Annotated in this window: 53 protein-coding genes (1 of these 53 only partly in view); 27 read left to right on the forward strand and 26 right to left on the reverse strand. The window is 70.1% G+C overall.

The features are described 5' to 3' along the window. Positions 1-1,236 (reverse strand): glycosyltransferase family 4 protein (locus ACFOD9_RS02360; RefSeq protein ID WP_379508483.1); only part of this gene is annotated, 1,236 nt, incomplete at its 3' end. 230 nt (positions 1,237-1,466) lie between these two features. Next, positions 1,467-2,201 (reverse strand): energy transducer TonB, encoded by a 735-nt coding sequence (locus tag ACFOD9_RS02365; RefSeq protein ID WP_379508484.1) that lies wholly within the window; start codon positions 2,199-2,201, stop codon positions 1,467-1,469. Between the two features lie 98 nt (positions 2,202-2,299). Between ACFOD9_RS02365 and ACFOD9_RS02370 the strand changes: the two genes are divergently transcribed. Genes ACFOD9_RS02370 through ACFOD9_RS02380 form a run of 3 tightly spaced genes read left to right on the forward strand, consistent with a single transcriptional unit; the run spans position 2,300 to position 6,385 of the window. Further along, positions 2,300-2,692 carry a hypothetical protein gene (locus ACFOD9_RS02370; protein WP_379508485.1) on the forward strand — a complete coding sequence of 131 codons (393 nt, stop codon included), beginning with the start codon at positions 2,300-2,302 and terminating at the stop codon, positions 2,690-2,692. Between the two features lie 60 nt (positions 2,693-2,752). Continuing rightward, positions 2,753-5,011, forward strand: coding sequence for a TonB-dependent receptor (locus ACFOD9_RS02375; protein ID WP_379508486.1), 2,259 nt, complete (start codon positions 2,753-2,755; stop codon positions 5,009-5,011). A gap of 15 nt (positions 5,012-5,026) precedes the next feature. Then, positions 5,027-6,385 (forward strand): PepSY-associated TM helix domain-containing protein, encoded by a 1,359-nt coding sequence (locus ACFOD9_RS02380; RefSeq protein ID WP_379508487.1) that lies wholly within the window; start codon positions 5,027-5,029, stop codon positions 6,383-6,385. A gap of 115 nt (positions 6,386-6,500) precedes the next feature. On the opposite strand, the gene mobA is transcribed toward ACFOD9_RS02380, so the two are convergent. Genes mobA through ACFOD9_RS02395 form a run of 3 tightly spaced genes read right to left on the reverse strand, consistent with a single transcriptional unit; the run spans position 6,501 to position 9,024 of the window. After that, a complete protein-coding gene (mobA, locus tag ACFOD9_RS02385) occupies positions 6,501-7,034 on the reverse strand; it encodes a molybdenum cofactor guanylyltransferase (RefSeq protein ID WP_379508488.1) in 534 nt (177 codons plus the stop codon). Further along, positions 7,034-7,942 carry an NAD(+) diphosphatase gene (gene nudC, locus ACFOD9_RS02390; RefSeq protein ID WP_379508489.1) on the reverse strand — a complete coding sequence of 303 codons (909 nt, stop codon included), beginning with the start codon at positions 7,940-7,942 and terminating at the stop codon, positions 7,034-7,036. Before nudC ends, mobA begins: the two co-directional genes overlap by 1 nt. Beyond that, positions 7,933-9,024, reverse strand: coding sequence for an A/G-specific adenine glycosylase (locus ACFOD9_RS02395; RefSeq protein ID WP_379508683.1), 1,092 nt, complete (start codon positions 9,022-9,024; stop codon positions 7,933-7,935). The genes nudC and ACFOD9_RS02395 overlap by 10 nt, the downstream gene beginning before the upstream one ends. 65 nt (positions 9,025-9,089) lie before the next feature. On the opposite strand from ACFOD9_RS02395, the gene ACFOD9_RS02400 reads away from it, so the two are divergent. The 4 genes from ACFOD9_RS02400 (at position 9,090) to ACFOD9_RS02415 (ending at position 14,710) form a co-directional block, all read left to right on the forward strand. After that, positions 9,090-9,653, forward strand: a complete 564-nt coding sequence (locus ACFOD9_RS02400; RefSeq protein ID WP_379508684.1) for a DUF721 domain-containing protein — start codon at positions 9,090-9,092, stop codon at positions 9,651-9,653. A 1-nt stretch (position 9,654) separates the two neighbouring features. Next, positions 9,655-10,335 (forward strand): DsbA family protein, encoded by a 681-nt coding sequence (locus ACFOD9_RS02405; RefSeq protein WP_379508490.1) that lies wholly within the window; start codon positions 9,655-9,657, stop codon positions 10,333-10,335. A 134-nt stretch (positions 10,336-10,469) separates the two neighbouring features. Beyond that, the gene (locus ACFOD9_RS02410) at positions 10,470-11,234 is read left to right on the forward strand and encodes a thioredoxin domain-containing protein (protein ID WP_379508491.1); all 765 of its coding nucleotides are present in this window, start codon (positions 10,470-10,472) and stop codon (positions 11,232-11,234) included. Between the two features lie 50 nt (positions 11,235-11,284). Beyond that, positions 11,285-14,710, forward strand: a complete 3,426-nt coding sequence (locus ACFOD9_RS02415; protein ID WP_379508492.1) for a chromosome segregation SMC family protein — start codon at positions 11,285-11,287, stop codon at positions 14,708-14,710. A 16-nt stretch (positions 14,711-14,726) separates the two neighbouring features. On the opposite strand, the gene ACFOD9_RS02420 is transcribed toward ACFOD9_RS02415, so the two are convergent. The 6 genes from ACFOD9_RS02420 to dapA all read right to left on the reverse strand — a co-directional run bounded on the left by ACFOD9_RS02420 (position 14,727) and on the right by dapA (position 20,304). Beyond that, complete coding sequence (locus ACFOD9_RS02420; RefSeq protein ID WP_379508493.1) at positions 14,727-17,168, reverse strand: hybrid sensor histidine kinase/response regulator; 2,442 nt, start codon at positions 17,166-17,168, stop codon at positions 14,727-14,729. Next, on the reverse strand, positions 17,165-17,761 hold the full coding sequence (locus tag ACFOD9_RS02425; RefSeq protein WP_379508494.1) for a DUF2062 domain-containing protein: 597 nt from the start codon (positions 17,759-17,761) through the stop codon (positions 17,165-17,167). The genes ACFOD9_RS02420 and ACFOD9_RS02425 overlap by 4 nt, the downstream gene beginning before the upstream one ends. 25 nt (positions 17,762-17,786) lie before the next feature. Next, positions 17,787-18,341: a DUF2062 domain-containing protein gene (locus tag ACFOD9_RS02430; protein ID WP_379508495.1), complete on the reverse strand. Its 555-nt coding sequence runs from the start codon at positions 18,339-18,341 to the stop codon at positions 17,787-17,789. 126 nt (positions 18,342-18,467) lie between these two features. Then, positions 18,468-18,950, reverse strand: a complete 483-nt coding sequence (gene smpB / locus ACFOD9_RS02435; protein ID WP_379508496.1) for an SsrA-binding protein SmpB — start codon at positions 18,948-18,950, stop codon at positions 18,468-18,470. 66 nt (positions 18,951-19,016) lie between these two features. Further along, the gene (locus ACFOD9_RS02440; protein WP_379508497.1) at positions 19,017-19,316 is read right to left on the reverse strand and encodes a hypothetical protein; all 300 of its coding nucleotides are present in this window, start codon (positions 19,314-19,316) and stop codon (positions 19,017-19,019) included. A gap of 106 nt (positions 19,317-19,422) precedes the next feature. Then, positions 19,423-20,304, reverse strand: a complete 882-nt coding sequence (dapA, locus tag ACFOD9_RS02445; protein WP_379508498.1) for a 4-hydroxy-tetrahydrodipicolinate synthase — start codon at positions 20,302-20,304, stop codon at positions 19,423-19,425. Between the two features lie 107 nt (positions 20,305-20,411). On the opposite strand from dapA, the gene ACFOD9_RS02450 reads away from it, so the two are divergent. Next, positions 20,412-22,469, forward strand: coding sequence for a lytic transglycosylase domain-containing protein (locus ACFOD9_RS02450; RefSeq protein ID WP_379508499.1), 2,058 nt, complete (start codon positions 20,412-20,414; stop codon positions 22,467-22,469). Positions 22,470-22,782: 313 nt separating this feature from the next. On the opposite strand, the gene ACFOD9_RS02455 is transcribed toward ACFOD9_RS02450, so the two are convergent. The 5 genes from ACFOD9_RS02455 to ACFOD9_RS02475 form a co-directional block, all read right to left on the reverse strand. Continuing rightward, positions 22,783-22,971 carry a hypothetical protein gene (locus tag ACFOD9_RS02455; RefSeq protein ID WP_379508500.1) on the reverse strand — a complete coding sequence of 63 codons (189 nt, stop codon included), beginning with the start codon at positions 22,969-22,971 and terminating at the stop codon, positions 22,783-22,785. 25 nt (positions 22,972-22,996) lie between these two features. Continuing rightward, positions 22,997-23,203 (reverse strand): hypothetical protein, encoded by a 207-nt coding sequence (locus tag ACFOD9_RS02460; RefSeq protein WP_379508501.1) that lies wholly within the window; start codon positions 23,201-23,203, stop codon positions 22,997-22,999. A gap of 44 nt (positions 23,204-23,247) precedes the next feature. Further along, a complete protein-coding gene (locus ACFOD9_RS02465; RefSeq protein WP_379508502.1) occupies positions 23,248-23,400 on the reverse strand; it encodes a hypothetical protein in 153 nt (50 codons plus the stop codon). Positions 23,401-23,469: 69 nt separating this feature from the next. After that, positions 23,470-23,727 carry a translation initiation factor IF-1 gene (infA, locus tag ACFOD9_RS02470; protein WP_379508503.1) on the reverse strand — a complete coding sequence of 86 codons (258 nt, stop codon included), beginning with the start codon at positions 23,725-23,727 and terminating at the stop codon, positions 23,470-23,472. A gap of 4 nt (positions 23,728-23,731) precedes the next feature. Continuing rightward, positions 23,732-23,938 carry a cold-shock protein gene (locus ACFOD9_RS02475; RefSeq protein ID WP_379508504.1) on the reverse strand — a complete coding sequence of 69 codons (207 nt, stop codon included), beginning with the start codon at positions 23,936-23,938 and terminating at the stop codon, positions 23,732-23,734. Between the two features lie 219 nt (positions 23,939-24,157). Between ACFOD9_RS02475 and ACFOD9_RS02480 the strand changes: the two genes are divergently transcribed. The 3 genes from ACFOD9_RS02480 to ACFOD9_RS02490 all read left to right on the forward strand — a co-directional run bounded on the left by ACFOD9_RS02480 (position 24,158) and on the right by ACFOD9_RS02490 (position 27,343). Beyond that, complete coding sequence (locus tag ACFOD9_RS02480) at positions 24,158-24,637, forward strand: GreA/GreB family elongation factor (RefSeq protein ID WP_379508505.1); 480 nt, start codon at positions 24,158-24,160, stop codon at positions 24,635-24,637. 90 nt (positions 24,638-24,727) lie between these two features. Then, on the forward strand, positions 24,728-26,122 hold the full coding sequence (gene sthA, locus ACFOD9_RS02485) for a Si-specific NAD(P)(+) transhydrogenase (RefSeq protein WP_379508506.1): 1,395 nt from the start codon (positions 24,728-24,730) through the stop codon (positions 26,120-26,122). A gap of 114 nt (positions 26,123-26,236) precedes the next feature. Then, positions 26,237-27,343 (forward strand): GGDEF domain-containing protein, encoded by a 1,107-nt coding sequence (locus ACFOD9_RS02490; protein WP_379508507.1) that lies wholly within the window; start codon positions 26,237-26,239, stop codon positions 27,341-27,343. A 39-nt stretch (positions 27,344-27,382) separates the two neighbouring features. Here ACFOD9_RS02490 and ACFOD9_RS02495 read toward each other — a convergent pair whose 3' ends face one another. Beyond that, the gene (locus tag ACFOD9_RS02495; protein ID WP_379508508.1) at positions 27,383-27,736 is read right to left on the reverse strand and encodes a response regulator; all 354 of its coding nucleotides are present in this window, start codon (positions 27,734-27,736) and stop codon (positions 27,383-27,385) included. Then, on the reverse strand, positions 27,733-28,731 hold the full coding sequence (locus ACFOD9_RS02500; RefSeq protein WP_379508509.1) for a sensor histidine kinase: 999 nt from the start codon (positions 28,729-28,731) through the stop codon (positions 27,733-27,735). The genes ACFOD9_RS02495 and ACFOD9_RS02500 overlap by 4 nt, the downstream gene beginning before the upstream one ends. Before the next feature lie 98 nt (positions 28,732-28,829). On the opposite strand from ACFOD9_RS02500, the gene ACFOD9_RS02505 reads away from it, so the two are divergent. Then, complete coding sequence (locus ACFOD9_RS02505) at positions 28,830-29,354, forward strand: hypothetical protein (RefSeq protein ID WP_379508685.1); 525 nt, start codon at positions 28,830-28,832, stop codon at positions 29,352-29,354. Between the two features lie 36 nt (positions 29,355-29,390). Then, a complete protein-coding gene (gene rlmN, locus ACFOD9_RS02510) occupies positions 29,391-30,638 on the forward strand; it encodes a 23S rRNA (adenine(2503)-C(2))-methyltransferase RlmN (RefSeq protein ID WP_379508510.1) in 1,248 nt (415 codons plus the stop codon). Between the two features lie 7 nt (positions 30,639-30,645). Here the strand turns inward: rlmN and ACFOD9_RS02515 are convergent, their stop codons facing one another. Then, complete coding sequence (locus ACFOD9_RS02515) at positions 30,646-31,491, reverse strand: PhzF family phenazine biosynthesis protein (protein ID WP_379508511.1); 846 nt, start codon at positions 31,489-31,491, stop codon at positions 30,646-30,648. 98 nt (positions 31,492-31,589) lie between these two features. Between ACFOD9_RS02515 and ACFOD9_RS02520 the strand changes: the two genes are divergently transcribed. Beyond that, complete coding sequence (locus ACFOD9_RS02520) at positions 31,590-31,979, forward strand: glycine zipper 2TM domain-containing protein (protein ID WP_379508512.1); 390 nt, start codon at positions 31,590-31,592, stop codon at positions 31,977-31,979. Positions 31,980-32,027: 48 nt separating this feature from the next. On the opposite strand, the gene ACFOD9_RS02525 is transcribed toward ACFOD9_RS02520, so the two are convergent. Beyond that, the gene (locus ACFOD9_RS02525) at positions 32,028-33,278 is read right to left on the reverse strand and encodes a hypothetical protein (protein ID WP_379508513.1); all 1,251 of its coding nucleotides are present in this window, start codon (positions 33,276-33,278) and stop codon (positions 32,028-32,030) included. Between the two features lie 128 nt (positions 33,279-33,406). Here ACFOD9_RS02525 and ACFOD9_RS02530 point away from each other — a divergent pair, with 128 nt between their 5' ends. The 3 genes from ACFOD9_RS02530 (at position 33,407) to ACFOD9_RS02540 (ending at position 36,855) form a co-directional block, all read left to right on the forward strand. Beyond that, positions 33,407-34,165 (forward strand): SDR family oxidoreductase, encoded by a 759-nt coding sequence (locus tag ACFOD9_RS02530; RefSeq protein ID WP_379508514.1) that lies wholly within the window; start codon positions 33,407-33,409, stop codon positions 34,163-34,165. 88 nt (positions 34,166-34,253) lie between these two features. Beyond that, positions 34,254-35,525: a class I SAM-dependent methyltransferase gene (locus ACFOD9_RS02535; RefSeq protein ID WP_379508515.1), complete on the forward strand. Its 1,272-nt coding sequence runs from the start codon at positions 34,254-34,256 to the stop codon at positions 35,523-35,525. A 115-nt stretch (positions 35,526-35,640) separates the two neighbouring features. Further along, entirely contained in the window at positions 35,641-36,855 is a 1,215-nt protein-coding gene (locus ACFOD9_RS02540; RefSeq protein WP_379508516.1) for an argininosuccinate synthase, read from the forward strand. An 843-nt stretch (positions 36,856-37,698) separates the two neighbouring features. Here ACFOD9_RS02540 and ACFOD9_RS02545 read toward each other — a convergent pair. Beyond that, positions 37,699-38,130 (reverse strand): CHRD domain-containing protein, encoded by a 432-nt coding sequence (locus ACFOD9_RS02545; RefSeq protein ID WP_379508517.1) that lies wholly within the window; start codon positions 38,128-38,130, stop codon positions 37,699-37,701. 311 nt (positions 38,131-38,441) lie between these two features. On the opposite strand from ACFOD9_RS02545, the gene ACFOD9_RS02550 reads away from it, so the two are divergent. Then, complete coding sequence (locus ACFOD9_RS02550; RefSeq protein ID WP_379508518.1) at positions 38,442-38,891, forward strand: hypothetical protein; 450 nt, start codon at positions 38,442-38,444, stop codon at positions 38,889-38,891. 175 nt (positions 38,892-39,066) lie between these two features. Here ACFOD9_RS02550 and uvrA read toward each other — a convergent pair whose 3' ends face one another. Further along, positions 39,067-41,961, reverse strand: coding sequence for an excinuclease ABC subunit UvrA (uvrA, locus tag ACFOD9_RS02555; protein WP_379508519.1), 2,895 nt, complete (start codon positions 41,959-41,961; stop codon positions 39,067-39,069). A 204-nt stretch (positions 41,962-42,165) separates the two neighbouring features. Continuing rightward, positions 42,166-42,957: an N-acetylmuramidase domain-containing protein gene (locus tag ACFOD9_RS02560; RefSeq protein WP_379508520.1), complete on the reverse strand. Its 792-nt coding sequence runs from the start codon at positions 42,955-42,957 to the stop codon at positions 42,166-42,168. A 188-nt stretch (positions 42,958-43,145) separates the two neighbouring features. Between ACFOD9_RS02560 and ACFOD9_RS02565 the strand changes: the two genes are divergently transcribed. From ACFOD9_RS02565 to lpdA, 9 genes are all read left to right on the forward strand, one after another. Beyond that, positions 43,146-43,661, forward strand: a complete 516-nt coding sequence (locus tag ACFOD9_RS02565; RefSeq protein ID WP_379508521.1) for a hypothetical protein — start codon at positions 43,146-43,148, stop codon at positions 43,659-43,661. A 160-nt stretch (positions 43,662-43,821) separates the two neighbouring features. Further along, the gene (locus ACFOD9_RS02570) at positions 43,822-44,958 is read left to right on the forward strand and encodes a cell wall hydrolase (protein WP_379508522.1); all 1,137 of its coding nucleotides are present in this window, start codon (positions 43,822-43,824) and stop codon (positions 44,956-44,958) included. 132 nt (positions 44,959-45,090) lie between these two features. Beyond that, positions 45,091-45,393, forward strand: a complete 303-nt coding sequence (locus ACFOD9_RS02575; RefSeq protein WP_379508523.1) for a hypothetical protein — start codon at positions 45,091-45,093, stop codon at positions 45,391-45,393. Positions 45,394-45,590: 197 nt separating this feature from the next. After that, positions 45,591-46,553: a malate dehydrogenase gene (mdh, locus tag ACFOD9_RS02580; protein ID WP_379508524.1), complete on the forward strand. Its 963-nt coding sequence runs from the start codon at positions 45,591-45,593 to the stop codon at positions 46,551-46,553. 47 nt (positions 46,554-46,600) lie between these two features. Then, on the forward strand, positions 46,601-47,491 hold the full coding sequence (gene sucD, locus ACFOD9_RS02585) for a succinate--CoA ligase subunit alpha (RefSeq protein ID WP_379508525.1): 891 nt from the start codon (positions 46,601-46,603) through the stop codon (positions 47,489-47,491). 259 nt (positions 47,492-47,750) lie between these two features. Further along, positions 47,751-50,591 carry a 2-oxoglutarate dehydrogenase E1 component gene (locus ACFOD9_RS02590; RefSeq protein ID WP_379508526.1) on the forward strand — a complete coding sequence of 947 codons (2,841 nt, stop codon included), beginning with the start codon at positions 47,751-47,753 and terminating at the stop codon, positions 50,589-50,591. Between the two features lie 8 nt (positions 50,592-50,599). Continuing rightward, positions 50,600-51,838, forward strand: coding sequence for a 2-oxoglutarate dehydrogenase complex dihydrolipoyllysine-residue succinyltransferase (gene odhB, locus ACFOD9_RS02595; protein ID WP_379508527.1), 1,239 nt, complete (start codon positions 50,600-50,602; stop codon positions 51,836-51,838). Positions 51,839-51,860: 22 nt separating this feature from the next. Beyond that, the gene (locus ACFOD9_RS02600; protein ID WP_379508528.1) at positions 51,861-52,382 is read left to right on the forward strand and encodes a DUF1877 family protein; all 522 of its coding nucleotides are present in this window, start codon (positions 51,861-51,863) and stop codon (positions 52,380-52,382) included. 26 nt (positions 52,383-52,408) lie between these two features. Then, positions 52,409-53,809, forward strand: coding sequence for a dihydrolipoyl dehydrogenase (gene lpdA / locus ACFOD9_RS02605; RefSeq protein WP_379508529.1), 1,401 nt, complete (start codon positions 52,409-52,411; stop codon positions 53,807-53,809). Between the two features lie 58 nt (positions 53,810-53,867). Here lpdA and ACFOD9_RS02610 read toward each other — a convergent pair whose 3' ends face one another. The 3 genes from ACFOD9_RS02610 to ACFOD9_RS02620 form a co-directional block, all read right to left on the reverse strand. Next, the gene (locus ACFOD9_RS02610; protein WP_379508530.1) at positions 53,868-54,050 is read right to left on the reverse strand and encodes a YegP family protein; all 183 of its coding nucleotides are present in this window, start codon (positions 54,048-54,050) and stop codon (positions 53,868-53,870) included. A gap of 92 nt (positions 54,051-54,142) precedes the next feature. Further along, on the reverse strand, positions 54,143-55,252 hold the full coding sequence (locus ACFOD9_RS02615; protein ID WP_379508531.1) for an NAD(P)/FAD-dependent oxidoreductase: 1,110 nt from the start codon (positions 55,250-55,252) through the stop codon (positions 54,143-54,145). Between the two features lie 6 nt (positions 55,253-55,258). Beyond that, a protein-coding gene (locus ACFOD9_RS02620; protein ID WP_379508532.1) for an alpha/beta fold hydrolase crosses the window boundary here: on the reverse strand, positions 55,259-55,547 show its 3' portion. The gene runs 620 nt beyond the window's last position; 289 of the gene's 909 nt are visible here — the last part of the coding sequence; its start codon lies off the right edge, out of view — the gene reads right to left on this strand; the stop codon is at positions 55,259-55,261.

A 55,547-nucleotide genomic window follows, 5' to 3' on the forward strand; every position in this document is an offset into this window, starting at 1 on the left:
CGCGCGGCCGACCAGCGCCGCCCCGGCATCGGCGAAGGCCGGCCAGATCGTCGCCCGCCCGCGGGCATAGGCCCGCCGCTCCAGCGCCGCGAGCCGCTCGGGCCGGTCCAGCAGCCCGCCCACCGCTTCCGCGATGGCCTGGCTCGAACCCGGCTCGATCAGTAGGCCCACCTCGTCGGCCAGAAGCTCGGTCGCATGGATATAGGGGGTGGAGACCACCGCCTTGCCCAGCGCCACGGCATAGGACAGCGTGCCCGAGGTCGCCTGCTGGAGATTGGGATAGGGGGTGATGTAGATGTCGCAGGCCTCAAGCTGGTCAAGCAGCTCGTCGGTGGCAAGGAAGCGGTTGTCCCAGGCCACGTGGTCGGCCACCCCCAGCTTGCAGGCCAGGGCCGCCAGGCTCTCGCGGCAGGCCTCGCCCTCGCGCAGCAGGCAATTGGGATGGGTCGCGCCAACGATCCGGTAGATCACCGCGGGGTGCCGCGCGACGATCGCCGGCAGCGCCTCGATCACCCGCTCCAGCCCCTTGCCCGGACCCAGGAGGCCGAAAGTCATCAGCACGGTGCGATCGGCCAGGCCCATCGCCGCCTTGGCCCGGGCCTTGCGGCCAAACGGCCGGTCGGGCGCGCCGTGGGGGATCACCTCGATCACCCCGGCATCGGCGCCATAGCGGCTCGCCAGCAGGCGCCGGGCATGATGGCTCATCACCATGATCCGCGAGGCCCGGCTGACCAGGTGCCGGAGCACGCGCTCCTGCCCGGCCGAAGGTTCGCCCAGCACGGTATGGCAGGTCAGCACCAGCGGAGCGGCCACCTGGTCGACGAAGTCGCAGACCATGGCCCCGTCCTCGCCGCCGAAGATGCCATATTCGTGCTGGAGCCACACAGCGTCGGCGCCGCTCTCGTTGATCGCGCGGGCCGCGCGGCGGTAATCGGTGGCATCCTCCTGCGCGATCACCCCGGCCACGCCGCGATAGGCGACCGGCGCGGCCGCGCGGTTGTCGAGCGCGAAGACATCGAGTGCGATCTCCGGATGGAACCGCGCGAACTGCTCCACCACGTCGCGGGTGAAGGTGGCGATGCCGCACTTGCGCGGCGCATAGGTGCCCACCAGCGCCACCCGCCGCCGCACCGGGATCGGCTGCGGCGCCTGGCCGGCCCAGGGAAAGATCGGGACGACATCGGCCGATCCGGCCAGTTCGCCGGAAAGCAGGGGACGGAACGCTTCGCTGTGCATCGACCGGGGTCCTCGCTATCGCTCGTCTCTGGATCGAGGTGCCGCGCGCCACTCGCCAACGCCAGGCGCCAGCCGTCGCGCAGGGGACAAGATCCCCCCAGCTCCTCAAGGACGAGACTCCCGGCGCCCCCCGCGGTTCCCGCCCCGATGCTGCGCCGCACAAGAATGCGCCCAGCCGAGCCTGGCGCAGGACATTGCGGAAATCCGGTGCCTTGCGCCGCGCGCAGCGCCTAGTCCTTCAGGAACCAGCGCTGCTGCCAGCCGAAGGCCGCGACCACCGGAGCCCCGCTTGCGTCGAGCGCCGGGCGGAAGCGGAAGCGCTCCATCGCCAGCCGGCAGGTGATCGCATCGGCCGCCGGATCGCGGCTGGCGCGAGCCACCTTGCAGGCGCTCGCCCGGCCATCGGTGCCCACGGTCAGCCAGATCACCACGTGATCGCCCAGGCGCGCCTCGCGGCTGGCGATCGGATAGTCGCGCGCCGAATTGATGTCCCCGGCGATCTTGACCGGCCTTGTGCCGCTGCCCCCACCGGTTCCGCTGCCGGAGCCGCCGTTCCCGGTCCCCGTGCCGCTTCCGCCCGCCCCGGTGCCATCGCCGCTCGCGGCGCCGGCCCGGTCGGCCGGGCCATGGTCCGCCACCGGCGGCGCGGCGGGCCTGGCGAGCGCCAACCGGGGCACGGGCGCGGCCACCTCGCGCGGGCGCGCCTTGCGCCCCGTCACGCCCGCCGCGCCGGCCGGCTCGGGCGCCCTGGCCGCCGGCGCGGGCACTGACGCCGGGGTAGGCGTCGGCTCGGGCGCGGTCACCGTCACGGAAAAGGTGCTGACCACCCGGCGCGCCACCTCGGCGGTAAAGCCCGGCGCGAAGGCCCGCACCAGCAGCACCGCGACCACCACATGGAGCAGCCCCACCGCCACGAAGGCGGCCACCCGCACCGGGCGCGGCGCACTGAGATCGGCCTCGGTCATCGCTGCGGGGATGCCACGCCCGCCGGCCTGCGCGCAACCACCGCCACCAAACCTTTGCACCTTGCGCCGCGCGGCGCCCACGCCTAACGCCCCGCGCCATGAAGCCCCTGCGCTCCTCGCGCGCGCTCGTCGCCCTGCTGCTGGCCGTGCTGCTCGCCGGCCGCATGGTCGTGCCCACCGGCTGGATGCCGGTCCGCACCGGCGAAGGCTTCGCCATCATGCTGTGCTCGGGCAGCGGCGCGGGCCAGGCCTGGGTCGATACCGCCGGCAAGCTCCACCAGGGGCACAAGCCCGAAGGCAAGTCCGAAGCCAAGGACCCGTGCCCCTATGGCGCGATCTCGGCCCCCGCCGCCCTGCCCGCCGCGCCGCAGCTTGCCGCGCTGGCGCCGGTGCCGTCCCCTGCGCCCGCACCGGCCCTGCCCGGCGTCGCCGTGGGCCGCGGCCTCGCCGCCCCGCCGCCCCCGGCCACAGGACCGCCCCTCTCCGCCTGAACCACCATTTCGCGCGCCCGTCGTCCGCGCGCGCGCACCTGTGTTCACGGAGTATCCCGCATGAAGACCCTGTCCAGCGCGAGCCTCTGCGCGCTCGCCGCCGCTACCGCCACCCTCTCGCCCGCCCATGCCGAGGAGATGGCAGCCCCGCACACCCACGAAATCGTCGTCACCGGCACTCACGCCCATGACCGGATCGACCTGCCGCCCGCCACCACGGCCACGGTCACGGCCGCCACCATCACCGAACAGGTCAATGCCGCCAGCGTTGAAGATACGCTGAAATATGCCCCCTCGCTGATCATCCGCAAACGCCACGTGGGCGATAATTTCGCCCCCATCGCCACGCGCACTTCGGGCCTTGGCGCCTCGGCCCGCAGCCTGATCTATGCCGATGGGGTCCTGCTCTCGGCGTTCCTGGGCAACAACAACGGCAATGGCTCGCCCCGCTGGACCCTCGTCACGCCCGAGGAGATCGAGCGGGTCGATGTCACCTACGGCCCCTTCTCCGCCGCCCAGCCCGGCAATTCGATCGGCACCACGGTGACCATCACCACCCGCTCGCCCGACCGGCTGGAGGCCAGCGCCCGCCTGCTCCTCAACGTGCAGGACTACAGCCTCTACGGCACCGCCCGCAGCCTGCCGACCCGGCAATATGCCGCCTCCATCGGCGATCGCTTCGGCCCCCTGGCGCTGTTCGCCGCCTTCACCCGCACCGATGCGAAAAGCCAGCCGATCTCGATCGTCACGGTGAACGGCGCGGCCAACCCCGGCGCCACCACGGGCGGCTTTGCCGATACCAGCCGCACCGGCGCCGCGATCCGCGTGGTCGGCGCTGGCGGCCTCGAACACCACGTCCAGCAGACCGCCAAGCTCAAGGCCGCGCTCGATCTCGGCCCCGCGCGCCTCAGCTACCTGCTCGGCCTGTGGACCGATGACACCAATGGCGATGTCGAGAGCTACCTCCGCACCGCCGCCGGCGCGCCAAGCTACCTCACCGCCGCCAGTTCAACCTCGGGCTTCAATTCCAGCCTCTACACCCGCGATGCCCGCCACACCGCCCAGGCGCTGACCCTGGAAGGCTCCACCCCCCGGTTCGACTGGCACCTGGTCGGCACCTCCTACCACTACGACCACGATCTCCAGAACAACCCCGCCGCCGCCAATGCCCTGCCCGCCGCCTTCGCCGGCGGTGCCGGCACGATCCAGCGCCAGGACGGCACCGGCTGGGTCACGCTCGATGCCAAGGCCGCCTTTCGCCCCCATGGCGATGACAGCCACGTGATCAGCCTGGGCGCCCACGCGAACCGCGTCACCCTGAATGCGGTCACCTGGAACGCGACAAACTGGCGCGACGATGCCACCCAAGGCGCCGCCGCCAGCCACTCGCGCGGCCGCACCCGCACCCTCGCCCTGTGGGCTCAGGACCAGGTCGCCCTCACCCCGGCGCTCACCCTCACGCTGGGCGCGCGGCACGAATGGTGGCGCGCCTGGGCCGGCAGCAATCTCAATGCCGCCGTCTCGGCCACGCCCCTTGCCCAGCCGGAAAAGCGCTTCTCCGGCCTCTCGCCCAAGGCCGCGCTGGCCTGGCGCGAAGGGCCGTGGACGTTGCGCCTCTCCGCCGGGCAGGCCTGGCGAATGCCCACCGTGGGCGAGCTTTACCAGCAGGTCACGGTCGGCACCCAGCTTGCCAATCCCAACCCCGCGCTGCGCCCCGAACGCGCCCGCTCGGCCGAACTGGCGGTCGAACGCTCAGATGCCCACGGTAGCCTGCGCCTCTCGCTGTTCAACGAAGTGGTCGATGGCGCGCTGATCTCGCAGACCGGCCCCGTGCCCAATTCGGTGCTCACCGCCAGCTTCGTCCAGAACGTCGCCCAAACCCGCTCGCGCGGGATCGAACTGGCGGCGCAGCGGCGCGATCTCCTGCCCGGCGTCGACCTGTCGGGCAGCCTGACCTATGCCGATGCGATCGTCAGCCGCAATCCCGGCCTGCCCGCCTCGGTCGGCAGGATCATGCCCGGCGTGCCCCGCTGGAAGGCCACTGCGGTCGCCACCTGGCGCCCGGTCGAGGCGCTCAGCCTCACCGCCGCCGCGCGTTATGCCAGCCGGGTCTGGGCCACGCTCGACCATGCCGATGTCAACGGCTTCACCTGGCAGGGCTTCGGCCAGTATTTCGTGATCGACCTGCGCGCCGCCTGGCGCCTGACCCCGAACCTGGAAGCCGCCATCGGCGTCGATAACTTGAACAACGACAAGTACTTCCTCTTCCACCCCTTCCCGCAACGCTCGGTCACCGCCGAACTGCGCGTGAAGCTGTAAGGGGAGGCGCAAGCCATGCGGGGCAATCTCTATCGCAGGCTGTGGCGCTGGCATTTCTACGCCGGCCTTGCGGTGATCCCCTTCATCCTCGTGCTGTCGCTCACCGGAGCCATGTTCCTGTTCAAGCCCCAGCTCGATCGCTGGGAGGAACGCGCGTTCCGCGATCTTGCGCCCGGCGTAGAGGTTGCCCCCTCACTCCAGCGTGCCGCCGCGCTGGCCGCCCGGCCCGGCGCCATGCTCCATTCCTGGCGCCTGCCCGAACGGCCCGGCGATGCCGCCATGGCCCACCTGATGCTGGCCGATGGCACGATGGAAGACCTGTTCATCGCCCCTTCCGGCCAGGTGCTGGGCGCGATGGCGCCCGAAGGCCGCGCCAGCGCGGTGATCCAGCGCATCCACGGCCAGCTCCTCGCCGGCCGGTTCGGCGCCTGGCTGGTCGAGGCCGCCGGCTCATGGGCCATCGTCCTCGTCGTCACCGGGCTATGCCTGTGGTGGCCGCGCGGCACGGGGAGCGGCAAGGGTCTGGCCCGATGGCCGGGGGCCGGCGTGGTCTGGCCCCGCCTCGCCGCCGGCCGGCGCGTGCTCTGGCGCGATCTTCATGCCGTCACCGGGTTCTGGGTTTCCGGCCTCGCCCTCGTCCTTCTCGTCACCGCCCTGCCGTGGACCGGCCTGTGGGGCGCCGGCTTCAAGGCACTGCGCGAACAGGCCGGCTGGGTGAAAGGCGCGCAGGACTGGCCCACCGGCGGCCAGCCCCCCGCCGGCGAAGGCCTCCACGCCGCCCACGATCACCACGCCATGGCCGGGATGCACCACCCGCCCGCCCCCCCATCAACTGCCACCGCCGGCGATGCGCGGGTGTTCGATGTGGTGATCGCCCGCGCGCGCTCCGAACACCTCGCCTTTCCGGTGCTGGTGGTGCCCCCCGGCCCGCGCGCGGCCCACTGGACCGTCCGCTCGGAAGCCCAGAACCGCCCCTTGCGCGCCACCCTGACCTACGATGCTGTCACCGCCCGCCCGATCAACCGCGAAACCTTCGCGCAAAAACACCCGATCGATCGCGTGGTCGGCTACGGGATCGCCTGGCACGAAGGCCAGCTGTTCGGCTGGGCGAACCAACTCGTGGGCCTCGTCACCGCCCTGATGATCGTCGTGCTGGCTCTCACCGGCTTCGTCCAGTGGCGCCGCCGCAAGCCCGCCGATGCCCTGGGCGTGCCCCCGCCGCCCGCCGAAAGCCTCGGCAAGGCCGCGCTGGCCGTGCTGATCCTGCTCGGCCTGGTCCTGCCGATGCTGGCCCTGTCGCTGCTGGTCCTGGCCGCGGGCGAAGGACTGGCACGGCGCCTCTCCCCCCGCGCCGCGCGCTGGCTGAGCGGCTGAACCCTCAGTCCACCCGCCCCCTCGCGTCGTCCCGGACTTGATCCGGGACCGGTGGCGGTTGGGCGGCGAGGTTCCGCATTGCGGACACCGGTCCCGGGTCAAGCCCGGGACGACATCAGGAACCACCCCCCAGCCGCGCAAGGTCCTCCGGCGTGTTCACATTGGCGCTCGGCCCCTCCAGCGCCACGGCCCGCGCGCCGCTGGCCGTGATGAGATCGCGCACCGCGTGGCGGCCCTCGGCCAGCAGGATCGCCTCCAGCGCGCCCAGGACGGCCACCGGCCACAGCGCCACCACCGGCTGGTCGGCCACATAGGCCGGCCCCTCGCCCAGCCGCGCCGGCAGGTCATCGGGCAGGCCCAGCGAATCCACCCCCATGGTCAGCACCGCCGCGAAGCCGCGGTCGCGCGCATGGCGCAGCGCGCCCGCGATCCCGCCCAGCGGTCCCATCCCCGCGCGCGGCCAATCCGCCACAACCGGCACCGGCCCCGCATCGCGCCCGATCACCACCACCGCCTCGCACCAGCCGGCCAGCCGGGCCACGGCCTGATCCAGCAGGGTCCGCCCATCCAGCACGGCCAGCGCCTTGTCGCTGCCGAAGCGCCGCGATTGCCCGCCGGCCAGCACCGCCCCCAGCAGGCGCCCGGCCATCACCCGCGCGCCAGCCACCAGCGCAGCAACTGGTGGGCGATGGCGAAGCGGGGCGGCAATTTCAGCGCCGCGTCGGCGTCGCCATCCATGGCCCGCGCCACCTCGGTGCGGGTGAACCAGCGGGCATCGTCCAGCTCGTTGCGATCGATGGTGATCTCGGGGCTGTCGGCCCAGGCATGGCACCCGATCATCAACGACGACACGAAGGGCCACGGCTGGCTGACCACATAGCTCACGTCGCGCGCGCGCACCCCGGCCTCCTCCTCGATCTCGCGGGCGACCGCCTCCTCGATCGTCTCGCCCGGCTCGACGAAACCGGCCAGCGCCGAATAGTTGAGCGGCGGGAACATCGGCTGGCGGCCCAGCAGCACGGTCGGCTCGGGCGCGCCGGCCAGTTCCACCAGCATGATCGTCACCGGATCGACCCGCGGGAAATGCTCGGCCTTGCAGGCGGGCGAAGTGCAATTGCGCTGCCAGCCGCCCTTGGCCAGCTCGGTCGGGCTGCCGCAGCGCGCGCAGAACCGGTGCCGGGCGTGCCAGTCGACCAGCGCCTTGGCCCCGCCGAAGGTCGCCATGTCGCCCGGCGAAAGCGCGGACAGCAGGGGGAACATATTGCGCGGCCCCTTGGCCCCGCCCTGCCACAGGGCCGGCGCCACCTGGGCAAAGCAGGCCGCGCCGTCCATCAGGCCCAGGAACACGATCTCGGCGCCCGGCTCGGCATCGGCCAGCGAACCCCAGGCCAGCGCGCCCTGCCCATCGAGCCGGGGCGCCAGGCCATCGAGCAGCAGCAGCCGCGCCTGCGGCCCCTTCAGCGCTTCCAGCGCCGAGGCATCGGTGCGGAGCCGGTCCGCGCGGTCCACCGGCGATCCGGCGAAGGCGATATCCAGGTCGGTCGGCTTCACGCGCATTCTCTCCCGTTGTTCTCGCCGGATGCCTCGTTGCGCGGCGTCACCAAAGTCGTGCCCAGCAAGGCGGCTCGGGCGAACAGGGTGGGCAGGCCCGCCTCCCCGATCCGGTCCATGGGCCACCATTCCCCCTCGCCCGCCGGATTGCCAGCCCCAATCGTCGCCCCGCAGACCGCAAGCGCCAGCTGGAAATGGGTGAAGCCATGCCGCACCTGCCCCAGCGCCTGCCAATCCAGCGCCAGCGGCGCCGCGCCCGAACCGTCGCCCCGCGCGCTCCAGCCATCGTCGGGCAGCGCCCGCATTCCGCCAAGCATCCCCCGGCCCGGCCGCCGCACCAGCCACACCTCGCGCCCGCCGTCCGGCCCTTCGCGCGCGATCCAGAAGGCCCGCCCCGCCCGCTCGGGCCGCGCCGCCCGCGCCGCCTTGACCGGATAGGCTTCGGGCGCCCCGGAAGCCCGCGCCCGGCACAGGTGTGCCAAGGGGCAAATCAGGCACCGGGCCTGCCGCGCGGTGCACACCGTCGCGCCAAGGTCCATCATCGCCTGGGCAAAATCGCCCGCGCCACTATCCGGCGTTATCGCATCGGCCGCCGCCCGGATCGCCTTGCGCGCGCCCGGCAGCGGCTCGCCGATGGCGAACAGCCGTGCCACCACCCGCTCGACATTGGCATCGACCACCACCGCCCGCGCCCCGAAGGCGATCGCCGCCACGGCCGCCGCGGTATAGGCGCCCAGCCCCGGCAGTTCGCGCAGAGCCGCCTCGGTCTGCGGGAAAGCCCCCCGCCGCGCCACTTCGCGGGCACAGGCCAGCAGGTTGCGAGCCCGGGCATAATAGCCCAGCCCCGCCCAGGCGGCCATGACCTCGCCATCATCGGCCGCCGCCAGATCGGCCACGGTCGGCCAGCGCGAGGTGAACCTGGTGAAGTAGGATTGCACCGCCGCCACGGTCGTCTGCTGGAGCATCACTTCCGACAGCCACACCCGGTAGGGATCGGGCGCCGGTGCGCCCGGCGGCGAGCGCCAAGGCAGGCGGCGGGCGTGATCCGCGTACCAGACTTGCAATGCCGTTGCAGTGCCGTTGCAAATCTCGTCGTCACAAAGGTTGTGGTCACTGGCGGTCACGGCGCGGCTATGGCATGGCCCTGCCCGCAATGGAACGGGATCGCAAACCGGCCGCCAAGGCCTCGAAGGCCAAGGCCGCCTCGCCAGCCGGCGGCGGCCGCCGCTACGAACGCCCGCGCGGCGGCCAGGCCCGCGCCATCGCCGATCTCATGCCCGAAATCGGGCGCACCGCGTTCCGCCGGTTCGGCTTCGTCCAGTCGAGCGTGGTCACCCGCTGGCACGAGATCGTCGGCCCGCACCACGCCAGGATCTGCTCCCCCGAATCGATCCGCTTCGCCCCCGGCGAAAAGAGCGAGGGGATCCTCCAGCTGGTCGTCGTGGCGGCCCATGCCCCCTTGATTCAGCACGTGATTCCCGAAATCATCGAACGGGTTAACCGCTTCTTCGGCTACAACGCCGTGGCCAGGGTCAAACTGCGCCAGGGCATGGTCAAGCCGCCCCAGGCCAAGGATCGCACCGCCCCGCCCAGCCTCAAGCCGATCCCGCTGGAACTGGGCGAAAGCCTGCGCGATATCGGCGATCCGGAACTGCGGACCGTGCTCGAATCGCTCGCCCGCAGCCTCGATGCCAACAGCCGCAAGGACCGCAACTGATATGTCCCCCAAGCGCGTGATCGCCGCTTTCCTCGCCCTTGTCGCGCTGGCCGCCCCCCAGCTTGGCGCCGCCGCCAGCGCGGCCCCGACCCTGGCCGTCGCGGCCACGCCGCGCGGCAGCCACGTGCTGGGCCGCGCCAATGCGCCGCTCAAGGTGGTCGAATATGTCAGCTACACCTGCCCGCACTGCGCCGCCTTCGAACGCGAAGCCGCCGATCCGCTGCTCGACATGGTGGCGCGCAGCGGCAGGGGCACGGTCGAATACCGCCCGATGATGCGGAACATCGTCGATGTCGCGGCCACCCTGATGGCCGGCTGCGGCCCGGTGTCGCGCTTCCCCGGCAATCACGCCGCGCTGCTGCGGGGCCAGGACAAGTGGCTGGTTCCGCCGCAGAATTCGCAGCCCGATCGCTGGCGCACCGGCAGCTTCCTCGCCCGGATGCAGGCCGTCGCCCAGGACATGAACCTCTACACCCTGTTCGAGGAGCGCGGCTACACCCGCGCCGAGCTGGACCGCTGCCTTGCCAACGAAGCTCAGGCCAATGCCTTCGCCGCCGAGAACCGCCAGGCCATGGCCGGCCTGAACCTGAAGGGCACCCCCAGCTTCCTGATCAACGGCGTGCTCCAGCCCGGCAACGACTGGGCCAGCCTGCGCCCCGCCCTTGCCGCAGCCCTGCGCTGAGCATGGCCGCAGCCCTGCACTGAGCCGGACCGCCGCCGCGCGCTGAAGTTTTCCGCCGCCTAATCACGCCCGCTATTCCGCGCCACCCGGTGGCCGGCTAGCATCCGCGCCGCCATACCACGAGGATTCGCCCGATGCCGTTCAAGACCGTCCGCTCCGCCCTGCTGCTCGCCACCCTGGCGCCGCTGGCCCTCGGCCTGGCCGGCTGCAAGAAGGACGAGGCCGGCGCCAAGGGCGAAGCGGCCGCCTCGGCCGCCCCGCTGCCGTCGGTCGCCGCGCCGGCCGGCAAGTCCTGGGCCGACAGCATTACGCAAACACCCGAGGGCGGCTACCGCATGGGCAACCCCGATGCCCCGATCAAGCTGGTTGAATATGGCTCGCTGACCTGCCCCCACTGCGGCGAATTTTCCGAGAAGAGCGCGGCCACGATCCGCGACCAGTGGGTGGCCTCGGGCCGGGTCTCCTATGAATTCCGTCACTATGTGCGCGATGCGCTCGATCTCACCATGGGCCTGATGACCCGCTGCGGCAGCCCGGAGGCCTTCTTCGGGCTGACCGAACAGGTCTTCGCCAACCAGAAGACCCTGCTGGGCAGCCTGCAAGGCAAGGACGCGGCGCTGGAAACGGCGATGAAGGCGCCCGATGCCCAGCGCTTCCAGGCGATCGGCGACGTGCTGGGCCTGCCCCAGTTCTTCGCCGCGCGCGGCATCCCGGCCACCCAGGCCAAGGCCTGCCTCGCCAGGACCGACCTCGCCTCGCAGATGGCCAAGGCCACCGCCGACCAGGGCAACCAGTTCCAGATCGAGGGCACGCCCACCTTCCTCGTCAACGGCACGAAGATTCCGACCAACGCTTGGGAAGAGCTGAAGGCCCGGATCGAAGGGATGGGCGTCCGCTAGGGGCGATCGAGGGGGCCACAGGCCAGGCGGTTAAGGAGGCCGCGGGTTCGATGCAGATCAGGCGATTGAAGCTCAGTGGATTCAAGAGCTTCGTGGAGCCTGCGGAACTGCGGATCGAACCCGGCCTCACCGGGGTCGTCGGCCCCAACGGCTGCGGCAAGTCCAACCTGCTCGAAGCGATCCGCTGGGTGATGGGCGAATCGAGCGCCAAGTCCATGCGCGGCGGCGGCATGGAGGACGTGATCTTCGCCGGCACCGCCCAGCGCCCGGCGCGCGATTTCGCCGAAGTGGTGCTCCACGCCGCCGACAGCGCGGGCGAGGAACTGGAAGTCGTCCGCCGGATCGAACGCGGCGCCGGCAGCGCCTACCGGGTCAACGGGCGCGACGTGCGGGCCAAGGACGTGGCGCTGGTCTTCGCCGATGCCGCCACCGGCGCCCACAGTCCGGCGCTGGTTTCGCAGGGGCGCATCGCCGCGGTCATCGCCGCCAAGCCCGCCGAGCGGCGCCAGATGCTGGAGGAAGCGGCCGGGATCGCGGGCCTGCACGTGCGGCGCCGTGATGCCGAGCAGAAGCTGCGCGCCACCGAGGCCAACCTCGCCCGGCTGGACGATATCCTCGGCCAGCTTGACCAGCAGATCGCCACGCTTCGCCGCCAGGCCCGCGCGGCGGAGCGCTATACCGGCGTCTCCGAGAAGATCCGCGTGGCCGAGGCCCGGCTCGTCTTCGCCCGCTGGCGCGATGCCGCCGCCGCCGCCGAGGCCGCCCGCGCCGAAGCCCAGGGCGCCGAGGACAAGGTCGGCAAGGCCCAGGTGCTGGCCGCCGAGGCCCAGAAGCGCCAGCACGCCGGCGCCGCCACGCTGGCCGAGGCGCGCGACCAGCTGGCCGACCGGCGCGACGATGCCAGCGCCCATGCCCACCGCCTCGCCGCCCTGGCCGGCCAGCTCGAAAGCGCCGAGCAGCGCCTCGCCGATCTCGATCGCCAGCGCCGCCGGCTCGACGAGGACAAGGGGGATGCCGACCGGCTGACCCGCGATGCCGCCACGGCCCTCGCCCGGCTCGATGCCGACCTTGCCGCCGGCGAGGCCGCGCTGGAAGCGACCACGACCGAGCGGCCCGCGCTCGCCCTCGCGCTCGATCGCGCCGAGGGCCAGGCCCGCGCCGCCGAACTCGCGCTGGCCCAGGCCACCGCCGACCAGGCCGGGGTTGATGCCGAATGGCGCGTGGCCCAGGCCGCGGTCGCCCAGGCCGAGGCCCGCCAGGCCCGGCTGGCCGGCGACGAGCGCCGCCTGTCCGACCAGCACGCCGCCCTGGCCCGCGAGGGCGATCTCGCCGCCGCCGTCACCCACGCCCAGGCCGAACACGATGCGGCCACCGCCCGGCTGGCCGAACTGCGCTCCGAACTTGACGCGCGCCAGGCCCGCAAGGCCGATATCGCCAGCGCCCGCGATGCCGCCGCCAGCGCGCTGTCGGCCGCCCGCGCCGACCTTGCCGGCATCGAACGCGAATGGACCGCCCTGTCGCGCGACCGCGAGGCCCGCGCCCGGCAGGCCAGCGCGAAGCACGGCCTTTCCCCCGCGCTCGACACGGTCCGCGCCGAGCCGGGCTACGAACGCGCGCTGGCCGCCGTGCTGGGCCGCGATGCCCGTGCGGGCATCGGCGCGCCGGCCCCGGGCAGCGAAGGTCGCTTCTGGACCGGCGCCCCGGCACCCGCCCCGGTCGGCCACAGCCTTGCCGCCCATGTTCTGGCCTGCCCGGACGAACTCAAGGCCCGCCTCGCCCTCGTTCACCTGGCCGAGGCCGATGATGGCCGCGCCCTCCGGCCGGGCGAATGGCTGGTTACCCGCGATGGCCTGCTGCGCCGCTGGGACGGTTTCGTGGCGCGCGGCGAAGGGGCGGCCGAAGCGGCCCGGCTGGAGGCCGACAACCGCTTCGCCGCGCTTGACGCGCAGCTCCCGCCCCTGCGCGCCGCCGTGGCCGAGGCCGAGGCCGCGCAACAGGCCAGCGCGGCGCAACTCGCCAGCCTGCAGACCGAGCTGGCGGCCGCCGAGCGAGCGCTGGCCGGCCTGGCTGACCGCGAACGCGCGGCGCTGCGCGCACTGGACCAGGCCGAAGCGGCCAAGGCCCGCCGCGCCGCCCGCGAGGCCGAACTGGACGAAGCCGCGCGCGATCTGGCCGAACAGGCCGAGGCCGCCGGGGCCGATCTGGCTGCCGCCACGGCCGCCCGCGCCGCCCTGCCCGATCCCGCCGCCGGCCGCGCCGCGCTCGCCGCCGCGCAGGACCGCCACGGCGGCGCCCGGCTCGCCCTCCAGTCCGCCCACGCCGCGCTCGCCGCCCATGACCAGGCCCAGGCCGCGCTGCGCGAACGGGTTGCCGCCCAGCGCGCGGAAGTGCGTGGCTGGCAGGCCCGCGCCGGCGATGCCGCCACGCGCTTGGCCGAAATGGACCGCCGCGTGGCCGAAATCGCCGAGGAACGCGCGGTGATCGTCGCCAAGCCCCCGGCGCTGGAGGCCGAGATCGCGCTGGCCGAGGAAACCCGCCTGCGCCTTGCCGCCGAACTCGCCCGCGCCGAGGAACAAGTTGCCGCCGCCACGGCCGCGCAAGGGCAGGCCGACAGCGTTCTGGCCGCCGCCAGCGAAGCGCTTGCCCTGGCACGCGAGGCCCGTGCCGGCGCCGTGGCCCGGGCCGAAAACGAAGACCAGCGCCGGGTGGAGATGACCCGCGTCTCGGGCGAACGCTTTCAGTGCCCGCCCCCGCTGCTGCCCGAACGCTTCGCCTTCGCCGCGCCCGAAGTGGTTGGCTCAGGCGAGGAATCCGCCGCGATGGACCGCCTCGTGGCCGAGCGCGAACGGATCGGCCCGGTCAACCTCGTTGCCGCCGATGAACTGCGCCAGGCCGAGGGGCGCCACGGCGAAAGCCTGGCCGAACAGGCGGACCTGGCCGAAGCGGTCAACCGCCTGCGCGGCTCGATCGGCAACCTCAACCGCGAGGGCCGCGAGCGCCTGCGCGCCGCTTTCGAGGCGGTGGACGGTCATTTCCGCCACCTGTTCGCCCGGCTGTTCCAGGGCGGCCAGGCCCACCTCGCGCTGGTCGATTCCGACGATCCGCTGGAGGCCGGCCTGGAAATCTTCGCCCAGCCGCCGGGCAAGCGCCTGCAATCGCTCACCCTGCTTTCAGGCGGCGAACAGGCGCTTACCGCCGTGGCGCTGATCTTTGCGCTGTTCCTGACCAATCCCGCGCCGATCTGCGTGCTGGACGAGGTCGACGCGCCCCTGGACGACGCCAATATCGAACGCTTCTGCGACCTGCTGGAAGCCATGGTCCAGGAAACCGCCACCCGCTACCTGATCGTCACCCACAATGCGGTGACGATGAGCCGGATGCACCGCCTGTTCGGCGTGACCATGGTGGAGCAGGGGGTCTCGCGGCTGGTCAGCGTGGACCTGGGCGGGGCGGAGCGGCTGCTGGCGGCGGAATAGGCGCAAGGCCGCGCCATCACCCCCGCGCGGCGCCCAGCACCTCGCGCACCTTGTCGGAAATCTGCTGCACCGAGAACGGCTTGGGCAGGAAATGCATATTGGCGATATCGATCTCGTTACGCAGCTGTTCCTCGGCATAGCCCGACATGAACAGCACCGGCAGGCCCGGCGCCAGTTCGCGGATGGCGCGGGCCATGGCCGGGCCGTCCATCACCGGCATGACCACGTCGCTCACCACCAGGTCGAAGCGGCGGCCCAGGCGCACATAGTCCAGCCCTTCCTCGCCATCGGCGGCGGCGGTCACCTCGTAACCCTGCCGGGTCAGCGCGCGTTCGGCCACGGCGCGGACCGATTCCTCGTCCTCGACCAGCAGCACCTTGCCCCCGCCCGACCACTTGCCCGGCTCCTCGGCCCTGGCGGGCGCGGCCAGCGGCACCGCGCCGTGGTGGACCGGGAAGTAGATCGAGAATTTCGTCCCCTTGCCCACCTCGCTCTCGGCGAAGATGAACCCGCCCGATTGCTTGACGATGCCATAGACCGTGGACAGGCCAAGGCCGGTGCCCCGGCCCTGCTCCTTGGTGGTGAAGAACGGCTCGAAGATCTTGGCGAGGTGTTCGGGCGCGATGCCGCTGCCGGTATCCTCGATGACAAGGGCGGTATAATCGCCCTGGGGGAGGATTTCCGAGCGCATGGTCCGCACGTCGGCCGCGGTTACCCGGCGGGTGGCGATGGTGAGGCGCGCGTTTCCATTGCCGACGCCATCGGTCTTGGCCATCAGCGCATCGCGGGCATTCACCACGAGGTTGACGATCACCTGCTCCAGCTGGGTCGGATCGGCGCGGATCGCGCCGAGATCGCGGTCGTGGCGCACCTCGAAGCGGATCTTCTCGCCGATCAGCCGCTTGAGCATCTGCGAAACGTCGGAGACCACGTCGGGCAATTGCAGCACCTGCGGGCGCAGGGTCTGCTGGCGCGAGAAGGCCAGCAATTGCCGGGTCAGGCTGGCCGCGCGGTTGGAATTGGCGCGGATCTGCTGGATGTCGTCATAGTCGCTGTCGCCCGGCGTGTGGCGCAGCAGCATGAGATCGCAGGTACCCAGGATCGCGGTCAGCACATTGTTGAAATCGTGGGCGACCCCGCCGGCCAGTTGCCCCACGGCCTGCATCTTGGTGGCCTGGGCGACCTGCCGCTTCAGGCGGGTTTCCTCGGTCGTGTCGGTCAGGCCAAGCAGGACCGCCGCTTCGCCAAGGCCGCGCACCGTGGCCAGGCTCAGCGAAACCGGATCTTCCGGCTGGCCCTTCAGGCGCACGGCGATATCGCCCGCCGCCGCCGGACCCTGGGCATGACGGCGCACGGCATCGGAAAGAGCGGCCTTGTCCTCGCGCACGACAAGGTCGGACGGGAAGGGTGGCGGCAGTTCGGCCTCGCGGCCGGCCGCGCGCATGAAGGCGGCATTGGCGAACAGCAGCCGCCCGTCGCGGTCGGCCATGGCCAGGCCGAGCGGCAGTTGCGAAAGCAGCGCCTCCAGGTGCGGCACGGCGGCATGGCCCTCGGCCGTGCTGGCCCCGGCGCCGATCCCCAGCCCGGCCTCGACCAGCAGCATCAGCGCGGGCACGGATTCGGGATCGGGCGCGCCGGCTGCCGTGGACGGCGCATCGGGATCGACCACCGGCACGTAATACATGGTCAGCGGACCGCCGCGCACCCCGTCGCGCTCCCACGAGATGCGGTCATGCTCGTCCTGGCGCAGCAGGGCGACGAATTCCATGCCGGCCAGCGCCGCCGCCGGATCGCCGGTGGCGCGCTGGGCAAAGCCGCTGCTGGCGGCCAGGATGCGGCCATCGACATCGACCATGGCCGCCGCGATCCCCGCGCCGGCCAGCGCACGCCCCAGCTTGCCGCCAAGGTGGCGGGCCAGTTCGGCGGCGGGATCGGCCGCGGTCAGTTCGGCCAGGCGCCAGATCAGGAAATCCTCGCCGCGCCCGGCCCGGCGCGCCTCGACCGACCAGGCCCGCGCGCCCGCGCAGACCCGATCCAGCCGGGCACTGCCCTCGCGCCAGGCATCGCGCCCGGCGCGCGCCATGGCCTCGGCAAATTCGGCATCGAGCGGCAGGCGCGGCGGGGCGGTGGTCGTCCCGAAGGCGGCTTCATGGGCGGCATTGGCGCAAACCAGGCGCCCGGCCCGGTCGATGATCGCCACCGCCGCCGCCTCGCCATCGATCGCCGCGAAAGTCACCGACCAGTCGGGCAAGGCCCAGTCCGGCTCGCGCGCCGGGGCGCGGCGCCGGGCCAGCGCCCAGCCCAGGGCGCCCAGCGCCAGGGTGCCGCCGGCAAAGCCAGCCACCACCAGCGGCTCGCGCGTGGTGAACCACAGAAGCGCGAGGCTGGCCAGAAGACCGCCGGCAACCGCCAGCCAATCGGCGCGCAGCGCGGCGGGGCTATCGTCGCGCGCGCTCATCTGGGATCGAAAACAGCCGGATCGGGCACCGCGCTGGTCACCCCATCAGCCACCGCCCCGGCCAGCCGGTTGCGCCGCTTGCGCGCCACCCACCACCGCCAGAACACCGTGCTCAGGGCATAGCCCAGGCTGGAGAACAGGCAGGCCAGCACGAACAGGCCCAGCGCCGTATCCAGGCCCGCGCCGGTCAGGTGTTGCAGCAGGTGATCGGTCTGGGTGGTCTGCATCGTTTCCCCCAGGGGTTGGATGCCCGTCATCGCATCAAGGTGCAACAGCCACTCGCCGATCCTGTAGGCCAGCGCCACCAGGCCCACGTAGATCACCGGAAAGCCGATGAAGGTCGCCAGCATGGCGGCCGGAATGTTGGCGCGCAGGAACACCGCGAGGAAGGCGGCAACCACGAAGTGCGCCAGCGGGATCATCACCCCGACGAACAGCCCCAGCGCCACACCGCGCGGGACCGAGCGGCGGGTCATCCGCCACAGTTCGCTCCGCAGGATCAGGTGCGCGAAGGGGCTGACCAGGCGATTGGCCTCCAGCTTCTCGCGCGTGGGGACGTGCGAACGCAGCCAGGCAGCGAGCCGGCCGGTCACGCGCTGCGACCCATCAGGCGGCCCATCAGGAAGCCTGCGCGCGCTGGGCACGGCGCCTGCGGCGCTTGGCCCGAACCCAGGCGTTCCAGCCGAAGCTGGCGGCCAGGTAGGACAGGGCGGCCGCCGCCACGGCGACCACGATCAGCCCCAGGGCCAGCACCTTGCCCTCGGCGGTGATCCATTCGATCAGCTGCCAGCCGTCGGTCACCCGCATCAGGCTGTCGATCGGATTGGCATGGAGCATCCCGTCGAAATAGAGCAGGCGTTCGCCCACCTTGTAGCTCGCGGCCCAGATGAACGGGGTGGTGAAGGGATTGGTGATGAAGGTGGTGAGCGCGGCCACGGGCACGTTGGCCCGTACGCTCAGCGAAAAGAAGGCGGCGAACAGGACTTGGGCGAAGGGCACGATGATCCCCACCAGCATCCCCAGCGCCACCCCGCGCGGGACCGAGCGGCGGGTGAAGCGCCACAGTTCGCTGGCCAGAACCCGGTGCGCGAAGGGGCGGATGAGGCGGCTGCGCTCCATCTCCTCGCGCGTGGGCATATTGCGCTGTGCCCAGGAAGTGAACTTGGTGACCATCTGCCCTATCCGTCCGAGAGCGCCAGCCTAGCCCGTGAGGCGAGGCTGCGATATCGCCGCATAGCCGACAAGATGTTTCGCTGCGGTGAAAGGGAACCTGCGTGCGACGAACCATCGCCCGCCCGGTCAGCCATGCTCGCGCATCAGGCGCCCCTGCTCCCGCTTCCAGTCGCGCTCCTTGACCGTGGCCCGCTTGTCGGCCGCGTTCTTGCCCTTGGCGAGCGCGAGTTCCACCTTGGCGCGGCCCCGGCTGTTGAAATAGATCGAGAGCGGAACCAGTGTCATGCCCTTGCGCTCGGTCGCGCCGACGAACTTGTTGATCTCGCGCTCTTTGAGCAGCAGCTTGCGGAGGCGCTTGGGCTCATGGTTGAAGCGGTTGCCGTGGCTGAACTCGGGCACGTTGGAATTGACCAGCCAGACCTCGCCGTTCTTCACCTCGGCATAGGATTCCGCGATCGAGCCCTCGCCAAAGCGCAAGGACTTCACCTCGGTACCGGTCAGGGCGATGCCGGCCTCGAACACTTCGTCGATGTAGTAGTCAAACCGCGCGCGCCGGTTTTCCGCGACGATCTTCTTCTTGTCGAACTGGGCAGGAGTCGGGCGGGCCATGACCGGGCCATGTAGGGCGCGCGCGGGGCCAAGGGAAGGGCCGCGAGCGCAGGAACGCGAAAGTTCTCAGCCGCGCGCCGCGCCACTGCCGCTGAAGTCGACCGCGATGACCTTGCCCGGCCCGGATCCCGCGCGCAGCCGGCGGCCCTGGCGCTGGATCACCCCGGTGCGCCACAGGATCGCGCCCGACCGCTCGGCCGCATCGGAAGTGAGCACCAGGCGGTGGCCATCGGGAAAGAACACGCTGACCGTGCCATCGTCGCCGCGCATCACGTGCAGCGGGGCATCATAGATGCGCCGGTCGTCGGCGGGATCATCCCCCCGGCCGGAGGGGTGACGGGAAGCGGGAGGCTGGGTGGTGGCCATGATGCCCGGTCAACGCCGGGTTCGTGCAATCGGTTCCGCTGCTCGTCGTGCCGGGGCCACGCCTCGCCAGCGAGGCGCGTGTGCGGCGTGGTGAGGCCAGCGCCCCTCAGGCCAGCCCGGCGTGAACCAGCGCCGCGTCGACCGCCGCGCGGGCCTGGGCGTTGCACGGCACCAGCGGCAGGCGCAGTTCCTCGGCGATGAAATCCAGCACCTTGCTCATCGCATACTTGACCGGGCCGGGCGAGGCATCCTCGAACATGGCGTAGTGCAGCGGATAAAGCCGGTCGTTCAGTTCTCGCGCCAGGGCCAGGTCGCCGGCCGCGCAGGCCGCCTGGAACTCGGCGCACAGCCTGGGCGCGACATTGGCCGTGACCGAGATGCAGCCCACGCCGCCGGCGGCGCTGAACGGCAGGGCCAGCTCGTCGTCGCCCGAAAGCTGGCAGAATTCGCCGGCGATGCCCATGCGGTGATCGGTCACGCGCGACAGGTCGCCGCTGGCATCCTTGATGCCGATGATCTTGCTGGGAAAGCGCCGCGCCAGTTCGCACACCGTTTCCGGCTTGAGATCGGTCACCGTCCGGCCGGGCACGTTGTAGAGCACGATCGGCAGGTCGGAATGATCGGCCAGGTAGGAGAAGTGGGCGAGCAGGCCTTCCTGGCTTGGCCGGTTGTAATAGGGCGCCACCAGCAGGGCGGCGGCGGCCCCGCACTTGGCGGAAAACTGCATATGCAGCAGGGCGTTCATGGTGTCGTTGCTGCCGCAACCGGCGATCACCGGCACCCGGCCCGCCGCCTGTTCGAGGCAGACCTCGATCACCCGGTGATGCTCGGCATTGGACAGGGTGGAATTTTCGCCGGTCGTCCCGCAGGGCACCAGGGCCGACGATCCGCTTGCGATCTGCCAGTCAACCAGCTGGCGAAACGCCTTTTCATCGAACGCGCCGTCGCGGAACGGGGTGACGAGGGCCGGAATCGAACCGGAAAACATGGACATCTTCCCTGATTTTGCCCCAATGTGTCGGTAACTCCCCGGGATGGGAGCCCTCCGCATGGAGCCCTGAAACCATTCAGCGCCTGATAAGGAGCGATAGGCGAATGTCCAGCATGGTCCGCAAGTCCCTTGCCGGTGCCTTCCTGGTCTTTCTGGCCACCGAAGGCCCCGCGTCCTCGCAATCGGCGATCTCGGTGCCCGTGGTGCAGCCCCTGCCCCAGGCAACCCTGGCCCCCGCTTCCCCCCCTGCCTGGCAGGGCCAGACCTACGTGCCCACCAGCGGCGAGGGGAGCGAGTGGGACCGCGCCCGCGCCCAGTTGCGGATGAGCGCGGCCACCCCGATGGCCCAGGCGGTCAGCCGGTGGAAGCTGCTGGCCAGCACCGATACCCTGGCCTTTACCGATTATTCCGGCTTCCTTGTGGCCTATCCGGGGTTCCCGGAAGAGGACAAACTGCGCCGCGCCGCCGAAAAGGCGCTCGATCGCGGCGGCGCCAGCCCCGCGCAGGTCGCCGCCTATTTCGACCGCGTGGCCCCGCTGACCAATCCGGCCCGCGCCCAATATGCCCTGGCCCTCGCCGCGCTTGGTCGCACTGATGCCCCGGCCCAGGCGCTGGCCGCCTGGCGCGGCGGGGCGATGAGCGATGCGGCCGAAAGTGCCCTCGCCCCGCTGGTTCGCGCCAGCGCCGCCGACCAGGACGCGCGGATGGACTCGCTGCTGTGGGCCGGAAATGTGCCGCAGGCCCAGCGCCACCTCGCGCTGACCAGCCCGGGGCGCCAGCCGCTGTTCGCCGCCCGCCTCGCCGCCTTGCAGGGCACGGAACCCGCCGCCGGCCTTGCCCTCCCGCCCGAGGCCGCCAGCGATCCCGGCTACCTCTACAATCGCGCCCGCCAGCTGATCGGGGCCGGCCGCTCGGCCGAGGCCGCCAGCCTGCTGGCCAGCCGCCCGCGCCTTTCCGCCCTGCCGGTCGATGCCGAAAAATGGGTGTCGCTGCTGCTCGCCGCCGCGCGCGGGACCGATGGCGCCACGGCCCTGCGCCTGGCCGGCGGGATCGACGATGCCTTCGCCCCGGGCGCCGACATCAGTCGGCTCAGCTTCCGCCTGCGCGACGATTACACCTCGCTGATGTGGCTCGCCGGCACCCGCGCGGTGTGGACCCTTGGCACCCCGCGCGGCGCCGCGCCGCTGTTCTATCGCTACGGCATGGCCGCCAGGACCCCACAGACCCGCGCCAAGGGTCTCTACTGGGCCGGCCGCGCGCTGGCGCTCGCCGGCGATGGCGCCGGGGCCAATGGCTATTTCACCCAGGCCGCCGCCTATCCTGATCAGTACTACGGCCAGCTCGCGCTCGAACGGCTGGGCCGGCCGATCCCCGATTTCGCCAGGGCGCCGTCCGTCACGCCCACCCTGGCCGAGCGCCAGGCCTTCCTTGCCCGCCCGATCGCCGCCGCCGTGCGCGAAGTGGCGCGCGAGAGCGACTGGCCGACCGCCGTGCGCTTCTTCAAGGAAATCGCGGCCCAGGCCAACACCCCGGCCGAACACCAGGTCGTCGCCGATCTCGCCCGCGAACTGGGCCGCCGCGACCTGGGCGTGATCCTCGGCCAGGCCGCCGGGGCCGAAGGCATCCAGGACTTCCAGCACGTCGCCTTCCCGCTGATCCCGACGCCCGAAGGGACCGACTGGACCATGGTCCACGCGATCAGCCGCCAGGAAAGCCAGTTCGCCCAGAATGCGGTGAGCCACGCCGGGGCGCGCGGACTGATGCAGCTGATGCCGCGCACGGCCGCGCAGGAAGCCGGCCGCATCGGCCTCGCCTTCGATGCGTCGGCGCTGATGAGCCAGCCGGGCTACAACCTGAAGATCGGCGACACCTTCTTCACCCGGATGCTGGGCTACTACGGCGGCTCCTATCCGCTGGCCGTTGCCGCCTACAATGCCGGCCCGGGCAACGTGAACAAGTGGCTGCGCGCCAACGGCGATCCGCGCACGGGCAGCGTCAACTGGGTCGACTGGGTGGAACGCATCCCGATCCAGGAAACCCGCAACTACGTCCAGCGCGTACTCGAAAACGCCGTGGTCTACGAGGCGATGAACCCCGACAAGGCCCACTACCGCGGTCCAAACCCGCTCAGCCACTTCCTCGGCAAGCCCGCGCCGGGCTGACACCATGCCAGCGCAGGCTGGCATCTCTTTCGGTGCCCCATCTCCGTCATGCCAGCGCAAGCTGGCATCTCTTTCGATCACCCGGGGCGTTCGAGCGTGACCCTGATTCCTCAGCTCCATCCTTCGCTCAGCCGGACCGTCGCGCCAGCTCGCACCAGATGCCAGCCTTCGCTGGCATGACGGTTGGGGAAATGTCCGGTTCTGCAACTGGGTCGGGAAAGCCCGCCGAGCCGGCCCCGAACGCAAAAACCCTCCCCCGTGACAGGGAAGGGTTCCGCAAGGCCCGGTTCAACCCGGGCCGATCAGCGCCGGCTCACATCGCCGCGGGCGAGAGGACCAGCCATTCGGGCTGGACGCTCACCCCCAGCCGCTGGCGCAGCCGGCGGACGCGCTCGGCATAGTGGCCGACCAGGTCGAACGAGCTCGGCCCGGGGCCGGGCGCGATCCGGCCGGCATCGCGAATCGCGCGCTGGTGCTGGAACAAGAGTTCGTTGAGGTCCATCGCAGGTCTCCTGCCGATGCGGGTGTCAGGTGGCGGGCAATTCCGCCTTGATGGCCGCTTCGGCAAGGCGCCGGTCACGGGCGGCCGCGATCTCGTTTTCGCGGTTGGCCAGGGTCAGCCAAGCCGCGCCTGCCCGTTCGTATTTCTCGCGCTGCATCGGCAGGTTGCTTTCGCGCGCCGCGCGAGCGCAACTTTCGGCCTGGGCAGCGTAGAAATTGCTCTGGACAGACATCGGTAACTCCTTGGCCTGGCGGAAAGATCCGCCCGCGCGATTGGTCAGCCGAGAATGGCCAGGACCTCCGCGCGCAGTTCGGTCGGGGTCATCACCCCGACCGCGCGGCCCGCGTGGCCGCGCTCCCCGCACCATGGCGTCAGCGCGACAAAATGCGGCTGGCGCAGGCGGGGCATGGTATGCTTGAGATTCTTCATTTCATTCCTCGGCGCATTGACAGCGCCGTCTTGTCATGTCCCGGCGCCAGCGGGCGCCAGGATCTGTGGTCACCGGCGTCGTGCGCCGGGCGAGCCACCACCGCCGGGACCCTTGTCCCGATAGACGATGCGGCCCTTTTCCAGGTCGTACGGGGTCATCTCGACTCGCACCCGGTCGCCCACGACCGAGCGGATGCGGAATTTCCGCATCTTGCCGGCAGTGTAGGCGATGATCCGGTGGTCGTTTTCGAGCATGACGCCGAAACGACCATCCGGAAGGATTTCATCGATCTGGCCTTCGAGGGTCAGCAGAGCCTCCTTGGCCATTCGCTCAGACCAGTTCGAGGTTGACCGCGGATTGCTTGCCGCGACGGTCGGTCTCCATCTCGTACTTGACGCGCTGGTCCTTGTTCAGGGTCGTCAGACCCGAACGCTCGACCGCGCTGATGTGCACGAAATTATCGGGCTCGCCGCCGTCGGGAGCGATGAAACCGTAGCCCTTGTCGGGGCTGAAGAACTTGACGGTGCCGATGGGCATGGATTGTTTCCTTCACGAAACAGATAAACCCGCCCGCAGAAGTGCGAGCGGAGCTGGTAGCGTGAAAGGGAAGATTGCACCCGATGGGCCGGTGGCCGGGGGGGCGTAAAAATCCGTCGCAGGCGACGTTAGCAATGACCCACATGGGCCTGGCGGGGCAATTTGTCAAGGATGCGAGGCCGCTTCCCCTCGCCGCCCGGCCCGGTTAGACCCGGCGTGATGAAGCCCGACGGTCCCCCGATCACCCCAGCTGGCATGGCCGCCCTGCGCGCGCGCTACGATCACCTGCTGGGCACCGAGCGCCCGGCGATCGTCGAGATCGTCTCCTGGGCCGCCGGCAACGGCGACCGTTCGGAGAACGGCGACTATCTCTATGGCCGCAAGCGGATGCGCGAGATCGACCGCGAACTGGCCTTCCTCGCCCGGCGGATGAAGGCGCTCAGGGTGGTCGATCCGGCGCGGCAGGAAGACCGCGCCCGGGTCTGGTTCGGCGCCCGCGTCACCATCGCCGACGAGGACGACAACCAGCGCAGCCTGACCCTGGTCGGAGACGACGAGCAGGATGCCTCGGCCGGCCTGATCGGCTGGAGCGCGCCCATCGCCCGCGCCCTGCGCGGCGCGGCGCCGGGCGACCTGCGCCGGGTGGTCCTGCCCGGCGGCGAGAAGGAATGGGAAGTGCTGGAGATCGGCTATCCCTAGGGGTTTCTCCCCGGAGGCCGGTCAAGCCGATCCCAACCATGACCGTGCGAGAGGCGGCCTTTCCTTCGCGAACGACAGGAGCGGCGCGGCATGGACCACCACGATCTGATCGTCATCGGCTCCGGCCCGGCCGGCCGCCGCGCCGCCGTGCAGGCCGCCAAGCTGGGCCGGCGGGTGCTGGTGATCGAAGGCGGGCGCCGGGTCGGCGGGGTTTCGGTCCACACCGGGACGATCCCCTCCAAGACCCTGCGCGAAACCGCGCTCAACCTTTCGGGCTGGCGCGAACGCGGGTTCTACGGCAGCTCCTACCGGGTCAAGGAAGTGATCTGCGGCGAGGACCTGGGGATGCGCCTGGGCAAGACCCTGGAGCACGAGGTCGATGTCCTCGAACACCAGTTCCAGCGCAACAACGTCCGCACCATGGCCGGCATGGCCCGCTTCACCGATCCGCATACCCTCGCCGTGACCCAGGCCGATGGCACCGAGGCGCCGATCGGCGCCGAGCGCTTCCTGATCGCGGTGGGCACCGAGCCGTTCCATCCCGAGGGCATCGCCTTCGACCAGCACCACGTGCTCGACAGCGATGCTATCATCCAGACCCCGCGCGTGCCGCGCAGCCTGGTGGTGATCGGCGCGGGCGTGATCGGCATCGAATATGCCACGATCTTCTCCGCGCTCGACGTGCCGGTGACCCTGATCGAGCCGCGCGAAACCTTCCTCGATTTCGTCGACCGCGAGATCATCGGCGAATTCGTCCACGTGCTGCGCGATCGCGGCATGACCATTCGCCTGGGCTGCGCGGTCGACCGGATCGAGCGCGGGGCCGATGGCTGGCCGGTCACCTGGCTCAAGGACGGCCGCCGGATCCGCTCCGACATGGTGCTCCACGCCGCCGGCCGCAAAGGCGCGACCGCGGCGCTCGGGCTCGAACACTGCGGGCTTGAGGTGGATCATCGCGGGCGGATCGCGGTCGATCCCGCCACCTTCCAGACCGCCGTGCCCCACATCTATGCCGCCGGCGACGTGATCGGCTTTCCCAGCCTTGCCTCCACCTCGATGGAACAGGGCCGCATCGCCGCCTGCCACGCCTTCGGCCTGCCTACCCCGCCCGCGCCTGCCTTCTTTCCTTATGGCATCTACGCGGTGCCCGAGATCAGCACGATCGGCCTCACCGAGGAGGAATGCCGCCAGCGCAAGATCGGCTACGAGGTTGGCATCGCCCGCCTGCGCGAAACCTCGCGCGGGCACATCATGGGGCTGCATTCGGGGATGATGAAGCTGATCTTCTCCCTGAAGACCCGCCGCCTGCTGGGCGCACACATCATCGGCGAAGGCGCGACCGAACTGGTCCACATCGGCCAGGCCGTGCTCAACCTGAAGGGCACGCTCGACTATTTCATCGAGAACACCTTCAACTATCCCACCCTGGCCGAAGCCTACAAGGTGGCCGCGCTCGATGCCTGGAACCGGATGGGCGCCGCCTGAGCGGAACGCCGCCCCGGGAACTTCCCTGATGCCCCCGCCAACGCCATGGCAGTCATGTCCAGCTAGGGGGCGGTGATCGGGGTCGCACACCATCTTGCCGAGGTAGGCCAAGCCATGTTCAAGTTCCTGTCGCGCTCCGCTGAAGCATCGGCGGCGTCTCCATCGTCCGGCCCATCGCAGGCGGATGGCGGGGCCGGCCCGCTGCGCGGCGCCCGGCGCGACCTGCTCGAACGCATCGCCGATTTCCTCGTCCGCCACGACCTTGAGGTGACCGCGCGCAACCTCGCCATCGCCCAGGCCGCCTTTTCCGGCGCCGACCTTGGCCTGGCCGCGCGGATCGCCGAACAGGAACGCTCCGGCCAGCCGGTCGACCAGGCCTGGCTGGACCGCGTGGCCCCGGCCGGGGATGCCGAGGGTGGATCCGGATCGCAGCAGGCCGAGCTTGACCGCCTGATGGCCCGGCTCGACAGCTCGATCTCCAGCTTCGCGGAAACCACCCGCAAGGCCGGCGGCACCACCGCGGCCTATGGCGACAGCTTGCAGGAACACGTCGGCGCCATGAGCGGGCCGGCCGCCGGCGAGGGGCCGACCGGCGAGGTTCTCGCCAGCCTGGTCGGCATTGCCCGGGCCATGCTGGAGCGCACCCGCGAGGTGGAGCAGGAGATGAAGCGCTCGTCGCACGAGGCCGATGGCTTGCGCGAAAGCCTGGAGCGCGCTCGCCGCGATGCCGAGATCGACCATCTCACCGGCCTGCCCAACCGCCGCGCCTTCGAGGCCGTGCTCCAGCGCGAGGTGCGCGAGGCCCAGGCCGAGATCGACAACCTGACCGTGGCGATCTGCGACATCGACCGGTTCAAGGCGGTCAACGACAACCACGGCCACGAAACCGGCGACCGGGTGATCCAGGCAGTCGCCCAGGTGCTTGCCCGGATCTCGCACGACCGGTGCCACGTGGCCCGCCACGGCGGCGAGGAATTCGTCCTCCTGTTCCGGGGCAAGAGCGTGGCCGAGGCAAGCGCGATCCTTGATGAAGCGCGCGCGAGCCTGGCCTCGCGCCACTTCGTCAATCGCCAGACCGATCAGCCGATCGGCCAGGTGACCTTTTCGGGCGGGGTGACCAGCGTCTTCGCCCATGCCGACCCGCGCGAGGCTCTGCGCGCGGCCGATGCGGCGCTCTACCGGGCCAAGGCCGAGGGCCGCAACCGCATCTGCCCAGGTTGATCCGTGCTGGCACAGCCTGATCCGGCCGGGCCGCCCCGCTCAGCCGGGCGGGAGCAGGCTGGCCAGCACGGCCACCAGATCGCGCGGATCATAGGGCTTGGCCAGCACCGGGCAATCGGCGTAGCCCTTGGGAACGACCCCATAGCCGGTGGAGATCGCAAAAGGCACGCCGGCGGCCTGCAAGGCCCGGGCGATCGGCTCGGAACTTTCGCCATCGAGGTTCCAGTCCAGCACGGCCAGATCGAACCCGCCGGCCCGGGCGAGCGCCAGGCCTTCCGCCAGCGATGCGGCCGGGCCGACCACGAGCGCCCCCATTTCCGCCAGCTCGTCTTCCAGCATGGCGGAAACCAGGAACTCGTCCTCGATCAGCAGGATCCGCTTGCCGGCGATCATGCCGGTTCTCCCGGCTCGCCCGAGGCCGGTTCGGCGGGCAGCAGGGCGGAATGAAGCGGAAAGTTCATCCGGCAGGTCAGGCCCGCGGGATCGTAGGCCAGGTCAACCTCGCCCTCGAGCTGGCGGGTGACCGAATTGCCGATCAGGCGCGTGCCGAACCCGGTGCGGGTGGGCGCGACCACGGGCGGCCCGCCCCGCTCCTGCCAGCACAGCGCCAGCCGGTCGTCAGCGCCCAGCGCCCAGGTGACCGAGGCCGTACCCTCATGGGCCGAGAGCGCGCCATATTTCACCGCGTTGGTCGCCAGTTCGTGGAGGACCAGCGCCAGGGCCACCGCCGCATTTGGCCGCAGCCGCACCGATGGGCCGGCCAAGGTGATCCGCACGATGTCATCGCCGCAGATGGCCAGGCCATGGTGGACCACGTCCTCGATCTCGGCCCCGGCCCAGTTGGACCGGCTAAGCGCGGTGTGGGCGCCGGCCAGGGCATGGAGACGGGCATTGAAGGCGGCAAGGTGGGCCTCGGGCATGGCGGAGCCGCGAAAGGTCTGGTGGGCCATGCCCTGGACTACCATCAGGGTGTTGCGGACCCGGTGGTTCAGCTCCTCGATCAGCAGCTGGCGCTGGTCTTCCAGGTGCTTGCGTTCGGTGATGTCATAGCCGGTGGACTGGGCTTCGAGCAGGCGCCCCGCCGCGTCCCACTTGAGGCCGCGATTGCGCCACAAGGTCCAGCGTTCGCCATCGGGGGTTTCCAGGCGGTTCTCGATCGTGACCACCGGCCGGTCGGGCGTGAGCTGGGCCATGCCCGCTTCCACGCCGGCCCGGTCCTCGGGCGTGACGAAGGCCCACAGGCTGGCGCCGGTCAGTTCTTCGGGCGTGCTCCCGATGGTCTGGGCATAGGCCTGGTTGACCAGCAGGATGGTCCCGTCCGGCCGGAACCGGCAGACCATCTCCAACTGGGCGTCGAGAGCCTCGCGCAGCAGTCTGGCGTCGTACAATGCTCTGCCCCTTCGCCGACCATGGAACACCACTCGTCGGACAATTGCAATCGTTCGGGCTTTCGTTGCGCTGAACGATCTGCGAAAGTCGGCGCGTGATCATCCCCCGCCTCCTGCCGATCGGGCTGACCCGGACCTTGGCCCTGGGCCTGGCCCTGGGTCTGGCGGCCGGCGCGGCGCCCGTCGCCGCGCGAGACAGCCTGGGGATGTTCGGCGCCTGGGGTGCGTTCCGCGATCCCGCCGTGCCGCGCTGCTATGCCATCGCCATGGCCGAGCCTTCCTCCCTCGCCCGCGAATTCCAGCCCTATGCCGCCGTGGGCACCTGGCCGCGCCAGGGCGAACGCGGCCAGGTCCACCTGCACCTCTCGCGCCGCCTCGCGCCCGGCCGGCCGGTAACCCTGACGATCGGCGGGCAGCGCTTTGTCCTGGTCTCCGGCGCGGCCGACGCCTGGGCGCAGGACCGGCGGATGGATGCGGCCATCGTCGCGGCCCTGCGCTCGGCCCCGACCATGGCGGTCAGCGCCCGCGATGCCGCGGGGCGGTCGTTCGGCAACAGCTGGCGGCTGGACGGCGCGGCGACCGCGATGGACGCGGCGACCGTGGGCTGCGCCCGGCTGCGCTAGCTTTTTGCCCGGCAAGCGCCTATATCGCGGCGCTTCATGGCCGATACGAACCTCATGCCGATCCCCGGGCACTTCGACCCGGTGCCCGTCCCCCGTGACGTCACCCCGCGCGCCGATGGGCGGGTGGACCTGCTCGGCCTGCCGCGCCCGCGCATCGCCGAACTGTTCGTGGAAGCCGGGCTCGATGCCAAGGCGGCCAGGCTGCGCGCCAAGCAGGTGTTCCACTGGCTCTACCACCGCGGTGTGACCGACTTCGCGGCGATGACCGATATCGCCAAGACCATGCGCCCCTGGCTGGCCGAGCGCTTCGTGATCGGCCGCCCGGATGTGGTGCTCGCCCAGCACTCGTCAGACGGCACCCGCAAGTGGCTGCTGCGAACGGCCGACGATCACGAATTCGAGATGGTCTTCATCCCCGATGCCGATCGCGGCACGCTGTGCGTTTCCAGCCAGGTGGGCTGCACGCTCAACTGCCGGTTCTGCCACACCGGGACCATGCGGCTGGTCCGCAACCTCACCCCGGGCGAGATCGTCGGGCAGGTCATGCTGGCGCGCGACGAACTGGGCGAATGGCCCAAGGGTGCCATGGAAGGCCTCGACGACGACCTCGACGAGAACACCTACACCTCCGACGGCCGCCTGCTGACCAACATCGTGATGATGGGCATGGGCGAGCCGCTCTACAACTTCGACAATGTGCGCGATGCGCTCAAGCTGGTCATGGACGGCGAAGGCCTGGCCCTGTCCAAGCGGCGGATTACGCTGTCCACCAGCGGGGTGGTGCCGATGATGGCCCGTGCCGGCGAGGAGATCGGGGTCAACCTGGCCGTCTCGCTCCACGCGGTCACCAAGGCGGTGCGCGACGAGATCGTGCCGATCAACCGCAAGTTCGGGATCGAGGAACTGCTGGCCGCCTGCGCCTCCTATCCCGGCGCCTCCAACGCCCGGCGCATCACCTTCGAATACGTGATGCTCAAGGACAAGAACGACAGCGATGAGGACGCGCGCGAGCTGATCCGCCTGATCAAGCAGTACCGGCTGCCCGCCAAGGTCAACCTGATCCCGTTCAATCCCTGGCCTGGCGCGATCTACGAATGCTCCAGCCCGGAGCGCATCCGCCGCTTTTCGGAAATCGTGTTCGAGGCCGGGATCAGCGCCCCGGTCCGCACCCCGCGCGGCCGCGACATCGATGCGGCCTGCGGCCAGTTGAAAACCGCCGCGCAAAAGCTGAGCCGCGCCGAGCTGGACCGGCTGGCCGAGGAAAAGCAGGCCGCGCTGGGCTGAACCCGGCTCAGGCCAGCGGCGTCAGCCGCGCGCCCATGGCCACGGCGCGCACCACCCCGCCGATCCACACCGCCCCGCCGGCATCGACGTGGACCTGCACCCGCCCGTCGGCGCCCACCTTCTGCCCTTGCGCGGCAAGATAGGATCCCCGTACCTGCCCGCTGGCCAGCAGGTATTGCGCGGCGGCGGCATTGAGGCTGCCGGTCACCGGGTCCTCGATCACCCGGCCCGCGGCATCGGCCGCGAAGGCGCGCAGTTCGAAGGCCGTGCGCGAGCCGGCCGGATGGGGTGCCACCAGGCCCAGCATGGTCCCCGGCCGCGCGCGCGACACCGGCTCGGCCGCCAGCAGGACGTCCAGCGAGGCGATACGGAGCAACTGCCAGTCCGGCCCGTTGGCGGCATGAACCGCATCGCTGACCGCCGCCTCCCGCACGCCCGCCACGCGGATCGCCTCGGCCCGGTCTGCGGGCGAGAGCGGGCCGGAGCGAGTCAGCGGCGGCGCCCGAAAGGCCAGTTGGCCAACGTCGCGCCGAACCTCCACCAGCCCGATCCCGCATTCCTGCATCACCATCCCGGGGTGACGCGGTTCTCCGCCGGCAGCCAGCCAGCTGAAGGCGCTGCCAAGGGTGGGGTGCCCGGCAAAGGGCAGCTCACCGGCGGGGCCGAAGATCCGCACCCGGTAATCGGCCGCCGGGTCGGTCGGAGGCAGGAGGAAGGTGGTTTCCGAATAGCCCAGCCAGCGCGCCAGCGTCGCCATCTGCGCGTCCGACAGGGCCACCTCGCCGCGCACCACGGCCAGGGGATTGCCGCTCTGCGGCCCGTTGGCGAAAACGTCGACGAGGTCCAGTCTCATGACCCGCCTTTGCCAGTTTCGTTCAGCTTTCGGAACCCCTTGGCCCACTATCGGTTCGCAACGCCATGTGGCCCAACGCCCGAAAGGAACCCGCGATCATGAGAAAAGCCGTCCTTGCCGCCAGCCTCGCGGCCATCGCCCTGCCCGCCGTGCCGGCCTTCGGCGATCCGCCGCCCTGGGCTCCCGCCCATGGCCGCCGCGCCCATGAAGAACAGGCCTGGGACCGCCGGGGGGATGAAGACCGGGGCCGCTACTACGAGCCCCGCCGCCTCACCCGCGAGGACCGCATCTGGCGCGGCAACGACGGGCGCTACTACTGCCGGCGCAGCAATGGCACGACCGGATTGGTGGTCGGCGCGGCAATCGGCGGAGTGATCGGCAGCCAGGTGGCCGGTCGCGGCGACCGCACGCTGGGCGCGGTCATCGGCGCGCTAGGCGGCGGCCTGCTCGGCCGCGAGGTCGATCGCGGCAACGTGCGCTGCCGTTAATGGATTGGTGTGCCCCTGAACGACGTCAGGGGCGCACCCAACCAGGAATCACCGTGAAAAGGCACTCGACAGGCGGAAGGTCGCCTGGGCCGTGGCGCCGTTGACATAGCGCACCCGGTAGAGCGTGGTCGCGGCGAAGGCGCCGGTCAACCTGGCGGTCAGCTGCGCCGGGGCCGATGCCGTCACCGCCTGGCTGGCCACCGGCTGGTAGGTCGCCCCGCTGTCGAGCGACTGGTCGATGAACAGCGTGCCCGACTGGTCGGCATAGGCCACGGCATGGAAATAGGCATATTGGCTGGAGGTGGTCGTTGCCCGGCCGGTGCCGGTGAAGCTCGCCCCCCCCGCCAGCGCGGTTGTCGAATCGGTGAAGCCCGTTCCGGCGTTGGTCGTCCCGCTGACCGTGGCCGTGCCAGACACCGAAACGCTGCCCAGCGCCGCCGAACCACCTGCCAGCGACAGGCCCGATGTCGCCGGCCCCTGCCGCTTCTGCGCCAGGGTCAGCGCCACCGTGCCGCTGGTATAGGTCGAAACCCGCGCCCGCACATAGGCGGCGCTCGTGGCGAAGCCATAGATCCCCGCCGCCGTGGTGGTCAGCACCGGCGTGGCCGTGGCCGATGCCAGCGAGATCACCGGCAGGGCCACCCAGGTGCTGTTGTCGTTGGATTGCTCGTAGGTGATCGTGCAGGTGGTCCCCGCGCTGGTCACGTGGAACGAGCCGCCGTTGAAGCCGGTGGTCGCCACCGAGACCAGTGCCGCGGCCGAGGTGACCGAACCACTGGTCCGCAGCGCATCGGCCACGGCATCGGTCGCAACGCCAACCGGGCTGGCGCGCAATTGGGTATCGGTCAGCCCGCCGAAGCTGGCGAGCGAGACCGCGACCGGCGTCGCGCGCAACTGGGTCTCGGTCAGCCCGCCGAAGCCTGACAGGCTGACCAAAACCGGCGATGCGCGCAGCTGCGTATCGGTCAGCCCGTCCCAGCTCGGCAGGCTCACCGCCACCGGCGCGGCGCGCAACTGGCCATCGGTCAGGCCATTGGCATTCGACAGGCTCACCGGCAGCGGCGCCGCGCGCAACTGCACGTCGGTCACCCCGCCGAACGACGAGAGGCTGACCGGAACCGGCACGGCGCGCAGTTCGGCATCGGTCAGCCCCCCGCCCGATCCGCCCCCGCCCCCGGTCATGGTCACCGGCACCGGATTGTCGGCCGAGACGAGCTGGACCGAACCATCGGGATTGGTGAAGGCAATCGCGCTGGCCGTGGTGAAATTGGCGGGAAACTGGATCTGGGGACTGGGCATGGCAGGAGGACTCCTCGGAGCGATTCGCCCTGTCCTGCCGATTTTGGACAATGTAGGAAACCGAATTAACCCATATGGCACAAAATCAGGCTCTTCCCCCGGTCGCCCCGCTGTGCTTGAAGGCCCGCATGGCCAAACCCGCAATCCTGGTGACCGGCGGCGCGAAGCGCATCGGCGCGCTGGTCTGCCGCCGCTTCGCCGCGGCGGGCTGGCACGTCGTCGTCCACTACGGCCGCTCGCGCGCCGAGGCCGAAGCCCTCGCCGCGCAATTGCCCTCTGCCGAAACCGTCCAGTGCGAACTGGCCGACAGCGCCGCCGCCGAGGCCATGATCGCCACTCTGGCCAATCGGCTGGAAGACTGGCGGATCCTGGTCAATTCCGCCGCGGTGTTCCGCCACGACGATGCCCGCGCAATCGATCCGGCGGTCCTGGCCGAGGCCGTGGCGGTCAACGCCGCCACCCCGGCGCGGATCACCGCGGCCTTCCTGCGCCAGGCCCGCGCCCGGGGCGGCCGCCGGGTCATCGATTTCCTCGACCAGAAGCTGAGGAACATCAATCCCGATTTCTTCTCCTACACCATGGCTAAGGCCGCGCTCGAGGCGGCCATGCGGATGCAGGCCATGGCCCTGGCCGATCCGCGCGATCGGATCTACGGCGTCGCCCCCGGCGCGATGATGGCCAGCTTCGACCAGGCCGCCGACGAACACGAGGTCAGCGGCCGGATGAATTTGCTGGAACGACTCAACCAGGCCGACGAACTGGCCGAGGCCGCCCTGTTCCTCGGCCAGGGTTGGCTGGCCAGCGGCGCGGTGCTCTATGTCGATTCCGGCCAGCACCTGATGCGCCAGCCGCGCGACGTGCTCTACCTCGCCCGCGGCCTGACCTGATCCCCGGCCGCGCGGGAACCGCCCCCGCCTTCGTTCGTTTTCTGCCTCGACCGCGGGTGTGAACTTTGGACGCAGGGGATCGCAACGGATGTGGCTTCTGGACAAGTTGCTGCGCGGGGTCATCCGCGAAGGCCGGTTGACGATTGTCGACCATGATGGCCGCACCCACGAATTCGGCAGCGGCGAAAGCCCCCCGGTGGTCATCCGGTTCACCCGCCCCGGAACCGCCATGCGGATCGTCCGCAATCCGCAGCTCGGCGCCGGCGAGGCCTGGATGGACGGCCATCTCATCGTCGATCCGCCCCACGATATCCGCGATATGGTCATGCTGGTCATGGGCAATGCCGCGCGGGCTGGCGGGCTCGAAACCCCAAGCCGCTGGCGCCGCCTGCTCGACAAGGCGCTGTGGCGGCTCGACCAGGCCAACGATCGCCGCCGCGCCAGCCGCAATGCCCGGCACCACTATGATCTCACCCGCCAGTTCTACGAGCTGTTCCTCGACGAAGACCGCCAATACACCATGGCCTACTGGCGCAGCCCCGACGAACCGCTGGAACAGGCCCAGCAGGACAAGAAGGCGCTGATCGCGGCCAAGCTGCACCTCGAACCGGGCAAGGCCGCCGCCATGCGGGTGCTCGATATCGGCTGCGGCTGGGGCGGCCTCGCGCTCTACCTCAACCGGCACTATGGCTGCGAAGTGCTGGGCATCAGCCTCGCGCCCGACCAGGTGCGCTTCGCCAACGAACGTGCCGAGGCGGCGGGCGTGGCCGGCAAGGTCCGCTTCGAACTGGTCGACTACCGCGACGTGACCGGAACCTTCGACCGGATCACCAGCGTTGGCATGATCGAGCACGTCGGCGCCGGCAATTTTGCCGAATACTTTGCCAAGACCCGCGCGCTCCTCGCCGACGAGGGCATCATGCTCACCCACACCATCGGCCGCACCGGGCGCCCCGGCCGCACAGATGCCTGGACCCGCAAGCACATCTTCCCCGGCGGCTACATCCCGGCGATGAGCGAGCTGGTCGGCGCCATCGAGGACACCGGCTGGCAGCTTGGCGATGTCGAGATCCTGCGCTTCCACTACGCGCTCACCCTTCAGGAATGGTATCGGCGCACCACGCTCCACGCCGAGCAGATCGCCCGGCTCTACGACGAGCGGCTGGTCCGCAAGTGGCAGTTCTACCTGGCCGGCGCCGAACAGGCCTTCCGCTTCGAGGACATGGTCAACTTCCACCTGCAAACGGTGAAGCACCAGTCCGCCCTGCCGATGACCCGCGACTATATCGCCGCCGAAGCCGCCCGGCTGATGGCCAGCGAGCCGGTGCCCGAATGGCACCTGGCGCAAGCCGCGGAATAGGCTGCCCGGCGCCTCGCCGCGAAAACCCCTTCGCCAGCCCAAAGGTTGCGAAACTACCCCCCGCCTGATAGGCGCGCGCGCAATTGCCCATCGCCTGCGCGGAGCCAGAAATCCCATGTCCGATATCAAGAAGGTCGTCCTCGCCTATTCCGGTGGCCTCGACACCTCGGTGATCCTCAAGTGGCTCCAGGTGACCTACAATTGCGAGGTCGTAACCTTCACCGCCGATCTCGGCCAGGGTGAGGAACTGGAGCCGGCCCGCGCCAAGGCCAAGCTGATGGGCCTGCCCGACAGCAACATCTACATCGATGATCTGCGTGAGGAATTCGTGCGTGATTTCGTCTTCCCGATGATGCGCGCCAATGCCCGCTATGAAGGCGATTACCTGCTCGGCACCTCGATCGCCCGCCCGCTCATCTCCAAGCGCCTGATCGAGATCGCGCACGAAACCGGCGCCGATGCGGTCGCCCACGGCGCCACCGGCAAGGGCAACGACCAGGTCCGCTTCGAACTGTCGGCCTATGCGCTCGATCCCAACATCAAGGTCATCGCCCCCTGGCGCGAATGGGAGCTGACCAGCCGCACCGCCCTGATCGCCTGGGCCGAACAGCACCAGATCCCGGTGCCCAAGGACAAGCGCGGCGAAAGCCCGTTCAGCACCGATGCAAACCTGTTGCACACCTCGTCCGAGGGCAAGGTGCTGGAAGATCCGTGGGAGGAAACCCCGGACTACGTCTACTCGCGCACCGACAACCCGGAAAACGCGCCCGACCAGCCCGAATACATCACCATCGATTTCGAGCGCGGCGATGGCGTTGCCCTGAACGGGATCGCCATGTCCCCCGCCACGCTTTTGGCCGCGCTCAACGACCTGGGCCGCAAGCATGGCATCGGCCGGCTTGATCTCGTCGAGAACCGCTTCGTCGGCATGAAGAGCCGCGGGATGTATGAAACCCCCGGCGGCGAGATCTATGCTCGCGCCCACCGGGGCATCGAGCAGATCACGCTCGATCGCGGCGCGGCCCACCTCAAGGATGAGCTCATGCCCAAGTATGCCGAGCTCATCTACAACGGCTTCTGGTTCGCGCCCGAGCGCGAGATGCTCCAGGCCGCGATCGACCTTTCCCAGGAAAAGGTCGCCGGCACGGTGCGGCTCAAGCTCTACAAGGGCCAGGCCTCGGTGGTTGGCCGCAAGTCGCCCAACTCGCTCTACTCCGAACGCCACGTCACCTTCGAGGACGATGCCGGCGCCTATGACCAGAAGGATGCGGCCGGCTTCATCAAGCTGAACGCGCTCCGCCTGCGCCTGCTGGCCCAGCGGGATCGCTAGAACCCCGTTTCCGGAGCGGTTCGGACACTTGTCCACCGCTCCGGCGCACTTATCCACCGGTGCATCGGGCGCCTGTGGGTAATTGCATCTGAAACTTCTTGCGCGACTCGGTTCCCGGGCGCAGCCTGTGCTCATCGAACGACGCGGATCAATGCAGGCAAGCGAACCGAGCGAGCCTCACAAGCCCCTGCAAGTCCACGCAATTCGAGCCGACGGTACAGGAACCGCGGGCCTATCGGACAACCCGCCGGCCAGGCTGGAAACGGCAAGGCAAGGCGAACCGCAGATAGCCGCAGAACCCACCGCCGGATGAACGTTCCCGCAGGCTCCATGCCTGCCGCGTGGTCGCCCCGCACCGCCCGCAACGGCGGTGAGGTGAAGGTCGCAAGGCTGGGCAGGGACAGCAGGCGGGAACGGTCACGGAACCGCCGGGCGGCGGGCGACGGTGGCGGACATGATCAACCGATCAGGCGTCCTGTCATCCCAGCCCCCGCCTGACGGGACCGAACGCCAGGCCAAAAGCGGCGGGAGGCCACTGGCCGTCCTTCGGACGGGCCGGCACCCATCTCCACGCAAGTCGGCCAACCGGCTCCCGGCGGCGGCGCACGGTCGTCGTTCGGGGTGGCTTCGGCCGAGGAATGGGGAAGGCGGCGCTACGAGGCGCTGGTCGAAACCGATCCCTTCCGCAGCCACCGGCATTCGCGGCAAGGTGCCCCCCGGCGCCGGGCTGCGTAGCGTCGCACGCCGGCACAGGACGACGGGCACGAATGGGGCTGACGGCAACGTCAGCCCCATTTTTCGTTCCGGCTGGCTTACTGTTCGGGGCAGCCCCGAGGCCGCGCCCTACTTCGCCAGCTGCCCACGCACCGCGCCGGCCGGGAATTCGGCGGTATGGACGTTGACATAGTAGCCGGCGGGATTGGCGACGATCGGATCGAGCTTCTCCTTGTCGACGGCGAGACATTCGTCGCTGTCCTTGCCGGTGACGTCGAGGGTGAGAATCGGCGGGCCACTGGCCCCGGCCGCGCCCGCATGGAGGTGGGCCATGGTCGGCTTGCCGATCTTTTCGGCCCATAGCGAATAGCAGAAATCGTTGGTTCCGGGATCGACGGTAACCGTGAAGCCGCCGGTGCCGTCGGGCTTGCCGGGAGGCGTTTCGGCCGGGCCAGTGAGCGTGGCGGACAGCTTGATCGGCGCGGCCAGGGCAGGCCCGGCGGCAAACAGACCGGCGAGCAGGGCCAGGGGGGAAGCGGCAACAATCGCGTTTCGGATCATGGACATCTCTCCTCGCGGGGAACCGGCCCCGGGATCGCGCGCCCCGGCGACTGCCCTTGGCGCCAAGCCTATACCCGCCGCCCGGCCCCGGCAAGGCAGGCCGCGCCCACGCCCGGACCGCCGCGCCCGCCCGGCACGACTAACGGTTTAACCATGACCATTGCCGAGCTTCGCGGGGCAAAGCGTAAACCCTGAGCTGTGAGACTTCCTTCACTCAGGGAGCCCGCCGGGTTCCCGTCAACCCGCGCCACACCGCACCGCGACACATTGCACCGCGACTGGGGCGCCGCATCTTGAAGGGGGCTTTACCGATGCGTAACTCGCCGTTCACCGGGTCCGAGCCCGGCCACGTTCCGGGCTCGGGACTGATCCGCGCCCTGGCCGGCGCCGCGCTTGCCACCAGCGCCTTCGCCGCCGCGGCGCTGGCCGCCGCGCTGGCTGCGCCCACCGAGGCCCGCGCCGAGACCGCGGGCCAGCACTTCGGCCCGGCCGCCAGCATGGACGAGCGCGCCGACTTCGCCGCCCACCCGGATCGGCTGCCGGCCATGACCCTGCCGGTCGCCGCCAGCCGCGCGCCGGTCGCCCAGTTCCGGGTCGAGGCCGACGATGGCACCGTTTCCACGATCTATCACCTGCGTGACTACGACCTCAGGCTCGAGGCCGGAACCGTGTTCTATCGCACCGCCGCCGTACCCGGCCAGCCGAGCAATCCGGGGCTGCTGCGCGGGCGGGTGATGAGCCGGGTGGTGACCCGCTTCTGATCCGACGCCGGCTGCCGCGCCGGCCATTCCTCCCTCTCCCGGGTGCCTTCCCCTTGCCCGGGGTTCCCCGGCCCGCGCCCATCAACCCCACGCGGCGCGGGCTGGGGCCTTGGCTGCCAGGCTCTTGCCCGGCGGCGGCCCGGCTCTTCCCGCCTGAGCGAGGGGCAGTTTGGAATCAGCGCGCCAGCAGCGGCTTCAGGTAGGCGCCGGTGAACGACCGCGGGTTCTTCGCCACCTGTTCCGGCGTGCCTTCCGCGACGACCTCGCCGCCGCGCACGCCGCCTTCGGGGCCGAGGTCGAGGATCCAGTCGGCGGTCTTTATCACGTCGAGGTTGTGTTCGATCACGACGACCGAGTTGCCCTGATCGACCAGGCGGTGGAGGACTTCGAGGAGTTTGCGAACGTCCTCGAAGTGGAGGCCGGTGGTGGGTTCGTCGAGGATATAAAGCGTTTGGCCGGTGGAGCGGCGGGCGAGTTCCTTGGCGAGTTTGACGCGCTGGGCTTCGCCGCCCGAGAGCGTGGTGGCCTGCTGGCCGACCTTGACGTAGCCCAGGCCCACTTCATTGAGCATATGCATCCGGTCGCGGATCGGGGGGACGGCCTTGAAGAACTCCTCCGCGTCCTCGATCGTCATGTCCAGCACGTCGGCGATGGAGTGGCCCTTGAACTTCACCTCCAGGGTTTCGCGGTTGTAGCGCTTGCCGCTGCATTCCTCGCAGGTGACATAAACGTCCGGCAGGAAGTGCATCTCGATCTTGATCAGGCCGTCGCCCTGACACACTTCGCAGCGGCCGCCCTTGACGTTGAAGGAGAAGCGGCCCGGCTTGTAGCCGCGGGCCTGGCTTTCGGGCAGGCCGGCGAACCAATCGCGGATCAGGGTGAAGGCGCCAGTATAGGTCGCGGGGTTGGAGCGCGGCGTGCGGCCGATGGGCGACTGGTCAATCTCGATCACCTTGTCGCAGTGCTGGAGGCCGGTGATGCGATCGTGTGGGCCGGCGACGACGCGGGCGCCGTTGAGCACGCGGGCGGCGCCGGCGTGAAGCGTGTCGAGCGTGAAGGAGCTCTTGCCCGAGCCGGAGACGCCGGTGACGCAGGTGAAGGTGCCGAGCGGGAGGCTGGCGGTGATGCCCCTGAGGTTGTTGGCGCGGGCATTTTCGACCGTGATCTTGTGGCCGTTGCCCTTCCGGCGCTCTTGCGGAACCTCGATGCGGCGGCGGCCGGAAAGGTATTGGCCGGTGAGGCTGTCCTCGCTGTCGAGAATGTCCTGCAAGGTGCCCTGGGCCACGATCTCGCCGCCGTGGACGCCGGCGCCGGGGCCGAGATCGACCACATGATCGGCGGTGCGGATCGCATCCTCATCATGCTCCACCACGATGACCGTGTTGCCGAGATCGCGCAGGCGGCGCAGCGTTGCCAACAGCATATCGTTGTCGCGCTGGTGGAGGCCGATGGAGGGTTCATCGAGCACGTAGAGCACGCCGGAGAGGCCCGAACCGATCTGGCTGGCGAGGCGGATGCGCTGGCTTTCGCCGCCCGACAGGGTGCCCGAGGTGCGGTTGAGGTTGAGGTAATCGAGGCCGACGTTGTTGAGGAAGCCGAGGCGCTCGTCGATCTCCTTGAGGATGGCGCGGGCGATCTGGTTCTGCTGGTCGGTGAGGCGGGCGGGCAGATCGGCGAACCAGCCGAGCGCGGCGACGACCGAGAAGCGGGTGACGGTGGACACGTCTTCCCCCGCAACCTTCACGCTGAGGGCTTCGGGCTTGAGGCGCTTGCCGTCGCACACCTCGCAGGGCTGCGCGGTCTGGAACTTGGCCAGCTCCTCGCGCATCCAGGCGCTTTCGGTTTGCAGGAGGCGGCGGGTGAGATTGCCGATCACGCCCTCGAAGGCCTTGTGGACCGTGTAGCTCTTGCGCCCGTCCTTGAAGGTGAGCGCGACGGGCTTGCCGCCGGTGCCGTGGAGAATGATCAGGCGGACTTCGCCGGGCAGGTCCTGCCAGGGCGTTTCCAGGCTGAAGCCGAATTCGGCGGCGAGGCTGGAAAGGACCTGCATATAATAAGGGCTGGGTGGGTTGCTCTTGGCCCAGGGGACCACCGCGCCCTGCTTGAGGGAGAGCGCATCGTTGGGAACGACGAGCTGGGGGTCGAACAGCAGCTTTTCGCCCAGGCCGTCGCAGGCCGGGCAGGCGCCTTGCGGGGCGTTGAAGCTGAACAGGCGCGGCTCCACGCTCTCGATGGTGAAGCCGCTGACCGGGCAGGCAAACTTTTCGGAAAAGACAATGCGGTTGGCGGGCAGGCCGGCGCCCTTGAGCTGCGTGCCGGTGCTCTCCTCCTCGCGCCCCGGAACCGGGCCATCGGCCAGATCGACATAGGCGAGCCCTTCCGCCAGTTTCAGCGCCTGTTCGAAACTGTCCGCCAGACGGGTCTGGATGCCGTCCTTCACGGCAATGCGATCGACCACCACCTCGATGTCGTGCTTGAACTTCTTGTCGAGTGCTGGGGCGTCCTCGATGGCATACAACTCACCATCGATGCGGACGCGGGTGTAGCCGGCCTTCTGCCATTCGGCGAGCTCGCGGCGGTATTCGCCCTTGCGGCCGCGGACCACCGGGGCCAGCAGGTAGGCGCGAGTGCCCTCGGGCAGGGCCATGACCCTGTCGACCATCTGGCTCACGGTCTGCGCGGAAATCGGCAGGCCGGTGGCCGGCGAATAGGGCACGCCGACCCTTGCCCACAAGAGGCGCATATAGTCGTAGATCTCGGTGACCGTGGCCACGGTGGAGCGCGGGTTGCGGCTGGTGGTCTTCTGTTCGATCGAGATGGCCGGCGAGAGCCCGTCGATATGCTCGACATCGGGCTTCTGCATCATCTCGAGGAACTGGCGCGCATAGGCCGAGAGCGATTCGACGTAGCGGCGCTGGCCTTCGGCATAGATCGTATCGAAGGCGAGGCTCGACTTGCCCGAGCCGGACAGGCCGGTGATGACGATCAGGCTATCGCGCGGCAGCTCGACATCGAAGCCCTTGAGGTTGTGCTCGCGCGCGCCGCGCACGGTGATCTTCGAAAGCGACATAGCGCGGCGGTGTTCCACATCTGTTCGGGTGAGGCAAGACCGGACGGCCATGCTGCTCGGGACCATGTGGGGAATGGCGACGGCGGGCGCAAGGCGCACCTTGGGCCAGTATCCGGCGCCCCGGGGTGGACAGGCGGCGGGCAGCGGTTCCCATCCCGCCGGGAAGGGGGTGGGAGTTGGGGGTTGGCCTTTGCGAAAGGGCGCTCAGCCGGTCAGCATGGCCCAGGTTTGCGGGCCGACCACGCCATCGGCCGGGAGGCCGGCCGCGCGCTGGCGGGCGGTGACGGCGGCCTGGGTGGCGGGGCCGAACAGGCCGTCGGCCGAAAGCCCGAGCAGGCGCTGGAGCTGGCGGACAGCCTCGCCGGTGGCTCCATGACGGAGGGTGGGACGCTGGTCTGCGCCTTCGGCGAGGAAGCGGGCATGAGCCTCGGCGATCCTCGTATCGTAAGCATGGGCCGCATAGGCCGGGCCGTTGTAGGCGCGGGCGAAGACCGGCCAGTCGGCCCGGGCGAGGGCATCGGCAAGACCCTGGGCACGGATGAAGGCGACAAAGGCCCGGAGCTGGGCGGCGTGGCCCGAGACCATGGCGGCGACGAAGCTTTCGACATCGCGAAAGCCGGCGGCGGCATGATTGAAGCCCATGATCTGGAACGCGCCCCAGCTTGCCGCCTTGAGCGCGGCCAGTCGATCGAGCGCGAGGGCTTCTCCCAGCCGGTCATATTCGCGCGCGCCCCCCAGATATCCGCCGGGCTGTCGGGCGGACACGGCCGGGTGGCTATCGTCGAAGGCATGGCCGGTGAAGGCGGAGAACTTGTGGCGTTCGAACAGGATGCGCGGGCGGCCATCGGCGAGGAACCCGCCCCGGCTTTCCACCGCGACCACGGCGCGCACAGCGGCGGCGGTGCAACCCAGCGCGGCGGCGGCGGCGGCGAAGTCGGTCGGGGTGAGCGGGGCGGGATTGCCGGTGAATTCGGCGGCGGGCGGGCTGGCGGTCATGCGCGCGTCTCCTGGGATGGGGAGATTCGCGGATATCCGCATGGGCACGTTGTAGGAAAGTGTATTAACCCATTTGGAGATACCGCAAATCGCTCGACTAGGCTGGAGTGCGTCCCTAGGCTGGCCGGGACAGCGGACGAACAACCGCAAGGTCGCCACGAGCGGCCGGGGCTGAGGGGATGATGGCAATGACACAGACCGAAATGAGCGAGCCGGCGGCGCCCCTGGGCAAGGGCAAGGCGCTGCTGGTGCTGGGCGGGGTGGTCCTGGCCATTGCCGGGTTCATCGCCCTGGGCGCGGGGCTGGGCCTGCACAAGATCCACGGCGGCCTCCTGTTCATCACCTACTGGACCGGGATCCGCAATGCCGATCCGGCCGCCTTCGGCCCCAGCCTGGCCGGAAGCCTGGGCGGCGTGGCCATGGCAGCCGGCCTGCTCTACGGCATCCAGGCGGGCGGCGTAGGGGTGGCGCTGTGGGCCGTGGTCATGCTGGCGGCGATGTATGCGCTGATCCTGGGCCGGCTGGCCGGGCTGGTGAACATGGCCATGATGCTGTTCCTGACGATCGGCACGATCCCGGTCATGCAGGCGTGGGACGAACTGGCCGGCATGGCGCTGTCGACGCTCTATGCCGGCGTGCTGTGCGGCGCGGGGCTATGGCTGGTGCGGCGCCGGGCCGCGCGGGCCGCGCCCGAGGCCGGCTGACCGGGCTACCGAGCCGCGCGGTGGCGGGGCGTTAACCGCTTTACGCTAGACCGGCCAACCGTCCCCCATCGGGACGGGCTGGAATCGGACGGTGCGCCCGGCGCGCACCCCGGCTACGCGCCAAGCGCGTGCCCGGACGATGGGCTGGCGAAAGGCTGCGGTGACTTCAATTCTGTTCCTGACCGGCGACCTGCCCCCGCGCGAGTTCCATGCGCGGCTGGGGCGGCGCGTGCGCGGGGTGGGCGCGCGGCGCGGCGCACGGCACCGGGGGCGGCGGATCGCCATGCTGGCGGCGGCCGTGGCCGTGCCGGCGCTGGCCGCGCCGCAGGGCTGGAACGGGGCGCTGCCGGCCTTCGCCATCGGCGATGCCACGGCCAACGCGGCCGAGATCCGGCCGATGCCCTTCGAGCAGGCCGGCGCCAGCTTTCCGGGTTCGGCCTTCTATTACCTGGCCGCCCAGCCCGCTCCATCGCCCGCGCTTGACAGCGCGGCCCACTGGGACAGCGAGGAGGCCGTTGGCCCGGCCGCGCAGAGCCTTCCGGCGGCCGGCACGGCCATGGACCGCACCCGGGCGCTGACCTGCCTGACCCAGGCGATCTACTACGAGGCGGCGAGCGAGCCCGATGCCGGCCAGCGCGCCGTGGCCCAGGTGGTGCTCAACCGCGTGGCCCATCCCGCCTTCCCCAAGACCGTGTGCGGCGTGGTCTACCAGGGTTCGGAGCGATCGACCGGGTGCCAGTTCAGCTTCACCTGCGACGGGGCGCTGGCCCGGGTGCCGAGCCGGCTGTTCTGGGAGCGAGCGCAGAACGTGGCCCGGGCGGCGCTGTCGGGACAGGTCTATGCGCCGGTCGGGCTGGCGACCCATTACCACACCATCGCCATCCACCCCTATTGGGCCGACAGCCTCGCCTTCCTCGGCACGATCGGGGCGCACCGGTTCTATCGCCTCGGCGGCCCGGCAGGCGCTTCGGGGATGTTCAGCGCGGCGGCCTATCGCGGCGGCGAGCCGGCGGCCGCGCCCTTGCCGCGCGTGGCCGGCCCGGCCCCGGCTGACCTCGCGCTCGATCCGGTGGCGATCGAGCGGGCCTATGCCGAAGGCTTCCACGCGCCCCAGGCCAACGCGCTGGCGCCGGTTGCCGCCCGTGCCCCTGCCCCCGCCCCTGCCCCCGCGTATGCGCCGGAGCTGGCGCAGCGCGGTGGGGACCGGCTCTATGCCGCCAATGCCCTGCCCCAGGGTTCGGCGGTGCGGCCCGAATATGCCCGCTCGGGCCAGTGGATCGCGCAGCCGGCGAACTAGGGGCGCGGGCGGCAATTCCCCCGACACGGCAGAAGCCTCGGAAAGTTAAGCTTTCTCAACCATCTCGTGACACCAAGCCTTAGCGGGCCGGTGGCAGAAGGAGCCGGTCAGCCGCCGAGAGGAAGCCCCGCGATGTCCATCCATTTTGCCGCGTCGCGCCGTCCGGCCCGTTCCGGGCTGGCCCGCTGTCTCTCGCGCCCGGCCTGGGTGGCCGCGCACAACGACAACGGCGCCGACGAGACCGCCGCCCGGATCGACACGCCGCTGCTGCGCGCCACGCTGGAGCATTTCGCCGCCCACGGGCTTGCCGCCGCGGGCCAGGCCTACGATAAGGCGAACGCGGCCCTGGCCGCGGGCGATGCGGCTGGGCAGCACCACTGGATGGCCGTTTGCCGGATGCTCGACCGGCGGCTTCCGGCGCGTCGGCGGCGCTGAGCGGACCACCCCCGCGAACCATTCCGCTATTGCGAACTGTTATCAAAGATAGTCGGAAAGCGCGCGCTTTTCCCGGTTGCAACTTCCTGCGCCCACGCCTAGGGCACTCGCGTTCATTTGGGCCTCTGCCCGCTCGCGCGGGACCAGGGCAGGCTGGCCTGACCGCGAGAATCCGCCCGCGTCACGGAAGGTAGTTCATGGCTCGCAAGAAGATCGCCCTCATCGGCGCCGGCAACATCGGCGGCACCCTGGCCCATCTCGCCGCCCAGAAGGAACTTGGCGACATCGTCCTGTTCGACGTGGTCGAAGGCGTGCCCCAGGGCAAGGCGCTTGACCTCGCGCAGTGCGGCCCGGTCGAAGGCTTCGATGCCTCGATCGTGGGCACCAACGATTACAAGGACATCGCCGGGGCCGACGTGATCATCGTCACCGCCGGCGTGCCGCGCAAGCCGGGCATGAGCCGCGACGATCTGCTGGGCATCAACCTCAAGGTCATGAAGGCCGTGGGCGAAGGCATCCGCGACAATGCGCCGAACGCCTTCGTGATCTGCATCACCAACCCGCTCGATGCGATGGTCTGGGCGCTGCGCGAATTCTCCGGCCTGCCGGCGAACAAGGTGGTCGGCATGGCCGGCGTGCTTGATTCGGCGCGCTTCTCCACCTTCCTTGCCTGGGAATTCGGCGTCTCGATCCGCGACGTGAACACCTTCGTGCTCGGCGGCCACGGCGACACCATGGTGCCGGTGGTCGAATATTCGACCGTCAACGGCATCCCGGTGCCCGACCTCATCAAGATGGGCCTGTCCACCAAGGAGCGGATGGACGAGATCGTCGCCCGCACCCGCAACGGCGGCGGCGAGATCGTCGGCCTGCTCAAGACCGGCTCGGCCTTCTATGCCCCGGCCGCCTCGGGCATCGCCATGGCCGAAGCCTATCTGAATGACCAGAAGCGCATCCTGCCCTGTGCCGCCTTCGTTTCGGGCGAGTATGGCGTGAGCGATCTCTATGTCGGCGTGCCGGTGCTGATCGGCGCTGGCGGCGTGGAGAAGGTGATCGAGATCGAGATCGACGCCGAAGCCAAGGCCGGCTTGCAGGTCTCGGTCGACGCGGTCAAGGAACTGCTGGTCGCCTGCAAGGCCATCGACGGCTCGCTGGGCTGAGCCTTACCGCCTGATCCTTTCGGCATTCCTCGCCAGGAGCGAATCCCATGTCCATTCTCGTCAACAAGCACACCAAGGTCATCACCCAGGGGATGACCGGCAAGACCGGTTCCTTCCACACCCAGGCCGCGCTCGACTACGGCACCCAGATGGTGGCCGGCGTGACCCCGGGCAAGGGCGGCACCGAGTTCATCGGCCTGCCCCAGTTCGACACCGTCGCCGAGGCCAAGGCCGCGACCGGCGCCACCGCCTCGTGCATCTACGTGCCGCCGGCCGGCTGCGCCGACGCCATCCTTGAAGCCATCGACGCCGGGATCGAGCTGATCGTGGCGATCACCGAAGGCGTTCCGGTGCTGGACATGGTCCGCGTCAAGCGCGCGCTGTCGGGCACCAAGAGCCGCCTGATCGGGCCGAACTGCCCGGGCGTGCTGACGCCGGGCGAGTGCAAGATCGGCATCATGCCGGGCAACATCTTCAAGAAGGGTTCGGTCGGCGTCGTCAGCCGTTCGGGCACCCTCACCTACGAAGCCGTGTTCCAGACCTCGAACATCGGCCTTGGCCAGACCACCGCAGTCGGCATCGGCGGCGACCCGGTCAACGGCACCAACTTCATCGACGTGCTGGAACTGTTTCTGGCGGATGACGACACCAAGTCGATCATCATGATCGGCGAGATCGGTGGCTCGGCCGAAGAAGAAGCCGCGCAGTTCCTCAAGGACGAGGCCAAGCGCGGGCGCAAGAAGCCGATGGCCGGCTTCATCGCGGGCCGCACGGCGCCTCCGGGCCGCCGCATGGGCCATGCCGGCGCCATCGTCTCGGGCGGCCAGGGCGGCGCCGAGGACAAGATCGCGGCGATGGAAGAGGCCGGGATCCGCGTCTCCTCCAGCCCGTCGCTGCTGGGCGAAACGCTCGCCGAAGCACTCAAGGAACGCGTCTGATCCCGCGCCCGGTCGCGCTGCTCCGGGCCATATCGGCCGGGATCGTGCGAACCGGGCGTCGCGGACGCCATACGATGGAAATACAAAGGGCGCGGGAGGATGGCACTAACCATCCCGCGCCTAGGGTGGGGAACGACCGGAGGGCCAAGTCCCTTCCGGCAGGCATGACACGCGTCGGCAGCCCCTGACTGGAGCCAGCGGGGCCACTGGCGCGCGAGATTCACCGAATGCCCGGACCGCCGGGCGAAGGATGATTGCGATGGGCCAGGAAATGCACGACTTTCTCCCCGATGCCGGACAGGACGCGCCGCAGGCCGGCCCGAGCTGGTCGCGTGGCACCTGGCCGCGCGTGGGCGGGGATGCCGAGGACGAGCTGACCCAGGCGCTCGACCCGCTGGCCATGCGCGAAGCGATTCGCAAGGCCGCGAAGCAGGCCGCCGCCCCCGCGCTTGACGAGGCCGCGCTCGAAGGCGCCGCCGCCGACGCGATCCGCGCCATGCTGCTGATCCGCACCTACCGGGTGCGCGGGCACCTGGCCGCGAACCTCGATCCGCTGGGCCTGGCCCGGCAGGACATCCCGGCTGACCTGTCACCCGAATACCACGGCTTCACCCAGGCCGACCTTGATCGCAAGGTCTACCTTGGCGGCACCCTGGGCCTCCAGTGGGGCACGGTGCGCCAGGTGGTCGACATCCTGCGCCGCAACTACTGCGGCAAGGTCGGCTTCGAATATATGCACATCGCCGACGTGGAGGAGCGCCGCTTCATCCAGGACCGGATCGAGGGCGGCGACAAGTCGATCGACTTCACCCCCAACGGCAAGAAGGCGATCCTCGCCGCCGTGGTGCGCGGCGAGCAGTACGAGAAGTTCCTCGGCAAGAAGTACGTGGGCACCAAGCGCTTCGGGCTTGATGGCGGCGAGTCGATGATCCCCGCGCTGGAGGCGGTGATCAAGTATGGCGGCCAGCGCGGCGTGAAGGAGATCGTCTACGGCATGGCCCACCGCGGCCGGCTCAACGTGCTCGCCAACGTTCTGGGCAAGCCCTACAAGGTGATCTTCCACGAATTCTCCGGCGGCAGCGCCAACCCCGACGACGTGGGCGGTTCGGGCGACGTGAAGTATCACCTCGGCACCAGTTCGGACCGCGAGTTCGACGGGATCAAGGTCCACATGAGCCTGATGCCCAACCCCAGCCACCTCGAAACGGTGGACCCGGTGGTGCTGGGCAAGGTGCGCGCCTACCAGCAGTTCCACGACGACATCGGGCCGGGCAAGCACAAGCAGGTCCTGCCGGTGCTGATCCACGGCGACGCGGCCTTCGCCGGCCAGGGCATCGTGTGGGAATGCTTCGGCTTTTCCGGCGTGCGCGGCTACAACACCGGCGGCTGCATCCACTTCGTCATCAACAACCAGATCGGCTTCACCACCAGCCCGCAGTTCTCGCGCGGCTCGCCCTATCCCTCGGACGTCGCCAAGGGCGTCCAGGCGCCGATCATCCACGTCAACGGCGATGATCCCGAAGCCGTGACCTTCGCCTGCAAGCTGGCGGTCGACTACCGGCAGACCTTCGGGCGCGACGTGGTGGTCGATATGTGGTGCTATCGCCGCTTCGGCCACAACGAGGGCGACGAGCCGGGCTTCACCCAGCCGCTGATGTACGCCAAGATCCGCCAGCACCCGCCGGTGAGCGCGATCTATGCCGACCGGCTCAAGGCCGACGGCGTGATCGACGGCGCCTTCCTCGGCCAGGTGGAAAGCGGCTTCATCGGCCTGCTCGACGATCACTTCGCCGCCGCCAAGGACTACAAGCCCAATGAGGCCGACTGGTTCGGCGGCCGCTGGAGCGGGTTCAACAAGCCGGCCGATCCCGAGACCGCGCGGCGCAACGTGCCCACCGGCATCGAGCAGAAGCTGTTCGACAGCCTCGGCCGCACGCTGACCACGGTCCCCGAAGGGCTGACGGTCCACAAGACCCTGACCCGCGTGCTCGATGCCAAGCGCGAGATGTTCGCGTCTGGCGAAGGCTTCGACTGGGCAACCGGCGAGGCGCTGGCCTTCGGCGCCCTGCTTTCCGAAGGCTATGCGGTGCGCCTGTCGGGCCAGGATTCGGGGCGCGGCACCTTCTCGCAGCGCCACGCGGTGTGGGTAGACCAGACCGACGAGCACAAGTACGTGCCGCTCACCACGGTCCCTCACGGCCGGTTCGAGGTGCATGACAGCCCGCTGTCCGAATATGGCGTGCTCGGCTTCGAATACGGCTATGCCAGCGCCGATCCGAAAACGCTGGTGCTGTGGGAAGCGCAGTTCGGCGATTTCGCCAACGGCGCCCAGATCATGATCGACCAGTACGTGGCCTCGTCGGAATCGAAGTGGCTGCGTGCCAATGGCCTCGTCATGCTGCTGCCCCACGGCTACGAGGGCCAGGGACCGGAGCACTCCTCGGCGCGGCTGGAGCGCTATCTCCAGCTCTGCGCGCAGGACAATATGCAGGTGTGCAACATCACCACGCCGGCCAACTATTTCCACGTGCTGCGCCGGCAGATGCACCGTCCGTTCCGCAAGCCGCTGATCGTGATGACTCCCAAGAGCCTGCTGCGCCACCCGCTGGCCAAGTCGGCGGCGAAGGACTTCGTGGGCGAGGGCCACTTCATGCGGATCCTGTCCGACATGAAGCCGATCGCCGACAAGGAGACCAAGCGGCTGGTGCTGTGTTCGGGCAAGGTCGCCTACGACCTGTTCGAGGCGCGCGATGCGGCCGAGATCACCGATACCCAGATCGTCCGGCTGGAGCAGCTCTATCCCTTCCCGGGCGAGCCACTGGCCGCCCGCGTGGCGCGGATGACCAATCTGGAAGAGGTGGTCTGGTGCCAGGAAGAGCCGCAGAACAACGGCAGCTGGTTCTTCGTCGAACCGATGATCGAGGAAGCGCTCGCCGCCGCCCGGTGCAAGGTGGGCCGCGCCCGCTATGCCGGCCGCAGTGCCAGCGCCTCGCCGGCCACGGGCCTCGCCAAGCGCCACCAGGCCGAACAGGCCGCCCTGATCAGCCATGCGCTGGGACTTTCGGTTCGCGGAGAGATCCGCCGCAAGAAGAACGGTTGAGGTAAGCGATGACCATCGAAGTGAAGGTCCCCACGCTCGGGGAATCCGTGACCGAGGCCACCATCGGCCAGTGGCTCAAGCAGCCGGGTGAGCCGGTGAAGCTGGACGAGCCGATCGCCAGCCTCGAGACCGACAAGGTCGCGATCGAGGTCAATGCCCCGGCTGCCGGGGTCATGGGCCAGCAACTGGTCGCCGAAGGGGCCAATGTCTCGGTCGGCGCGCTGCTCACCACGATCGAGGAAGGCGCGGGCGGCGCCGCGGCGGCCCCTGCTGCTCCGGCGGCGGCTCCGGCTGCTGTTGCGGCCCCTGCTTCGGCCGCGCCCCCCGCTCCGGCCGCCGCTCCGGCGGAAGGCGGCGATGCCATCGCGCTGTCGCCGGCCGTGCGCCGGGCGATCCTTGAATACGGGATCGATCCCTCGACCGTGAAGGGCACCGGCAAGGACGGCCGCCTGACCAAGGAGGACGTGATCGCCGCCGCCCAGGCCAAGGCCGCCAGTCCGGCCCCGGCGGTTTCCGCCCCGGCGGCGGCCCCTGTTGCCACCGGCGAGCGCCGCGAGGAGCGGGTCAAGATGACCCGCCTGCGCCAGACCATCGCCAAGCGCCTCAAGAGCGCGCAGGAAACGGCGGCCCTGCTCACCACCTTCAACGACTGTGACATGAGCGCGGTGATCAACGCGCGCGATACCTTCAAGGATGCGTTCGAGAAGAAGCACGGCGTCAAGCTCGGCTTCATGAGCTTCTTCGCCAAGGCCGCCGTGCTCGCTCTCAAGGACCTGCCGGCGGTCAACGCCCAGATGCAGGGCGATGAGATCGTCTACTTCGACTATGTCGACCTGTCGGTGGCGGTCTCGGCGCCCAACGGCCTGGTCGTGCCGGTGGTCCGCGATGTCGACACGCTTTCCTTCGCAGGGATCGAGAAGGCCATCGTCGCGCTGGGCAAGAAGGCGCGCGAAGGCACGCTGACCATGGAAGACATGAAGGGCGGCACCTTCACCATCTCCAACGGCGGCGTGTTCGGCGGCCTGATGTCCACCCCGATCATCAACCCGCCGCAGTCGGCCGTGCTTGGCCTCCACCGCATCGAGGATCGCCCGGTGGTCCGCAATGGCGAGATCGTGATCCGCCCGATGATGTACCTGGCCCTGTCCTACGATCACCGGATCATCGACGGGCGCGAGGCGGTGACCGCGCTGAAGACGATCAAGGAAGCAATCGAGGATCCGACCCGCCTGCTGATCGACCTGTGAGGCCGGTGCGATGAGCCAAAGCATGATCTGGACCGCCCGCTACGCCGATGCGCCGGCCTTGGCGCGGCTGCGCGCCGATCCCGATTCGATCGGCCAGTTCCTCGTCGGCACCGACCTCGACGAGGCGCTGCTCGATGCGCCGGCCAACGTCCACAATGTCGCGATCCCCTTCGATCTCGACGACCAGTGGCAGGCGATCCATTTCCTCCTGACCGGCGCGGCCGAGGCGACCGCCGATCCGCTGTCGATCATCGTCGGCCGGTTCGAGAAGATCGGCCGCGACCAGGGCTTCGGCCCGGCGTGGATCATCCCGGCCGAGCGGATCCTCGCCGCCGATGCCGCCTTGGCCGAGCTGGACGACGATACCCTGCGCGAACGCTATGATCCCAAGGCAATGGTGAAGGCCAACGTCTATGGCGCCAGGCTGCTGGCCGAGGATGGCCCCGGCGGGCTGGACTTCGTGATGGACGACGTTGAGCGGCTGCGCTCGTTCCTTGCCGAAGGCGCCGCGCGCGGGCTTGCCGCGCTGGCCATGATCAACTGACAACCCTGCGGAAACCCGAGAGAGCCATGGCTGACCAGACCTACGACTACGACGTCCTTGTCATCGGTGCCGGTCCCGGCGGCTATGTCGCCGCGATCCGCGCGGCGCAGCTGGGGCTGAAGGTGGCCTGCGCGGAAAGTCGCGAGACTCTTGGCGGAACCTGCCTCAACGTCGGCTGCATTCCGTCGAAGGCCATGCTCCACGCCTCGGAATATTTCGACGCGGCGGCCAGCGGCGCCATGGCGAAGCTGGGCGTGAAGGTGACCCCGGAGCTGGACCTTGAAGCCATGCACGGCCAGCGCCGCGAATCGGTCAAGGGGCTGACCGGCGGGATCGCCTTCCTGTTCAAGAAGAACAAGGTCGATTGGCTCAAGGGCCGCGCCAGCTTCGTCGATGCCCATACGGTCGACGTCGCCGGCAAGCCGGTGACCGCCCGGAACGTGGTGATCGCCACCGGCTCGTCGGTCACCCCGCTGCCGGGCGTGACGATCGACCAGAAGGTGGTGGTCGACAGCACCGGCGCGCTCGAACTGCCGCAAGTGCCCAAGCGGCTGGTGGTGATCGGCGGCGGCGTGATCGGGCTGGAGCTGGGCTCGGTCTGGCGGCGGCTGGGGGCCGAGGTGACGGTGGTCGAATTCCTCGACCAGCTGCTGCCCGGCATGGACGGCGATGTCCGCAAGGAAGCCGGCAAGATCTTCAAGAAGCAGGGCATGGCCCTGAAGCTGGGCACCAAGGTCACCGGCGTTTCGGTCAAGGGCAAGCAGGCGACCGTCACCATCGAGCCGGCCGCCGGCGGCACGGCGGAAACGCTGGAGGCCGATGTCGTCCTCGTCTCGATCGGGCGCCGCCCGAATGTCGATGGCCTGGGCCTTGAGAAGATCGGGCTGGAACTGAACGCGCGCGGGCAGATCGAGACCGACCACGATTTCGCCACCAAGGTTCCCGGCGTCTGGGCGGTGGGCGACGTGATCCCCGGCCCGATGCTGGCCCACAAGGCCGAGGACGAAGGCATTGCCGTGGCCGAGAACATCGCCGGCCTGACGGGAATCGTGAACCACGCGGTCATCCCCGGCGTGGTCTATACCCAGCCCGAATTCGCCGGCGTTGGCCTGACCGAGGAAGCCGCGCGCGAAGGCGGGCGGGCGGTCAAGGTCGGCAAGTTCCCGATGCTGGCCAACAGCCGCGCCAAGACCAACCACGAGGGCGACGGCTTCGTGAAGGTCATCGCCGATGCCGAGACCGACCGGGTGCTGGGCGTGTGGTGCATCGCCAGCGTGGCCGGTACGATGATCGCCCAGGCCGCCCAGGCCATGGAATTCGGCGCCACCAGCGAAGACATCGCCTATACCTGCCACGCTCACCCGACTCATTCGGAAGCGATCAAGGAAGCGGCGATGGCCGTGCGCGGCCTTCCGATTCACATCTGACGCCGATCACGCCCGCTCTGCCCCCGATTGGCGGGGAGAGCGGGCGGAGCGGCGGGAATCACCCCGCCGTGGTGTCGACCACTTCGGCACCGGGGCCGTTCTTGAGAATCGATTCGATCGCGTTCTTCGCGCTGGCCTTGGACTTGTAGCCCTCGGTCCAGAAGATGGTCTCGGCGTTGTGGCAGAAATAGGCGACGAACTCGCCGGCCTTGTTCTGACGGATTTCGAAACGGTGTGCCATGAACTGGTCCCTTCGGTTGCCGCGACCCCGAGGCGAAGGGTAGCAGCGGTGGGCGCGGAGGCAACCGGCGCCGGCTTGCGGCAGCGACGAAATCAGGCGAAGCGCGCCGGGCTGTAGCGAGCCGGATCAACGGGCGGCTCGCCACCCCCGCCCACCAGCAGGCTGGCGGCCAGCCGTGCGGCGGCGGGCGCGGTCTGGATGCCGAAGCCGCCCTGCCCGGCGAACCAGAAGAAGCGCGGGCCATCGGGCGCGAAGCCATAGACCGGCAGGCGATCGGGGGCGAAGGTCCGCAGGCCGGCCCAGCGATGCTCGATCCGCTCCACCCGCCAATCGACCACCTGCTCCAGCCGGGCCACCGCCGTGGCGACGTCCAGCTCGTCGGCGGCGGCATCGCAGGGCGGGCTGCGGGTTTCGTCGTGGGGGCTGAGCCAGAGCCGCCCGGCCTGCGGCTTGAAATAGAATGCTTCGCCCAGATCCAGCACCAGCGGCAGGTCGGCCCCGGCCGGCGGCGCGGTCCGCACCTGGGCGACGGTGCGGCGATAGGGCTGCAAGGCCAGCGGGCGCACCCCGGCAAGGCTGGCCACCCGGTCGGCCCAGGCGCCGGCGGCGTTGACCAGCACGCCGGCACGGGCGCGGCGGCCATCGGCCATGGCCAGGGTCCAGCCGGCGCCATCGGCCTCGGCCTCGGCCAGCGTGGCCCCGGTCCACAGCGTCGCCCCGCCGCGCCGGGCCGCCGCGAGACAATCCTGGTGCAGCCGGGCCACGTCGATGTCGCAGCAGCTCGGCTCCAGCGCGCCGCCCACCCAGGCCGGGCGCAGGCCCGGCACCCGGGCGGCGATCGCCGCGCGGTCGAGCCGGTCCACCGCCACGCCCACCGCGGCATAGCGCGCCACGAAGGCATCGAGCGCCGCCTCCTGCCCGGCCCGCGCGATGGTCAGCGCGCCACGCGGGGTGAGATAGCCGCCAGCTGCCAGCGCCGGCCCGGACGCGGCGGTGAGCGGCTGGACGCCGGGGCCGCCGTAGCTTTCGGTCCAGAACGCGGCGGAGCGGCCGGTGGCGTGATAGCCGGGCGCCTGTTCTGCCTCCACCAGCAGGACCCGCGCGCCGCTGGCGGCCAGCTCGGCGCCAAGGCTCGCCCCGGCCATGCCGGCGCCGATCACGGCGAAGTCGAAGGAGGCGGGGGCGGGAGCGTCGGCGGTCACGGGGCGTCAGTTGTCCGCCGGGGCTGCCTGGTCAAGGAATTCGTCGATCCCGGCGATCACCCGGCCGCGCACCGGGTCCGCCTCGCGCAGCAGTTCGTGGGCGGCCTCGGTGCCGAAGCGCAGCAGCCGGGCGTGGGGAATCCAGCGGGCGGCGCGCACGGTGGCGCCGAAATCGACCAGCCGGTCGGCCGAGGCGGCGGCGATGAAGGTGGGCACGGCCAGCCGCGAGAGCACCGCGCGGCGATCCAGCCACCGCATCGAGGCGAGCGCCGCGCGCAGCCAGCCCCAGCTCGGC

This window comes from Novosphingobium bradum (assembly GCF_042646485.1).
GTDB lineage: Bacteria > Pseudomonadota > Alphaproteobacteria > Sphingomonadales > Sphingomonadaceae > Novosphingobium > Novosphingobium bradum.

Bases quoted from the DNA above. Each gene is read 5' to 3' on its own strand.
- sucD (WP_379508525.1), top strand. From the start codon at position 46,601: ATGTCCATTCTCGTCAACAAGCACACCAAGGTCATCACCCAGGGGATG.
- ACFOD9_RS02380 (WP_379508487.1), top strand. From the start codon at position 5,027: ATGCGGGGCAATCTCTATCGCAGGCTGTGGCGCTGGCATTTCTACGCC.
- ACFOD9_RS02465 (WP_379508502.1), bottom strand. From the start codon at position 23,400: ATGAAGAATCTCAAGCATACCATGCCCCGCCTGCGCCAGCCGCATTTT.
- ACFOD9_RS02565 (WP_379508521.1), top strand. From the start codon at position 43,146: ATGACACAGACCGAAATGAGCGAGCCGGCGGCGCCCCTGGGCAAGGGC.
- mobA (WP_379508488.1), bottom strand. From the start codon at position 7,034: ATGGCCGGGCGCCTGCTGGGGGCGGTGCTGGCCGGCGGGCAATCGCGG.
- uvrA (WP_379508519.1), bottom strand. From the start codon at position 41,961: ATGTCGCTTTCGAAGATCACCGTGCGCGGCGCGCGCGAGCACAACCTC.
- ACFOD9_RS02440 (WP_379508497.1), bottom strand. From the start codon at position 19,316: ATGGCCACCACCCAGCCTCCCGCTTCCCGTCACCCCTCCGGCCGGGGG.
- ACFOD9_RS02550 (WP_379508518.1), top strand. From the start codon at position 38,442: ATGCGTAACTCGCCGTTCACCGGGTCCGAGCCCGGCCACGTTCCGGGC.
- ACFOD9_RS02575 (WP_379508523.1), top strand. From the start codon at position 45,091: ATGTCCATCCATTTTGCCGCGTCGCGCCGTCCGGCCCGTTCCGGGCTG.
- ACFOD9_RS02525 (WP_379508513.1), bottom strand. From the start codon at position 33,278: ATGCCCAGTCCCCAGATCCAGTTTCCCGCCAATTTCACCACGGCCAGC.
- dapA (WP_379508498.1), bottom strand. From the start codon at position 20,304: ATGTTTTCCGGTTCGATTCCGGCCCTCGTCACCCCGTTCCGCGACGGC.
- ACFOD9_RS02415 (WP_379508492.1), top strand. From the start codon at position 11,285: ATGCAGATCAGGCGATTGAAGCTCAGTGGATTCAAGAGCTTCGTGGAG.
- ACFOD9_RS02600 (WP_379508528.1), top strand. From the start codon at position 51,861: ATGATCTGGACCGCCCGCTACGCCGATGCGCCGGCCTTGGCGCGGCTG.
- ACFOD9_RS02590 (WP_379508526.1), top strand. From the start codon at position 47,751: ATGGGCCAGGAAATGCACGACTTTCTCCCCGATGCCGGACAGGACGCG.
- ACFOD9_RS02405 (WP_379508490.1), top strand. From the start codon at position 9,655: ATGTCCCCCAAGCGCGTGATCGCCGCTTTCCTCGCCCTTGTCGCGCTG.
- ACFOD9_RS02410 (WP_379508491.1), top strand. From the start codon at position 10,470: ATGCCGTTCAAGACCGTCCGCTCCGCCCTGCTGCTCGCCACCCTGGCG.
- ACFOD9_RS02400 (WP_379508684.1), top strand. From the start codon at position 9,090: ATGGAACGGGATCGCAAACCGGCCGCCAAGGCCTCGAAGGCCAAGGCC.
- ACFOD9_RS02535 (WP_379508515.1), top strand. From the start codon at position 34,254: ATGTGGCTTCTGGACAAGTTGCTGCGCGGGGTCATCCGCGAAGGCCGG.
- ACFOD9_RS02450 (WP_379508499.1), top strand. From the start codon at position 20,412: ATGTCCAGCATGGTCCGCAAGTCCCTTGCCGGTGCCTTCCTGGTCTTT.
- ACFOD9_RS02455 (WP_379508500.1), bottom strand. From the start codon at position 22,971: ATGGACCTCAACGAACTCTTGTTCCAGCACCAGCGCGCGATTCGCGAT.
- ACFOD9_RS02460 (WP_379508501.1), bottom strand. From the start codon at position 23,203: ATGTCTGTCCAGAGCAATTTCTACGCTGCCCAGGCCGAAAGTTGCGCT.
- infA (WP_379508503.1), bottom strand. From the start codon at position 23,727: ATGGCCAAGGAGGCTCTGCTGACCCTCGAAGGCCAGATCGATGAAATC.
- lpdA (WP_379508529.1), top strand. From the start codon at position 52,409: ATGGCTGACCAGACCTACGACTACGACGTCCTTGTCATCGGTGCCGGT.
- ACFOD9_RS02495 (WP_379508508.1), bottom strand. From the start codon at position 27,736: ATGATCGCCGGCAAGCGGATCCTGCTGATCGAGGACGAGTTCCTGGTT.
- nudC (WP_379508489.1), bottom strand. From the start codon at position 7,942: ATGCGCGTGAAGCCGACCGACCTGGATATCGCCTTCGCCGGATCGCCG.
- mdh (WP_379508524.1), top strand. From the start codon at position 45,591: ATGGCTCGCAAGAAGATCGCCCTCATCGGCGCCGGCAACATCGGCGGC.
- ACFOD9_RS02515 (WP_379508511.1), bottom strand. From the start codon at position 31,491: ATGAGACTGGACCTCGTCGACGTTTTCGCCAACGGGCCGCAGAGCGGC.
- ACFOD9_RS02610 (WP_379508530.1), bottom strand. From the start codon at position 54,050: ATGGCACACCGTTTCGAAATCCGTCAGAACAAGGCCGGCGAGTTCGTC.
- ACFOD9_RS02520 (WP_379508512.1), top strand. From the start codon at position 31,590: ATGAGAAAAGCCGTCCTTGCCGCCAGCCTCGCGGCCATCGCCCTGCCC.
- ACFOD9_RS02490 (WP_379508507.1), top strand. From the start codon at position 26,237: ATGTTCAAGTTCCTGTCGCGCTCCGCTGAAGCATCGGCGGCGTCTCCA.
- ACFOD9_RS02540 (WP_379508516.1), top strand. From the start codon at position 35,641: ATGTCCGATATCAAGAAGGTCGTCCTCGCCTATTCCGGTGGCCTCGAC.
- ACFOD9_RS02560 (WP_379508520.1), bottom strand. From the start codon at position 42,957: ATGACCGCCAGCCCGCCCGCCGCCGAATTCACCGGCAATCCCGCCCCG.
- rlmN (WP_379508510.1), top strand. From the start codon at position 29,391: ATGGCCGATACGAACCTCATGCCGATCCCCGGGCACTTCGACCCGGTG.
- ACFOD9_RS02475 (WP_379508504.1), bottom strand. From the start codon at position 23,938: ATGCCCATCGGCACCGTCAAGTTCTTCAGCCCCGACAAGGGCTACGGT.
- ACFOD9_RS02480 (WP_379508505.1), top strand. From the start codon at position 24,158: ATGAAGCCCGACGGTCCCCCGATCACCCCAGCTGGCATGGCCGCCCTG.
- ACFOD9_RS02365 (WP_379508484.1), bottom strand. From the start codon at position 2,201: ATGACCGAGGCCGATCTCAGTGCGCCGCGCCCGGTGCGGGTGGCCGCC.
- ACFOD9_RS02530 (WP_379508514.1), top strand. From the start codon at position 33,407: ATGGCCAAACCCGCAATCCTGGTGACCGGCGGCGCGAAGCGCATCGGC.
- ACFOD9_RS02430 (WP_379508495.1), bottom strand. From the start codon at position 18,341: ATGGTCACCAAGTTCACTTCCTGGGCACAGCGCAATATGCCCACGCGC.
- ACFOD9_RS02370 (WP_379508485.1), top strand. From the start codon at position 2,300: ATGAAGCCCCTGCGCTCCTCGCGCGCGCTCGTCGCCCTGCTGCTGGCC.
- ACFOD9_RS02375 (WP_379508486.1), top strand. From the start codon at position 2,753: ATGAAGACCCTGTCCAGCGCGAGCCTCTGCGCGCTCGCCGCCGCTACC.
- ACFOD9_RS02420 (WP_379508493.1), bottom strand. From the start codon at position 17,168: ATGAGCGCGCGCGACGATAGCCCCGCCGCGCTGCGCGCCGATTGGCTG.
- odhB (WP_379508527.1), top strand. From the start codon at position 50,600: ATGACCATCGAAGTGAAGGTCCCCACGCTCGGGGAATCCGTGACCGAG.
- sthA (WP_379508506.1), top strand. From the start codon at position 24,728: ATGGACCACCACGATCTGATCGTCATCGGCTCCGGCCCGGCCGGCCGC.
- ACFOD9_RS02545 (WP_379508517.1), bottom strand. From the start codon at position 38,130: ATGATCCGAAACGCGATTGTTGCCGCTTCCCCCCTGGCCCTGCTCGCC.
- smpB (WP_379508496.1), bottom strand. From the start codon at position 18,950: ATGGCCCGCCCGACTCCTGCCCAGTTCGACAAGAAGAAGATCGTCGCG.